This is a genomic window from Pseudomonas sp. GOM7, assembly GCF_026723825.1.
GTDB lineage: Bacteria > Pseudomonadota > Gammaproteobacteria > Pseudomonadales > Pseudomonadaceae > Aquipseudomonas.
Window position 1 is genome coordinate 1,986,299 of record NZ_CP113519.1, and the last position, 55,847, is coordinate 2,042,145.

A 55,847-nucleotide genomic window follows, 5' to 3' on the forward strand; every position below is an offset into this window, starting at 1 on the left:
TGTGGGGCAGCTCGGCGCCGAGGTAGGGCGGCCATTGGCCGTTGGTCAGGCGGATACTCTCGGCAGCCTGGGCACTGGCGAACGACAGAAGCATGAGCAGAACGAGCAAGCGGTGCATGGCGCTACATCCCTGAGCGATGTCGTTCGAGTGTAGAACTGCTTCGCCAGCCTTGACCAATGTCTTTATTGCAGCATGCCCATGGCCGCTTCCATGGCGGCGGAAAGGTCTTCGTCGGCCTGCATGTCGACGTTCGGGTCGAGGCCGAGTTTGCTGAAGGCGGGGATCTTGCTCCAGTCCAGCAGGGTGTAGGGGTGTTCGCTGCCCAGGTAGCTCTGCAGGGTGGCGACCTGGACGATGTCGACGTAGTCCGCCTTGGCCGAATCACGGCTGAAGTCCAGATACTGGCTCGGCACCAGCGCGATGGGCTCAGGGAACTCCCAGGTGCGCAGGATCTTGTCGCCGATGATCGGGTGAATCTGCTCGATGACGTGGTTGAGGCTGATGGAATCGGCCAGCAACTCGTTGTGCTCCTCGGCATAGGTGAGGATCGGCAGCACGCCGATCTGGTGCACCAGGCCGGCGAGGGTGGCCTGATCCGGCATCAGGCGGGTGTAGTGGCGGCACAGGACATGGCAGATGCCGGCGATCTCGGTGCTCTTGTTCCACACTTCACGCATCTTGCGGTCGACCACGTCGCTGGTGGCCTGGAACATCTGCTCCATGGCCAGGCCGGTGGCCAGGTTGCAGGTGTAGTTGATGCCTAGGCGGCTGACTGCCATCTGCAGGTCGGTGATTTCCTTGCTGCTGCGCAGCAGCGGGCTGTTGACCACCTTGATGATGCGTGCGGTCAGGGCGGCGTCGTTGCCGATCACCTTGCTGATCTGCGGGATGCCCACGTCCGGATCCTCAGCCGCTTCACGCACCTTCAGGGCTACCTCAGGCAAGGTGGGCAGTACCAGCTCATCGTTCTCGATGGCGTAGATCAGTTCCTGTTGAACTTTTTCGGCAAGCTTGCTCATTCACGGGCTCTCTTAGGCGAACCGATAGGGCGCCAGGGAAGTGTAGTCAGCGCTGGATTTCCTTGTCGGCGTCCAGCTCGTAGGGCAGATCGAGGAGGGTCAGGCGTGGGCCGTCATTCGCACCGAGGTGGATGCGGCCATCGTTAACAGCATCTTCCTGCAGCACGGCGAGCAGTTCCACCTCGTCGTCGCTGCGCGCCGCCAGCACCACTTCGCCGACACTGGAGCCGTGCACCGGCGAGAACAGCTCGCTGGCGATGGCAGGCACCTCGCTGCCTGGCAGGGCGAGGCGCTGCAGGCGACGCTTGAGCTTGCCCAGGTACTGCATGCGCGCGACGATTTCCTGGCCGGTGTAGCAGCCTTTCTTGAAGCTTACGCCGCCCAGGGCCTGCAGATTGATCATCTGCGGGATGAACAGCTCGCGGGTGGCACCGAAGACCTGGCCGATGCCGGCGCGAATCTGCGCCAGCAGCCAGGCGTTGAGCGGCGCCTGTGGTAGATGGGCGGCGAGGTGGGCCTGTACCTGCGCTGCGGTGTCGGCCGGTGCCCAGAGTTCGGCGCGGCCATCGCTCAAACGTATCCCAAGGAATTGCCCGGCACCGGCCAGCGAGTCACTGGCAGCGCCCAGGTGCAGGCCGAGCTCGCTTAGCGCGGTGTCAGCGCCGGCCAGGCCAAAGCGAACCCAGGCGGCGCTTTCATCGCTGAGCCTGGATTTGGAGAACACGGCGTACTTCTGCAGGTCGGCTTGCTGCGACTCGATCAGCTCACGGGCCATGGCCAGCAGGTAGCCGTCTTCCACCGGCACGATGCGAAAGCTCGACAGCATGCGGCCCTTCGCTGTGCAGCGGGCGCCGAGGCTGGACTGGCTGGCGGACAGGTAGTTGAGGTTGCAGGTCAACTGGCCTTGCAGGAACTTGGCGGCATCGGCGCCGCGCACGGCCAGCAGGCCTTCGTGGTCGAGGAGGGTGAAATACGCGCTATCGGCCATGGTGTACATCGAATCGCTGGAGAGAATCAGGGGGCTCATCATAAGAGCAGCCGCAAGCCTCAAGCTACAAGCTTCAAGCAAAAGCGTGGAAAAAGCCCGGCATCTTCAACTTGCGGCTTGCGGGGGGCGGCCATCCGTCTTGCAGCTACTGTTATACTGCGCCCTCGTTCTAGGAGTGCGTTGCATGATCGAGCAAAGTGAATTGAATCGCCTGTTCTGGCATAGCCGTCGCGGCATGCTGGAGCTGGATGTGTTGCTGGTGCCTTTCGTTCAGGAGGTCTATCCGGGCCTGGATGCCGAGAATCAGGCGCGCTACCGCAAGCTGCTGGAGTGCGAGGATCAGGACATGTTCGGCTGGTTCATGCAGCGTGGCGAGCCCGAGGATGCCGACCTGCGCCAGATCGTGCGCATGATCCTGGATCGTGTCCAACCCAAGTGATGCCTTCGAGTGCCGTTGGCAGCCATCCCGTGCGCTGCTGAGGCTCTACCTGGTCGTCCTGGCGCTGGCTGTGCTGGCGCCCTGGCTGGCGGCCATCCCCCTCTGGTGCCAATGGCTGGTTTGCCTGGCCTGTCTGGCCCATGCCGTCTGGGTCTTGCCGCGGCAGATCCTGCTGTCTTCACCTGCAGCCTTTTGCGGTTTGCGCCGTGAGGCCGAGGGCTGGCAGCTCTGGTCGCGTGGTGCCGGCTGGCAGGCGGTGCAGTTGCGCCCCGATAGTCTGGCCTTGCCGCTGGTGGTGGTGCTGCGTTTTCGCCTGGCAGGCGAGCGCGTCACGCGCAGCCTGTGCATCCCTTTTGACGCCCTGGCGCCCGAGCAGCATCGACGCCTGCGTTTGCGCCTGAAATTCAGCCGTCGTCGCTGGGCTGCCCCACAGCTGGGGTGAGGATGGTGTCGCGCGCCTCGGGCAGTAGTTCGGGATAATCCAGGGTGTAGTGCAGCCCTCGCGATTCCTTGCGCTCCATGGCCGAGCGGATCATCAGTTCGGCGACCTGAGCCAGGTTGCGTAGCTCGATCAGGTCGCGGCTGACCTTGTAATTGCTGTAGAACTCGTCGATCTCGTCCAGCAGCAGGCGCACGCGGTGCTGGGCGCGCTGCAGGCGCTTGTTGGTGCGCACGATGCCCACGTAGTCCCACATGAAGCGGCGCAGCTCGTCCCAGTTGTGGGCGATGATCACGTCTTCGTCGGAGTCGGTCACCTGGCTGGCATCCCAGCAGGGCAGGTTGCTGGGCATGGTGATGGTGGTCAGTTGCTGAACTATGTCGGCGCAGGCCGAGCGCGCATAGACGAAGCACTCGAGCAGGGAGTTGCTGGCCATGCGGTTGGCGCCGTGCAGGCCGGTGAAGCTGGTTTCGCCGATGGCATAGAGGCCGGGCACGTCGGTGCGCCCGTGCTGATCCACCACCACGCCGCCGCAGGTGTAGTGCGCCGCGGGCACCACCGGGATGGGCTGCTTGGTGATGTCGATGCCGAAGCCCAGGCAGCGCTCATAAACGGTGGGGAAGTGGCTCTTGATGAATTCGGCTGGCTTGTGGCTGATGTCCAGATATACGCAGTCGATCCCCAGGCGCTTCATCTCGTGGTCGATGGCGCGGGCGACGATATCGCGTGGAGCCAGTTCGGCGCGGGCATCGAAACGCTGCATGAAGCGTTCGCCGTTGGGCAGCCTGAGCAGGCCGCCTTCGCCGCGTACCGCTTCGGTGATCAGGAAGCTCTTGGCCTGAGGGTGATACAGGCAGGTGGGATGGAACTGGTTGAACTCCAGGTTGCCCACCCGGCAGCCGGCGCGCCAGGCCATGGCGATGCCGTCGCCGCAGGCGCCGTCGGGGTTGCTGGTATAGAGGTAGACCTTGGCCGCGCCGCCGGTGGCGAGAACCACGAAGCGGGCGGCGAAGGTGTCCACTTCGCCGCAGGCGCGATCCAGTACATAGGCGCCCAGGCAACGGTCGCCATCCAGGCCGAGCTTGCGTTCGGTGATCAGATCCACCGCGACCCGTTGCTCCAGCAGCTCGATGTTGGGTCGCTGGCGCGCCTGTTCCAGCAGGGTGTTGAAGATCGCCGCGCCGGTGGCATCGGCGGCGTGGATGATGCGCCGATGGCTGTGGCCGCCCTCGCGGGTCAGGTGAAACTCGAAACCACCGTCCTCGCGTGCGGTCTCATCGTCGCGCGTGAAGGGTACGCCCTGGTCGATCAGCCACTGGATGGCTTCGCGACTGCGCTCCACGGTGAAGCGCACGGCTTCCTCGCGGCACAGGCCTGCGCCGGCGTTGAGCGTGTCAGCGACATGGGATTCGACCGTGTCGGTGTCATCCAGTACGGCGGCCACACCGCCCTGTGCCCAGTAGGTCGAACCATTGGCCAGAGTGCCTTTGCTCAGCACTGCGATGCGCAACTCGGCAGGCAGGGTGAGGGCGAGGGTAAGGCCGGCGGCACCGCTGCCGATGACCAGAACGTCATGCTGGAAGTGTTGGCTCATGGATCCATTCCGCGTGGAAGCGGGGCCTAGTATATAGAGCAGGGCAGCGGCACAATAGCCGGCTTATGACCGACCGCTGGGGTCGGGAACTTTTTTAGTCGCTAAGGTTCCAAACCAGGTCGCTCATAGAACAAAGAGCGCGTTTGCGTGTGCCTGCATCGGCTAGCTGGATGGATGCAGAAATTAGCAGCGATACGATTATTTGCGCAGCCGGAAAAGGGTTCCGCTTGCGCCTTTCCGCGCAGAGAACAACTCACTCTGCGGGAAGCTTGCTTGGAGGGGAGAACTTTTGTCTAAGGCCCGAGTCTATGGAGACAAGCTGATTGGCTTGCGGGTGCCAGCCCCCTCTGAGCTTCATGAGGAGAGTGCATGCTAACCCAGGAAGATGATCAGCAACTGGTCGAACGAGTGCAGCGTGGTGACAAGCGTGCCTTCGATCTGTTGGTGTTGAAGTATCAGCACAAGATCCTTGGCTTGATCGTGCGTTTCGTGCACGACACTCACGAGGCTCAGGATGTCGCTCAGGAGGCCTTCGTAAAGGCGTACCGGGCGCTTGGAAACTTTCGCGGTGACAGCGCGTTCTATACATGGCTGTACCGCATCGCCATCAATACGGCGAAGAACTATCTGGTGTCCCGCGGTCGGCGGCCGCCAGATAGCGATGTGAGCAGCGATGACGCGGAATTCTACGACGGCGACCATGCCCTCAAGGATATCGAGTCACCTGAGCGGGCCATGCTGCGCGACGAGATCGAAGCCACCGTGCATCGAACCATTGCCCAGTTACCGGATGATTTGCGAACGGCACTGACTTTACGTGAATTTGAAGGTCTTAGTTATGAGGACATTGCCAGTGTCATGCAGTGTCCGGTCGGTACCGTGCGGTCGCGGATTTTCCGGGCGCGCGAAGCCATAGATAAGTCCCTGCAACCCCTGTTGCAGGAAGCTTGAGGCAGCGGCGACAGCCAAGAGAGGAACACCATGAGTCGTGAAACCCTGCAGCAATCGCTGTCCGCGGTGATGGATAACGAAGCGGATGAATTGGAACTTCGGCGTGTGCTCGCCGCCAGTGAGGACGGCGAGCTGCGCGGTACCTGGGCGCGTTATCAGGTAGCGCGTGCCGCCATGCACAAGGAATTGCTGGTTCCGCAATTGGACATCGCCGCAGCCGTGTCTGCCGCTCTGGCCGATGAAGCCGTGCCGGTGCGCAAGTCGTCCCTGTGGCGCAACGTGGGCCGTGTCGCAGTTGCGGCTTCGGTGACCGTCGCTGTGTTGGCAGGCGTACGTCTGTACAATCAGGACGAGTTGACTGGCGGCCAGGTGGCTCAGCAGAGTGCTGCGCCTGCGCTGGTTCAGCCGCAAGTGCAAGGCCCTGCGCTGCTGGCCGGTTACACCACCGAGGAGCCTGTGGTCGAGGCCAGCGAGATGGGCTCTGCTAGCTGGCATGAACAGCGTCTGCCGTCCTACCTGCGTCAGCATGCGCAACAAGCGGCAATGGGCGCGGGTGAAACCGCACTGCCCTATGCACGCGCTGCCAGTCTGGAAAATCGCTAACCGCTAAGGAATCACATGCGCGCGATCCCTCTTTACCTGCTCAGTGGCCTGTTGGCTCTGCCGGTGCAGGCTTCCGAGGTACAAGACTGGCTCAAGCGCCTCACCGAGGTGGAGCAGCAAAGCTTTCAAGGCACTTTCGTCTATGAACGCAATGGTAGCTTCTCCACCCATCGGGTCTGGCATCGGGCAGAGCCTGGGGGCTCGGTTCGCGAGCATCTGGTGCAGCTCGATGGGCCGGTGCAGGAAGTTTACAAGGTCGATGGTCAGATCCAGTGCATGAGTGGTGGCCTGGCTGATCAGGTCAGTGATGGCCAGGCCTGGCCGGCGCGTGATCTGCAGGCGACGTCACTCGGTGAGTGGTATGACATGCGCGTGGTAGGTGACTCGCGCGTGGCCGGGCGCAAGGCCGTGGTCTTGCTGTTGACGCCAAAGGATCAGTACCGCTATGGCTTCGAGCTGCATCTGGATCGTGAAACGGGCCTGCCACTGAAGTCCTTGCTGCTCAGCGAGAAGGGGCAGTTGCTCGAACGTTTCCAGTTCACCGAACTGAGTACCGCCGCGCCCAGCGATGCCGCGCTGGCAGCCAGCGCCGACTGTCAGGCCGTGCGCCTCAAGACGGCAGATGCAATGGCCAGTGATGTTTGGCGTGCGGACTGGTTGCCGCCAGGTTTTGCCCTTACCTCGGCGCAGTTGCGCCACAGCGAGTTCTCCGATGCGCCAGTCGCTTACCTGATGTATGGCGATGGTCTGGCGCGCTTTTCCGTTTTCCTCGAGCCTCTGCAGGGCGCGGCTGCCGACGACGTTCGTAGCCAGCTCGGGCCAACCGTTGCCGTGTCGCGGCGCATGACCACCAACGAGGGTGATGTCATGGTCACCGTGGTTGGAGAGATTCCGTTGGGCACTGCCGAGCGCATTGCCCTGTCGATGCGTACTGGAGCGGGCGAACAGGCTGCGCGATGATCGAAGAGCAGGGGCGTGTGGTAGCGGTCGAGCCGGGCGTGGTCTGGGTTGAAACGCTGCGCAAGAGCACCTGCTCGGCTTGTTCGGCCAACGTAGCTTGCGGTCAGGGCTTGATGGAGCGCCTGGGCGTCGGTCGTCAGCGCGGTTACGTGCGCGCATTGTCTTCCCTCAATCTGGCCGTAGGCGACGCGGTAGTCATCGGCGTGCGCGAAGAGCTGCTGGTGCGCAGTTCACTGTTGGTCTATCTGTTGCCCCTGCTGGGGCTTTTGGCTGCTGCCGTGGCGGCCGAGCACCTTGGCTTCACCGAGCCCTGGGTGATCTTCTCTGGCCTTTGCGGCCTTTTCCTTTCCTGGCTGCTGGTGCGCTGGCGTGCGTGCCGCGTGGCCGATGATCCGCTTTTGCAACCTGTTGTACTACGCGCGTCGCTGGCCGCAGGTCCGTGATTCCTCGCGCGTATTTTCTTCTGCAGCTGGAGTCGTAGCCAATGAGAAATATCAAGTCCGTTGTGCCGTTGCTAATGGCCGCCTTGCTCTGGGGGCAGAGCCTGGTGGCGAATGCCGATCTGCCTGACTTCACGCCCCTGGTGGAGGAGGCCTCGCCGGCGGTGGTGAACATCAGTACGCGACAGAAGGTGCCCGAGCGCGCCATGGCAGGGCAGCCTGGCCTGCCCGATCTGGAAGGCCTGCCGCCGATGTTCCGTGAGTTCTTCGAGCGCAGCATTCCGCAGGCGCCACGCCGCCCGGAACGTCAGCGCGAAGCGCAGTCGCTGGGCTCGGGCTTCATCATCTCGCCCGATGGCTACATCATGACCAACAACCATGTGGTCGCCGATGCCGACGAGATCATCGTGCGTCTGTCCGACCGCAGCGAACTGGAAGCCAAGCTGGTGGGGGCCGATCCGCGCAGCGACGTGGCCCTGCTCAAGGTCGACGGCAAGAACCTGCCGACCGTACGCCTGGGCAAGTCGGAGGATCTCAAGGTCGGCGAGTGGGTGCTGGCCATCGGTTCGCCGTTCGGCTTCGATCACTCGGTGACTGCCGGTATCGTCAGTGCCAAGGGGCGCAGTCTGCCGAGCGACAGCTACGTGCCATTCATCCAGACCGACGTGGCGATCAACCCGGGTAACTCCGGTGGCCCGCTGTTCAATCTCGAGGGGGAAGTGGTCGGTATCAACTCGCAGATCTTCACTCGTTCCGGCGGTTTCATGGGTCTGTCCTTCGCCATTCCCATCGATGTGGCCATGCAGGTTGCCGATCAGCTCAAGGCTGGCGGCAAGGTGACCCGTGGCTGGCTGGGTGTGGTGATTCAGGAAGTGAACAAGGATCTGGCCGAATCCTTCGGCCTGGACAAGCCGGCCGGTGCCCTGGTCGCGCAGGTGATGGAAGGCGGCCCGGCTGACAAGGGTGGCCTGCAGGTAGGTGACGTGATTCTGGCGCTCAATGGTGAGCCGATCATCATGTCGGCCGATCTGCCGCATCTGGTAGGCGGTCTCAAGCCGGGCGAGAAGGCCGTGCTCGACGTGGTGCGTGACGGTTCGCGCAAGAAGCTCGACGTCACCATCGGCACGCTGCCGGAAGAGGGGCAGGAGCTGACTGCCAGTGGTGAGGCGGTCGAGCGCAGCAACAACCGCCTGGGCGTCACCGTGGTCGAACTCACGGCCGAGCAGAAGAAGGGGCTGGATCTCAAGGGTGGCGTAGTGGTCAAGGAAGTGCTCGACGGCCCGGCCGCAATGATCGGTCTGCGTCCGGGGGATGTGATCACCCACCTAAACAATCAGGCCATCGACTCCACCAGCACCTTCAACAAGGTGGCTCAGGATCTGCCGAAGAACCGTTCGGTATCGATGCGCGTGTTGCGCCAGGGCCGTGCCAGCTTCATCACCTTCAAGCTGGCCGAGTAAGCCTGCACGCTGTTGTCGTTTCGCGCGTGGCTTGCGTCGAAACGGCAACAGCCCCCAGCAAGGGCGCTTTCGAGCGCCCTTTGCATGTCTGCCGGGCGGTGCGCCAAGCGTGACGCAGGCGTGAGGGATCGGGTACAATCCGCGGCTATTTTCGGCAAGCGTATTGCCTGTGCCCTCTTCGAGTGTTGATCTGTGAGTGACCTGAGTCATATCCGTAACTTTTCCATCATTGCCCACATCGACCACGGCAAGTCGACCCTGGCGGATCGTTTCATCCAGATCTGCGGCGGCCTGTCCGAGCGGGAAATGGAGGCCCAGGTGCTGGACTCCATGGATCTGGAGCGCGAGCGTGGCATCACCATCAAGGCGCACAGCGTCACCCTGCATTACAAGGCGCAGGACGGTAAGACCTACCAGCTGAATTTCATCGACACCCCCGGCCACGTCGACTTCACCTATGAAGTCAGTCGTTCCCTGGCGGCCTGCGAAGGCGCGCTGCTGGTGGTAGACGCCGGCCAGGGCGTCGAGGCGCAATCGGTCGCCAACTGCTATACCGCCATCGAGCAGGGCCTGGAGGTCATGCCGGTGCTGAACAAGATGGACCTGCCCCAGGCCGAGCCGGAGCGGGTCAAGGACGAGATCGAGCACATCATCGGCATCGACGCCACCGACGCCGTGCCCTGCAGCGCCAAGAGCGGCATGGGCGTGGAGGACGTGCTCGAGCAGCTAGTCAAGGTCATCCCGCCGCCCACCGGCGAGATCGAGGCACCGCTGCAGGCCCTGATCATCGACTCCTGGTTCGACAACTACCTGGGGGTGGTGTCGCTGGTGCGCGTGCGCCATGGCCGCATCAAGAAGGGCGACAAGGTGCTGGTCAAGTCCACCGGCAAGGTGCATCAGGTCGACAGCGTCGGCGTGTTCACCCCCAAGCACACCGCCACCGAAGACCTCAAGGCCGGTGAAGTGGGCTTCATCATCGCCGGCATCAAGGACATTCACGGCGCGCCGGTGGGCGACACCCTGACCCTGTCCAGCACCCCGGACGTGGACATGCTGCCCGGCTTCAAGCGGGTCAAGCCGCAGGTCTATGCCGGCCTGTTCCCGGTCAGCTCCGATGACTTCGAGGATTTCCGCGAGGCCCTGCAGAAGCTGACCCTCAACGACGCCGCGCTGCAGTACGAGCCGGAAAGTTCCGACGCCCTGGGCTTCGGCTTCCGCATCGGCTTCCTCGGCATGCTGCACATGGAGATCATCCAGGAGCGCCTGGAGCGCGAGTACGACCTGGATCTGATCACCACCGCGCCGACCGTGGTCTTCGAGGTGGAGCTCAAGAGCGGCGAGGTGGTCTATGTCGACAACCCGTCCAAGCTGCCGGATCTGGCCTCGATCGCCGACATGCGCGAGCCGATCGTGCGCGCCAATATCCTGGTGCCGCAGGAGCATCTGGGCAACGTCATCACCCTGTGCATCGAGAAGCGCGGTGTGCAGCGCGACATGCAGTTCACCGGCAATCAGGTACAGGTTTCCTACGATCTGCCGATGAATGAGGTGGTTCTGGACTTCTTCGATCGGCTGAAGTCGGTAAGCCGTGGTTATGCGTCGCTCGATTACAGCTTCGACCGTTTCGAGTCGGCTAATCTGATCAAGCTCGATGTGTTGATCAACGGCGAGAAGGTGGATGCCCTGGCACTGATCGTGCATCGCGACAAGGCGCACTACAAAGGCCGCGCCCTGACCGAGAAGATGAAGGAACTGATTCCCCGGCAGATGTTCGATGTCGCCATCCAGGCGGCCATCGGCGGCCAGATCGTGGCCCGTACCACGGTCAAGGCGCTGCGCAAGAACGTATTGGCCAAGTGCTACGGTGGTGACGTCAGCCGTAAGCGCAAGCTGCTGGAGAAGCAGAAGGCCGGTAAGAAACGTATGAAACAGGTGGGCAGTGTGGAGATTCCGCAGGAAGCCTTCCTTGCCGTACTGAAAGTGGATAGCTAAGGCTCTATGTCGATCAATTTCCCGCTTCTGTTGGTTATCGCCGTCGCCGTTTGCGGCTTTCTCGCGCTGATCGATCTGATCCTGCTGGCGCCTCGGCGCCGCTCGGCGATTGCAGCCTATCAGGGGCGTGTCGACGAGCCCGATGAGCGGGTGCTCGAACGCCTGAGCAAGGAGCCAGTGCTGGTCGAGTACGGCAAGTCCTTCTTCCCGGTGCTGGCCATCGTCCTGGTGCTGCGCTCGTTTCTGGTCGAACCGTTCCAGATTCCGTCCGGGTCGATGAAGCCGACCCTGGAAGTGGGCGATTTCATCCTGGTCAACAAGTTTGCCTACGGCATCCGCCTGCCGGTGCTCGATACCAAGGTGATCGAGGTCGGTGATCCGCAGCGTGGCGATGTCATGGTGTTCCGCTACCCCAGCGACCCGAGCATCAACTATATCAAGCGCGTGGTGGGCTTGCCGGGTGATCGCATCGAGTACACCCAGGGCAAGCGCCTGCTGATCAACGGTGAGCCGGTGGCGGAGAAATTGATCGGCGAGGAGCCGGGTAGCCTCGGCAGTGCGACCCTGTATCAGGAGCGCCTGGGTCAAGTGGAGCACGTCATCCGCAAGGAAATGACCCGCATGCGCCGCGAGCCAGGTGGCCAGTGGGTGGTGCCGGAGGGACACTATTTCATGATGGGCGACAACCGCGACAACTCCAACGACAGCCGTTTCTGGCGTGATCGCCATATTCCCAAGGAGCTGTGGGGCATGGTTCCGGACGACCATATCGTCGGCAAGGCCTTCGCCATCTGGATGAGCTGGCCGGAACCCAAGACCAGCCATCTGCCCAACTTCTCCCGCGTCGGCCTGATTCATTGAGCACGGGTGCGCTGTGGTGTGCAGCGCGCCAGGCTATAACTAGTGCTGCCGTAAAGGCTTTCCCATACAACGGAATCATCTGGGGACACATATGACTTTCGCGCGTTCGCAGCAGGGGCTTTCCATTCTCGGCTGGCTGGTGACTCTGGCCGTCGTTGCATTCTTCGCCAGCACCGCGTTCAAGGTGCTGCCGCATTACCTGGACTACATGTCCATGGAAAAGATCATCACCTCGGTGGAAACCGACAAGGCGGCTGACGTGCGTACCGTGGGGGATTTCTACAATCACCTGAGCAAGGGCATGCAGGTCAACAACATCCGCGACCTGAACCTGCGCGACGCCGTGAAGGTGACTCTGGAGAACAACGAGTTCCGGGTGCACCTGAAGTACGAGAAGCGTGAGCCGCTGATCGAGAACCTCGATCTGGTGGTCAATTTCGATAAAGAATTTCGTGTACGAATGCCGTGAGTCCTGATCTTTCCCGTCTCGAGCGCAAGCTCGGTTACAGCTTCAAGAACCAGGATCTTATGCTCCTGGCCCTGACCCATCGCAGCTTCGCCGGCCGCAACAACGAGCGGCTGGAATTTCTCGGTGATGCCATCCTCAACTTCGTCGCTGGCGAGGCGCTGTTCGAGCGCTTCGCCCAGGCCCGCGAAGGTCAGCTTTCGCGGCTGCGGGCGCGCTTGGTCAAGGGTGAGACCCTGGCCGTGCTGGCCCGTGGCTTCGAGCTGGGCGACTACCTACGGTTGGGTTCCGGCGAGCTGAAAAGCGGCGGCTTCCGCCGTGAGTCGATCCTCGCCGATGCCCTCGAGGCACTGATCGGCGCCATCTACCTGGACGCCGGTATGGACGCGGCGCGCGAGCGCGTGCTGGCCTGGCTGAGCAGCGAGCTCGATGGCCTGACCCTGGTGGACACCAACAAGGATCCCAAGACGCGCCTGCAGGAGTTCCTGCAGTCGCGCGCCTGCGAGCTGCCTCGTTACGAGGTGGTGGATATTCAGGGCGAGCCGCACTGCCGCACCTTCATGGTCGAGTGTCAGGTATCGCTGCTCAATGAAAAGACCCTGGGCCAGGGCGGCAGCCGGCGTATCGCCGAGCAGGTCGCTGCGGCCGCGGCGCTGATCGCTCTCGGGGTGGAGAATGGCAATGACTGATGCACCTGTGACCCGCTGCGGCTACGTCGCCATCGTCGGCCGGCCCAACGTGGGCAAGTCGACGCTGCTCAACCACATCCTCGGGCAAAAGCTGGCGATCACCTCGCGCAAGCCGCAGACCACCCGTCACAACATGCTCGGGATCAAGACCGAGGGGGATGTTCAAGCCGTCTACGTCGACACCCCCGGTTTGCACAAGAACAACGACAAGGCGCTCAACCGCTACATGAACCGCAGCGCGTCCACCGCGTTGAAGGACGTCGACGTGGTGGTGTTCGTGGTCGACCGCATGCGCTGGACCGACGAGGATCAACTGGTGCTGGAGAAGGTGCAGCACGTCAAATGCCCGATCCTCCTGGCAGTGAACAAGGCTGATCGCCTGGAAGACAAGAGCGAGCTGCTGCCGCACCTGAACTGGCTGGCCGAGCAACTGCCGCAGGCCGAGATCGTGCCGATCTCCGCGCTGCAGGGGCAGAACCTCGACACCCTGGAGAAGCTGGTGGGCGAGCGCCTGCCGGAGTCCGAGCATTTCTATCCGGAAGACCAGATCACCGACCGCTCCAGCCGCTTCCTGGCGGCCGAGCTGATCCGCGAGAAGATCATGCGCCAGCTCGGTGCCGAGCTGCCGTACCAGATCACCGTGGAGATCGAGGAGTTCAAGCAGGACGGCCCGATCCTGCATATCCACGGGCTGATTCTGGTGGAGCGCGACGGGCAGAAGAAAATCATCATCGGCGACAAGGGCGAGCGCATCAAACGTATCGGCCAGGAAGCACGCAAGGACATGGAGACCCTGTTCGACTCCAAGGTGATGCTCAACCTCTGGGTCAAGGTCAAGGGCGGCTGGTCCGACGACGAACGCGCCCTACGTTCGCTGGGTTACCTGGATTGAGCCGCAAGCTGCAGGCCACAAGCTGCAAGCCCGCTCTTGCTTGAGGCTTGCAACGTGCAGCTTGCCGCTTATGTCTTGCATAGCCGCCCCTACAAGGAAAGCAGCGCCCTGGTGGACTTCTTCACCGCTCAGGGGCGGGTACGGGCGGTACTGCGTGCCGCGCGCGGCAAGGTGGGCAGCATCGCCCGGCCATTCGCGCCGCTGGAACTGGAGCTGCGCGGGCGTGGCGAGCTGAAGACCGTTGGCCGTCTGGAAAGCACCGGCATCCCGTTGCTGCTGAGCGGCGAGGCGCTGTTTTCCGGCCTCTACCTCAATGAGCTGCTGATCCGCCTGCTGCCGGCCGAAGATCCGCACCCTGTGATGCTCGAACATTACGCCCTGACCCTGCAGGCGCTGGCCGCCGGGCGGCCGCTGGAGCCCTTGCTGCGTGCGTTTGAATGGCGCTTGCTGGATGACTTGGGCTATGGTTTCGCCCTGGATCGCGACCAGCACGATCAGCCCATCGATCCCGCCGGCCTGTATCGCTGGCAGCAGGATCTCGGCCTGGTGCCGGTGTTGCAATTGCAGCCTGGAGTATTCCAAGGGCGCGAGCTGCTGGCCATGGCCGAGGCCGACTGGCAGACGCCAGGCGCCCTGGCCGCCGCCAAGCGCCTGATGCGCCAGGCGCTGGCCCCCCATCTTGGTGGCAGACCGCTGGTCAGCCGCGAACTTTTCATGACGCTCAAGGAGCCCAAGCGTGACTGAGGCCAATCGTATTCTGCTAGGTGTCAACATCGATCACGTTGCCACCTTGCGCCAGGCGCGTGGCACGCGCTACCCCGATCCGGTCAAGGCTGCGCTGGACGCCGAAGAGGCGGGGGCCGACGGCATCACCGTGCACCTGCGCGAAGACCGCCGGCACATTCAGGATCGCGACGTGCGGGTGCTGGCCGACGTGTTGCAGACGCGAATGAACTTCGAGATGGGCGTCACCGATTTCATGCTCGGTTTCGCCGAGCAGATTCGCCCGGCACATGTCTGCCTGGTGCCGGAAACCCGCCAGGAGCTGACCACCGAAGGCGGCCTGGACGTGGCCGGGCAGGAGGCGCGCATCGCCGCCGCCGTGGAGCGCCTGTCGCTGGCGGGGTGCGAGGTGTCGCTGTTCATCGACGCCGAGGAACGGCAGATCGAGGCGGCCATGCGCGTCGGCGCGCCGGCCATCGAGCTGCACACCGGGCGCTACGCCGATGCCCACACGGCAGAGGAGGCGGCCCAGGAGCTGGCGCGCATCCGCGATGGCGTCATCTGCGGCTTGAACCATGGCCTGATCGTCAACGCCGGCCATGGCCTGCACTATCACAATGTCGAGGCTGTGGCGGCGATCATGGGCATCAATGAGCTGAACATCGGCCACGCGCTGGTCTCCCATGCCCTGTTCGTCGGCTTCAAGCAGGCGGTGGCGGAGATGAAAGCGCTGATCGTCGCGGCGGCCAATCGCGGCTGAACGCAGGAAGGGGAGGGGCGTTATGCCGTCGCTCGGTGCCCTGTCGGGCGGCCTCTCGTAGGGTGCGCCGTGCGCACCGGGCAGATTCCGCGGTATTTACCGGCGCGCACAGGGCACCCTACTCAGCCTTGCGCGAACGCCTGAACCATCTGTCTGGCGAGTGCCTCGATAGCCTCGTTGAGCTGGTGACCGCGAATCAGCTTGATATGGTACTCACCCAGCGGTGGCAAACCCTGTTCCGTACCGAGTCGGCGTAGCGGCGGTTTGACCAGGTTGCGCGGGAAGGGGGCGATGGCCAGGTCGGCGGTCATCGCTGCCTCCTGGCCGGCGCACTGCTCGCAGGAATAGGCAATTCGGTAGCTCAGACCCTGGCGATCCAGCGCGTCGAGCGCCATTCGCCGCCAGGGACAACCCGGGTTGGCCAGCGCCAACGGCAAAGGCGAGCGCTGCAGTGCCAGGCCGCCGTCACGCCCCGCCCAGACCAGTTCCTCGGAATAGATGACTTCGCCGCGCGAGTCGTCCAGGCCATCGCAGCCGGCGTTGATCAGGGTCAGATCCAGCTCGCCGGCATCCAGCTTCGCCACCAGATCCACGCTGCGCCCGACGTTGACCTCCACCTCTACCGCGGGGTGGCTGTGGGCGAACAGGGTCAATACGCCGGGCAGCACGCGGTCGCCGATATCGTTCGGCGTGCCGAAGCGCACGCGGCCGCTCAAGGTCGGCGTCAGAAAGCGCGCGACGGCCTCCTCGTTGAGCTTGAGCAGGCGCCTGGCGTAGCCCAGCAGCAGTTCGCCCTCGGCAGTCAGTTGCACGCGCCTGGCTTCGCGGGTGAACAGACGCTGGCCGAGGGTTTCCTCCAGACGCTTGATCTGCAGGCTGACGGCTGCCGTGCTGCGAAACACCTGGGCGGCGGTGCGGGTGAAGCTGCCGCTGTCGGCGATGGCGACAAAGGTGCGCAGTACATCGCTTTCCAGCAGCGGCAGGGGCGTGGGTGCTATAGCATTCATGAAGTTAAATTTTTCTTAATCATTGGTTTTAAATTTGTCGTTTGTTTAAACGATAGGCGCGTTTCATCCTCATCGCAAGCCCGGCACGAGCCGGCAGCGACAGGAGGAAAGGTGATGAAAGGTTCTAATCGTTGCGACAAGCCCCGTCCGCCCATGCCCGAGTTCTACATGCCCGCCATGTGGCCGCTGGATCTGCAGAATGCCATCGTCGACTGGGTTGGCGCCTGGTTCTGGCGTCGGCGTATGCGCCGTCTGTTGGCGCAGGACATTGAGGGGCGGATTCGCCTGGGCAGTGCCCGTGGCGTGGTAGAGCAGGGCGCTGGCGAGCCGCTGCGGTTGATCGCCCAGCGGCGGGCACGGTGGTTACGCGGCAAATATTGAGGCCGAGTGCGTAGGGCGTAGCGGGTAGCGATCCGTTTGCGAAGCAGTACGCCGTTGGAGTGTTGGGCGTTGGTTGTGGTGCCGAACCCGGCATGGCCCGGCAGATTGTTCGCTGGCGCTACGAGCGGCCGGCGTCCCGGTTCGCCCTACGAGCTTCGCCCTACGGCTTGCGTGCGATCAGTACGGCGCGGGTCGGCGCCGGCAGGCCTTCGACGGTGCGGCTGTGGTCGGCTGGGTCGAGGAATTCGGGCAGCGACTGGAAGCGCATCCACTCGGTGGCGCGCTGTTCTTCCACCGAGGTGGTGCTGACGTCGACGCAGCGCACGTCCTCGAAGCCGGCGCGGCGCAGCCAGCGCTCCAGCGCCGGCACCGAGGGCAGGAACCAGACGTTGCGCATCTGCGCGTAGCGATCCTCGGGCACCAGTACCTGTTCGGCATCGCCTTCCACTACCAGGGTTTCCAGCACCAGTTTGCCGCCTTTGACCAGGGCGTCCTTGAGGTCGAGCAGGTGGTCGATGGGCGAGCGGCGGTGGTACAGCACGCCCATGGAGAACACCGTGTCGAAGCCCTGCAGCTTGGCTGGCAGTTCCTCGAAGGCCAACGGCAGGTGCCAGACCGGTTGATCCGCCAGGTAGCGCTTCATCGCCAGGAACTGGCAGAGGAACAGCCAGTTGGGGTCGATACCGACCACGCTGTCGGCGCCTGCACCGAGCATGCGCCACATGTAGTAGCCGTTGCCGCAGCCGACATCGAGGATGCGCTTACCGGCCAGCTCCAGATGCGGGGCGACGCGCTGCCATTTCCAGTCCGAGCGCCATTCGGTGTCGACATGCACGCCGAACAGCTCGAACGGCCCCTTGCGCCAGGGAATCAAGCCCTGCAGGGCGGTCTTCAACTGGACACGTGTGGTCTCGTCGCAGGCACCGCCAAAGGCAAAGCGCTGGGCCAGTTCCACTTCGCTCACCGGCAGTGGCGGCAGCGCCTGCACTGCGCCGTACCAGCGCGCCAGGTCGCCGTGGCCGATGGCCAGTTTGGCGTCGAGCTGGCCGGGCAGATCGGCTGCCCACTCCTGCAGCGGAGTGCCAGCCAGTTGCGCCTGCAGGGCGTCGAGATCCAGGTCGCGCATCATGGCAGGGCCACCAGCGAGGCGAAGTTCAGGCACTGGAACCAGGGCAGCACCTTGCTGAAACCGGCAGCCAATAGCCGTTCGCGATGCTGCTCGAGGCTGTCGGGCAGCATCACCTTCTCGATGGCGCTGCGCTTCTGGGCGATTTCCAGTTCGCTGTAGCCGTTGGCGCGCTTGAAGGCCAGGTGCAGCTCGGTGAGCAGCTCGTGCTCGGCGGCGTCCTCGAAGCGCAGTTTTTCCGAGAGGATCAGCGCGCCGCCCGGTAACAGGGCTTGGCGGATACGCGTGAGCAGTTCCAGACGGCGCTCTGGCGGGATGAATTGCAGGGTGAAGTTCAGTGTCACCAGCGAGGCGGGCTGCAACTCGAGGGCGAGAATGTCGGCCTCGATCACCTGCACCGGCAGCAGCTCCTGGAACATGGCGTCCTGCGCGTGCAGGTACTCGCGGCAGCGTTTGACCATGGCCGGCGAGTTGTCCACTGCGATCACCTGACAGCCATCGGCGCGCACATGGCGGCGCAGGGCCTGGGTCACCGCACCGAGCGAGGCGCCGAGGTCATACAGCCGGGTGTGTGGCTGGGCGAACTGGCCGGCGAGCACGCCGATGTTCTCGACTATGGTGGGGTAGCCGGGCACCGAGCGCTTGATCATGTCGGGGAAGACCCGCACCACATCCTCGTTGAAGACGAAATCGGGCACTTCGGCCAGGGGCTGGGCGAACAGGCGGTCGGGTTCTTGGCTCACGGCAATGACAACGGGTAGCGGAAAAGGCCGGCATTTTAGCAAAAAGACGGCCGCAAGCCCCAGGCTACAAGCTGCAAGTGCAGGGCAATCCTTTTACCTTCACCGCGGATGGCACGCTTCTGTAGGCGCGGATTTATCCGCGATATTCGCTATGAATTCGCTCCCACAGGTTTATGCGATTGCAAGTGGAAACCTTCGCCGCCTGTCTCAGGCGTTCTGACGCTCGAAGGCCGAGGCCGTGATGCCCCACTGGCCGAGCCAGTAGGTGAGGATGATGGCGTAGGGGGCGGCGTCGAAGCTGACGACGAAGCGGTCGATGCCGATGAGGCTGTCGGACAGCACGAACAGCGCCGCGCCGCCCGCAGCGAGCCAGGTGGAGCGCGGTTGCAGGTCAGGGTGGCCGAGGCGGGCCAGGGCGCGCCAGAGCATCAGGCAGATCGCCGTGGCATAGCAGGCCACCGGAATCAGCAGTTCGCCCAGGCCGCTGCTGGCCAGCACGGTGAACATCGCGCCACCGGCAACCAGTGCCAGCAGCAGGGCAGGCAGAGCCGGACGACGACTGTCGGAGCAGTAGGCGCGCAGGTAGGCCAGATGAGCGAGGAGAAAGGCACCGAGGCCGAACACGAACAGATCGCCAGGCCAGTCCAGCAGGATGTCGCCCACCAGGGAAAACAGCAGGCCAATGCTGATCCAGCGCCGGTAGGTGCTAGCTGGCGCCTGGCGTAGCCAGAGCAGCAGGACGATTACCGGAATGCCCTTGGACAGCAGGCTCAGTTGTGCATCGCCGCTGATTCGGCCGTAGAGAAAGACCGCAGCACCCGCCAGACCGAGCAGCAACCAACGCATGACAAGACCCCTTCGTTATTAGAATGGCGCAACTATGGCCAGTGGCCGTGCGGTTGCCAATGCGAGGGGCGCCAAAGCGAGTGGCGTATCGTGCCGCCGCGCGGTGGGTGAGCTGCACCCACCGCGTTCAGCGTCAGCCGGCGACCAGTACGCGAATCGCTTCCAGGCGCAAGGCGGCCTTGTCGAACATGGCCAGGCCTTGTTCGCGCTGCTCGCGTAATGCGGCGATCTCGCTGTCACGCACGCTGGGATTGACCGCTTGCAGGGCGACCATACGCGCCAGTTCTTCATCCAGCTCAGCGCTCAGGCGGCGCTTGGCTTCAGTGACACGCTCGACGTGGCGCGGCATGATCTTCGCCTCGGCGGCAGCGATCTGCTTGCTCAGCACGTCGCGCTGCGCCTGGATGAACTTGTTGGCGCTGGCGCGCGGCACGCTTTCCAACTGGTCGTTGAGCGTCTCGAAGCCGACTTTTGCCGCCAGGTCGTTGCCGTTGGCATCGAGCAGGCAGCGCAGCGCGGCTGGCGGCAGGAAGCGACCCAGTTGCAGCTTGCGTGGCGCTACCACTTCGCTGACGTAGAGCAGCTCCAGCAGCACGGTGCCGGGCTTGAGCGCCTTGTTCTTGATCAGCGCCACGGCGGTGTTGCCCATCGAGCCGGACAGCACCAGATCCATGCCGCCCTGCACCATAGGGTGTTCCCAGGTGATGAACTGCATGTCCTCGCGGGCCAGGGCCTGTTCGCGGTCGTAGGTGATGGTCACCGCCTCGTCGTCGCCCAGCGGGAAGCTGGCGTCCAGCATCTTCTCGCTGGGGCGCAGGATCAGGGCGTTGTCGGAGTGGTCTTCGCTGTCGATGCCGAAGGCGTTGAACAGCTCTTCCATATAGATCGGCAGGGTGTACTGGTCGTCCTGTTCGAGGATGGCCTCCACCAGTGCCTCGCCTTCACCGGCGCCGCCGGAGTTCAGCTCCAGCAGGCGGTCACGACCGTTATGCAGTTCGCCTTCCAGGCGCACACGCTCGGCGCGGGCTTCGTCGATCAGGGCCTGCCATTGGTCGCCGCCGGCGCCTTCGAGCAGTGGCAGCAGGCGCGGGCCGAACTGGTGCTGCAGGGCGTTGCCGGTGGGGCAGGTGGCGAGGAAGGCGTTCAGGGCCTGGTGATACCACTGGAACAGGCGCTCTTGCGGGCTGGTTTCCAGGTACGGCACGTGCAACTGGATCTTGTGCTTCTGGCCGATGCGGTCGAGGCGGCCGATGCGTTGTTCGAGCAGATCCGGGTGGGCCGGCAGGTCGAACAGCACCAGATGGTGAGCGAACTGGAAGTTGCGGCCCTCGGAGCCGATCTCCGAGCAGATCAGCACCTGCGCGCCGAATTCTTCGTCGGCGAAGTAGGCGGCGGCGCGGTCGCGTTCGAGAATGCTCATGCCTTCGTGGAACACCGTGGCCGGAATGCCGGAGCGCACGCGCAGGGCGTCTTCCAGATCCAGGGCGGTCTCGGCATGGGCGCAGATCACCAGCACCTTGAACTTCTTGAGCATCTTCAGGGTGTCAATCAGCCACTCGACACGCGGGTCGAAGCGCCACCAGCGCTGCTCTTCGTCCACCTCTTCCTGCGCCTGGTAGCTGACTTCCGGATACAGCTCGGCGTGCTCGCCGATGGGTAGCTCCAGGTATTCCACCGGGCAGGGCAGCGGGTAGGGGTGCAGTTCGCGCTCGGGGAAGCCCTGCACCGCCGCACGGGTGTTGCGGAACAGCAGGCGGCCGGTGCCATGGCGGTCGAGCAGCTCGCGCACCAGGCGCGCGCGGGCGTCTTCATCACCGGCGTCGATGGCGTCCAGTAGTTCGCGGCCCTCATCGCCGAGGAAGCCGCCGATGGCATCGCGTGCCTGGGCGCTGAGGCTGCCATGGTCGAGCAGCTCCTGCACTGCTTCGGCCACCGGGCGGTACTGGCTGCTTTCGGCGCGGAAGGCCTCGACATCGTGGAAGCGGTTGGGGTCGAGCAGGCGCAGGCGGGCGAAGTGGCTGTCCTGGCCGAGCTGTTCGGGCGTGGCGGTGAGCAGCAGCACGCCGGGGATGACCTCGGCCAGTTGCTCGACCAGCGCGTATTCGGCGCTGGCTTGTTCCGGGTGCCAGACCAGGTGGTGGGCTTCGTCCACTACCAAGAGATCCCAGCCGGCGGCGAACAGGGCGTCCTGGGCTTTCTCGTCGTCCTTCAGCCACTCCAGGGCGACCAGCGCCAGTTGGCAATCCTCGAAGGGGTTGCTGGCGTCGCTTTCCATGAAACGCTCGGCGTCGAACAGCGCCACGTCGAGGTTGAAGCGTCGGCGCATTTCCACCAGCCATTGGTGCTGCAGGTTTTCCGGCACCAGGATCAGTACCCGGCTGGCACGCCCGGAAAGCAGTTGGCGGTGGATCACCAGGCCGGCTTCGATGGTCTTGCCCAGGCCCACTTCGTCGGCCAGCAGTACGCGCGGGGCGATACGGTCGGCCACGCTGCGGGCGATGTGCAACTGGTGCGCGATGGGTTGCGCGCGCGCTCCGCCCAGGCCCCAGAGCGAGGATTGCAGCAGGCGGCTGTTGTGCTCCAGGCTGTGATAACGCAGGGCGAACCAGGCCAGCGGGTCGATCTGTCCGGCGAACAGGCGGTCGCTGGCCAGGCGGAACTGGATGAAGTTCGATAGTTGGGTTTCCGGCATGCTGACCGGCTTATGCTGGGCATCGAGGCCGTGGTAGACCAGCAGACCGTCGACATCCTCCACCTCCTGCACGGCGAGCTTCCAGCCCTCGAAGTGGGTGATCTCGTCGCCGGGGGCGAAGCGCACGCGGGTCAGCGGCGCGTTGCGGGTAGCGTACTGACGCGTTTCGCCGGTGGCCGGGTAGAGCACGGTGAGCAGACGGCCGTCCTCGGTGAGGATGGTTCCAAGCCCCAATTCCGCCTCGCTGTCACTGATCCAGCGTTGCCCCGGTTGATACTGCGCCATGCCTGTCTCCCGCGTGAAAAAGCCGGCTATGGTAACGGATGCCGCGCCAAGGCCAAAGCGGCTATGGCACTATCGGTGGGCTGATCGGTCGAATTTTCCGTGAGCGCCGGTTAAAGTCGCGCCCGGCGGGGCCGACAGCCTGATCAGAGGAGGTGCTGCAACGTGCTACCGCCTATTCCCCATGCCCTGGTGCCGGTCACTGCCACGCAGGACGTGGTCAAGCCCAGGCCCGAGATTCCGCCAGTGACGCCAGCCGAGCCGGGTGCGCAGGAGAACGCCCTGACCCTGGACAAACGCCACCCGCAGGAAACCGAGGAGTTGCTGCGCGAAGAGCAGCGGCGCAGGCAGCGGCGCGGCTACAGCGCCGAGCAACTGGCCGAGGCGGAGCCGGAGGAGGTCGAGCAGGCGCTTGGCGATCTGCCCAGGCAAGGGCTGTGGGTGGACGTGGAGGTCTGAGCGATTTCCATTGCGTGCTTTCTGAACAGGTTTTCGACGTGTTGTTCGACGATATCCTTCCGCCGCTGGCCGATGCCGAGCTGGATTATCTGCCCGGCTGGGTCGATGCCGCGTTGGCCGATTCCTGGCTCGACACTCTGGTCGAACAGACGCCCTGGCAGCAGCCGGAGCTGTTCATCCATGGCCGCTATCACCGCGTGCCACGGCTGACGGCCTGGTACGGCGAGCCCGAGGCGCGCTATCGCTATTCGGGCATTATCCATCAACCCTTGCCCTGGACGCCCTTGCTGGCCGAGATTCGCCAGCGTGTCGAGCGTGAAGTGGGGCAACGACTCAACGCCGTGCTGCTCAACTACTATCGCGATGGCCAGGACTCCATGGGCTGGCACAGCGATGCCGAGGCCGAACTGGGCCGCAACCCGGTGATCGTTTCGCTGAACCTGGGCGGCAGCCGGCGCTTCGACCTGCGCCGGGTGGGCAGCACACGTATCGAACATTCGCTGACCTTGACTCACGGCTCGCTACTGGTCATGCGCGGGCCGACCCAGCATCATTGGCAGCATCAAGTGGCAAAGACGCGCCAAGCCTGTGCGCCACGCCTGAATCTGACCTTTCGCCTGATCCGGTTTCCGCTATGAGCCATGACGACAAGCTGATCGACTTCGCCGCTGAGCGCGACAAGCGCATTCACGACCTCAACGACAAGCGCCTCAACGAAATGCGCCAGGTATTCGAGCAGGTATTGCCGCTGGGCAAGGGCAAGAAAAAGCCCAAGGGCAAGCCCAAGAAGCGTTGAAAGTCCACACGTGTTCCCTTCCTGACGCGGCATCCGCCGCGTTCGCCTTCGCCCCCCCCCCTCATTTCTTGACCTGGATCAGTATCGTACGCGCCTTGCGAGCAGGGGCCGGGTGAGCATTGATCCAGATCAATTTCCGTGGCGCCAGCGCTGTTAACGTGAAGCCATCCCAGACAGACAGGCACAACAGGAGGCAGCCATGTTCGTCGATACAGTGGTTCTCGCCGGAGTCGGCACCGTTCTTCTGATGGTCGCGTTCTTCGGGGGCGTTGGTTATTTCATCTGGAAGGATGCGCACAAGCGCAAGCAGAGCTGATCCTTCCAGTTCACTGGGCACGCAAGGCAATTTGGGCGACTTCGGTCGCCCTTTTTTTTGGCTTTTTTGCCGGCGGATGGGGGATTCGGGCTTGAAATCGGACTGGCAAGTTTGTGTGTTGGCTTACTGGTGTTCTGAACGCCGCTGCGGCGTGTGCAGAAACTCCCTGTTTCGCCCCCTCGGGCGACTCACTTTTCTTTGAAATCGGATTGCCGCCCAGCGCAAAGAAAAGTAAGCAAAAGAAACGCACCCCCGCCATCCGGAACTAGGCGTCCCCGTCATGCTTCGCTCGACTTCCCTCACTCCGGCACTGCTCCGGGGGCGGCGTAATGGGCCATCCCTGGCCCATTACGCGGGGCCGCCATCGGTATCTCGCGGCATCCATGCCGCTCGCCCCCTGCGCAATGCCTACGTTCGGCCTCCTGAAGGGGGCATTCGCACGCCTGAACGAGTGGGCATTCCATAGGTTGCTCGGCGTGCTCTAGTGATTGTGAAGCCGCGGTTGGGTCGTCGAGTTAAACCAAAACTTTCATTCGCGCAGTTTCATGCGCTTGGATCGCTTGCCGGCTTGCAGCCGGCATTCAGGTCAGCCCTAAGGCTGACCCATGTTCAAGCACTCCGTGCTACTTCTGGGTTACCGCAGGCTCAGGCGCGTGCAGAGCCCGCCCAGGAGGGCGAACGAAATCGTCGTGGAAGAGGTTGAGCGGCATGGATGCCGCGAGAGCCGCGATGGGCCAGGGATGGCCCTTCGCGGCGGGCCTCTGGAACGGCGATGGAGTGAGCGAACCCTCGCGCAGCCAGGGCCGGATGACCGGGCGGAGGGTTTTGGTTACTTTTGCCCTACAAAAGTGACTCGCCCGGGAGGGCGAAACCAGAGACATCAACAAAAACGCGGCAATTCGGAACAGACACAAGAACAACCAACACACAAACTTGCCAGTCCGGTGTCAGCAAGCAGTTCTGGTTCATGTTCCAAATAAAAAACAAACCGATGATCCCAGACGACTGAACGCTGTCTCCACAAGATCAGCACTGGACGAAAATTAGATAGCAGGCTAATAATTGTCGCGTTTGGCCGTTCGCCCGTGCCAATGTCTATGCTGCTTCTGTCCTGACCCCACAGCCCAAGCCCATGCGTGAAGCCCTATCGGCCTTCTTTGCACCCAGCGTGCAGGCCCTACAGTTCGCCATCAAGACCCTGCTGGCCGGCGGCCTGGCCTTGTGGTGCGCGTTCCGTTTTGGTCTGGAGCAGCCGCAGTGGGCCTTGATGACGGCCTTCATCGTTGCCCAGCCGCTGTCCGGTATGGTGGTGCAGAAGGGCCTGGCGCGGCTGCTCGGCACCCTGATCGGGGCGAGCATGTCGGTGTTGATGATGGCTCTGTTCGCCCAGGCGCCCTGGTTGTTCCTGTTGGCCGTGGCGCTGTGGATGGGCCTGTGCACGGCAGCGTCGACCATGCTGCGCAGTGCCTGGAGCTACGCCTTCGTGCTGGCTGGTTACACGGTGGCGATCATCGGTCTGCCGGCCATCAGCCATCCGTTGACGGTATTCGACCAGGCCGTCGCGCGCGGCACCGAAATCGCCCTGGGCATCCTCTGCGCCACGGTGGTCAGTGCCGTGCTCTGGCCGCAGCGTGTGGAGCGGCAACTGGCCCAGCAGGCGCGCAGCCTGTGGCAGGCCGGGGTCGGGGCGGCGAGCCAGGCGCTGGCGGGCGAGGCCATGGCGCGCCAGGGGCTGCTGGATGTACTGGGGCGCATGGTGGCGGTGGATGCCCAGCGCGAACATGCCTGGTTCGAGGGCCAGCGCGGCCGTCAGCGCGCCGCCGCCTTGCGCCTGCTCAGTCGTGACCTGCTCGGCCTGCTGCGCCTGGCACGTGGCGTCGGGCGGCAGTGGCGGCAGCTCGACGGGGCCGAGAGTCTGCTGCTCGCACCCTGGATGCAGCGTGTGCGCGACTGCCTGGCCGAGGCGCCGGGCCAGTGCTGCGCCACGTTGGCGCAGCAGATGCGCGAAGTGGCCGAGGACGAGGGGCTGAGCGCGGCGCAGAGGCGTTGTCTGGAACGCCTCGCGCTGCTCGTGCTGCGCCTGGAAACCGCCGCAGGCTCGCTGCTGGCGGTGGAGCAGGGCGAGGTGCGTGGCAGCCTGCCGCCAGCCCTGTCCTGGCACAGCGACTGGCAGAGCGCGCTGCTCTACGGTAGCCGTAGCGCACTGGCCTTCCTGGCGCTGGCGGTGTTCTGGATGGCCACCGCCTGGCCTGCCGCCAGCGGCGCGATGCTGCTGGCCAGCGTGGTCTGCAGCCTGTTCGCCAGTCGCGAGAATGCGGCGCAGATCGGCTTGCTGTTCCTACGCGGCATCTTCTATGCGCTGCCGGTGGCCTTCTTCGTCGGGCAGATTCTGCTGCCCCAGCTCAATGGCTTCGTCATGCTCTGCCTGGCTCTCGGCGTGCCGCTGTTCTTTGGCGCGCTGGGTATGGCCAAGCCGGCGCTGGGAGCGACGGCAACCTCCTTCTGCCTGCATTTCATCGTGCTTTGCGCTCCACAGAACGACATGAACTACGACCTGGCTTTCTTCTTCAACGAAGCCCAGGCCATGCTTATCGGCGTCGCTTGCGCGGTGCTGGCTTTCAACCTGATCGGCCTGCGCAGCCCGCGCTGGCATGGCCGTCGCCTGTTGCAGGCAACCTTGCGCGATCTGGCGCGTCTGACCCGACAGCCACTGCTCGGTGCCGAAAGCTGGTTCGGTGGGCGCATGGCCGATCGCCTGATGTTGCTGGCGCGCCATTACCCGGCGTTACCCAGCCAGACGCGCAGCCGTTGGGATGATGGCATTGCCGGCCTGGACCTGGGTGACGAACTGCTGCACCTGCGGGCCTGTCTGGCCGCCGGGGATCGCTCCCTGGGGCAAGCCGAGGAGCGCTTTCTCAATGAGTTGCGCCGGCAACTGCTGCAGGGACCGGCGGCGCAGCGCGAAGAGGGGCTCGATATCCCAACTGAGGCGCTGCTGCAGGCTCTGCGGGCGGCGCCGTCGAGCATCGACCGGCGTCTGGCCGAAGCGGCGCTGCTGCAATTGCAGGCCGGTTGGCGGCGCTGGTGTCAATTACAGGAGAAGGTCGATGGGCTTGCGTGAATGGGTCTTGGGTGGTGTGTTGCTCAGCCCGCTGCTGCTGTATGCACTGTTGGCGCTGTTGTTGACCGGCTTGCTGCGCCTGGGGCTGCAGCGTGTCGGGGTGGCCCGTTGGATCTGGCATGAGGCGCTGTTCGACTGCGCCTTGTACGTCTGCGTATTGGCGGCCGTGGTGGCCGTGCTTGGACATTGAGCGAGGAGAAAGGCATGCGTTCCGTCCTGCGTGTCGGCATTACCTTGAGCCTGGTGGTCGTGGCGATTCTCGCCGGTACCTGGCTGTGGCAGTACTACCTGTATTCACCCTGGACGCGCGATGCCCGCATCCGTGCCGATGTGGTCACCATTGCCCCTGATCTGTCCGGCTGGGTGCGTGAGCTGAAGGTGCATGACAACCAGCAGGTGGCGGCTGGGGAACTGTTGATGAGCCTGGATCGTGAACGCTATCAGGCCGCCCTGGAGCAGGCCCGGGCCGTGGCTGAGACGCGGCGTCAACAACTGCGACTGCGTGAGCACGAAGCGGTGCGGCGTGATCGCCTGGGGCCGCAGGCGATCAGCGCCGAGCTGCGTGAAAACGCTCAGATCAACGCCGAGATCGCCCGTGGTCAATATCAGCAGGCACAGGCCGCGGTGAAGCTGGCCGAGCTGGACGTGCAGCGCAGCGAGGTGCGTGCGCCGCGTGCCGGCCAGGTGACCAATCTGCAACTGGCCGAAGGCAACTACGTGCGCGCAGGCGAGCCGGTGCTGGCCCTGGTGGACGAGGCCTCGTTCTACGTGCAGGCCTATTTCGAGGAAACCAAGCTGCCGCGCATCCGCGTTGGGGCACCGGTGGAGGTCTGGCTGATGGGCGGCGATCAGCCCCTACGCGGCACGGTGGACAGCATCAGCCGTGGCATCACCGACCGCAATTCCAGCCCGGACGGCCAATTGCTGGCCAATGTCGAGCCGACCTTCAACTGGGTGCGCCTGGCGCAGCGCATTCCGGTGCGCATCCGTTTCGATGCCTTGCCCGAGGACGTCCAGCTCAGTGCTGGGATGACCGCCAGCGTGCGCGTACGGCAGCAGTGAGGGTCTGATGTCGTCGAAGCGCGTGACGTGAGCGCGCGCATGACCGACACTATGGCCCCGCTGTTTCGTCCACTGTTTCAGGCCGGTTACGGTCCGGCCCCTGTCGAGAGGTCATGTCATGTCGTTCAAAGTTTTCGTCGACGGTCAGGAAGGCACCACCGGCCTGCGTCTGCTGGATTACCTGGCCGGTCGCCCGGACATCGAGCTGCTGCGCATCGACGAGGCCAAGCGCAAGGACAGCGCCGAGCGCGCACGCCTGCTCAATGCCGCCGACGTGGCCTTCCTCTGCCTGCCGGATGCCGCTTCGCGTGAGGCGGTGAGCCTGGTGAACAACCCCGACACCTGCATCATCGACGCCAGCACGGCCTTCCGTACCGACACTGGCTGGACCTATGGCCTGCCGGAGCTGGCTGCTGGCCAGCGCGAGGCGATCCGCGCCAGCAAGCGCATCGCCAACCCCGGTTGCCATGCCACGGCCTTCATCCTGCTGGTGCGTCCGTTGGTGGATGCCGGCTTGCTGCCGAAGGATTACCCGCTCAGTGCCTTCTCCCTGACCGGCTACAGCGGTGGCGGCAAATCCATGATCGCCCAGTACGAAGCCGGCGGCGACGCCCGCCTGAAGAGCCCGCGCCCCTACGCCATGCCCCAGGCGCACAAGCACCTGCCGGAAATGCGCGTGCAGACCGGCATTGCCCAGGCCCCGGTGTTCAGCCCCATCGTCGGCGACTTCCTCAAGGGCCTGGCGGTGACCGTGCCGCTGCATCTGGATCGTCTGGCCCCCGGCACCACGCCGCAACAACTGCACGAGGCGCTGCAGCGCCACTATGCCGGCGAGCGCTTTATCCGCGTGATGCCGCTGGAAGGGGCCGAGAACCTGGATGAAGGCTTCTTCGACGTGCAGGGCTGCAACGACAGCAACCGGGCTGACCTGTTCGTCTTCGGCAATGCCGAGCGGGTGACCCTGGTGGCGCGCCTGGACAACCTCGGCAAGGGTGCTGCTGGCGCGGCCGTACAATGCATGAACGTGATCGTCGGCGCGGCCGAGGATACCGGGCTCAGCAGCGGTCTTTAAAACGGGGCTTGTTCTTCAAGCATTTTGATACTGGGCTGGCAAGTTTTTGTGTTGGCTTGTGTTGGAGTTCTGGACGCCGCCTTGGGTGTGTCCAGATATTCCGGGTTTCGCCCCCTCGGGCGACTCACTTTTCTTTGAACTCGGATTGCCGCCCAGCGCAAAGAAAAGTAAGCAAAAGAAACGCACCCCCGCCATTCGGAACTAGGCGTCCCCGTCATGCTTCGCTCGACTTCCCTCACTCCGGCACCGCTCTGGGGTCGGCTTACAAGGGCCATCCCTGGCCCTTTAAGCGGGGCCGCCATCGGTATCTCGCGGCATCCATGCCGCTCGCCCCTCTACGCAACGATTCCACTCACCCTCCTGAAGGGGACATTCGCGCGCCTGAACGAACCGAAATTCCATGGTGTGCCCGGCGTATTCTGGTAGCTGTGAAGTCGCGATGTGGCCGTCGAATTAAACCAATAGTTTCATTCGCCCGGATAGCTTGCCGGCTTTCAGCCGGCATTCAGGTCAGCCCTAAGGCTGACCCATGTTCAAGCACTCCACGCTAATTCTGGGTTACCTAGGGTTCAGGCGCGTGCAGAGCCCGCCCAGGAGGGCGAACGCAATCGTCGTGGAAGAGGTTGAGCGACATGGATGTCGCGAGAGCCGCGATGGGCCAGGGATGGCCCACCGTGGCGGGCCTCTGGAGCGACGATGGAGTGAGCGAACCCTCGCGTAGCGAGGGCCGGATGACCGGGCGGAGGGTTTTGGTTACTTTTGCCCTACAAAAGTGACTCGCCCGGGAGGGCGAAACCAAAACTTTCAACAAAAACGCGGCAATTCGGAACAAGCACCCGAACAAGCAACAAGCCAACACAAACTTGCCAGTCTGGTCTCAATACCGATTCCCCCAGCCCCTGCGAATAACCATAAAAACGCCGCGATTCCGAGAGGAGTCGCGGCGTTTTTTATGGTGCAGAGATATCCCCGCAACACTCACTGATCATCGAAATACCGCTCATGCCAGGCCACCAACGGCTGCGGGTTGCCCAGTTTCTTGCCGTAGATCACCGAGTAAGACAGCACGTTCTGCACGTACTGGCGGGTTTCGTCGAACGGGATGTTCTCCACCCACACGTCGTAACTCAGGTGATCGGCTCCGCGCAGCCACTGACGCACGCGGCCGGGGCCGGCGTTGTAGGCGGCGGAGGCGAGCACGCGGTTGCCGTTGAACTGGCTGTAGACCTGGCTCAGATAAGCCGCCCCTAGCTGGATGTTGACGTCCGGGTCGAGCGCCTGGCGTGGCGAGGCCAGGGGGATGCTGAACTTGCGCGCGGTTTCCTTGGCGGTGGTCGGCATCAGTTGCATCAGCCCCATGGCGCCGGCATGGGAGCGGGCGTCGGCCATGAAGGCGCTTTCCTGGCGGGTGATGGCGAACACCCAGCTCGAATGCAGGTCGCGCCGCTGCGCCTCACGCACCAGCTCGTCACGGTGCGCCATGGGGAAGCGCACCTCCAGGTCGTCCCAGTATTGCGCCTGGCTGATGGTGCGGATGGCCGGGAAGTACCAGCCCATCTCATAGGCCAGGCGCGCCTGGGCCACCAGTTCGTCACGGCTGAACAGGCGGCTGACGTGATACCACTCGCGGCGACCATCGACGATCTGCCCGCGGGCGTGGAATTCCAGGGCGCGCTTGATGCCGGCGGTGTTACGCACCTTCTGCACCACCTTGGGGTCGAGCGCCAGCGGCTGGTTGTTCAGGCTGTAGGGGGCCTTGACCTGATCGGCGGCCATGAAACCGTAGAAGTCGCGCTCCTTGGCCAGGGCCTGGAACAGCACGGCCGGTTGGTGGCTGTCGGGCTGGGCCAGTTGCAGGCTGCGCGCGGCCCAGTAGCGCCAGCGATTGCTGCTGGCCAGCTCCGCCGGCATGCGTTGGGTCAACTGGTAAGCCTCATCCCAGCGACCACTACGCAGCAACAGGCGCGCACGCCATTCGCTGACGGTGTCATCACGCAACTGCGGATCGTACTTGGCCATCACCGCGAGCCCACGCGGGTCGAAGCGACGTGCCAGGGTCAGGCCGATCTGGCGGGCGATGGCCACCTGTTCGTCCTGGGAGAAGTTCATGCGCCGGGCGTAGCTGTCGAGCAGGCTCAGGGCGTCTTCTGGGTTCTGCCGGGCCAGGCGGCGCAGACCCAGGCCCACGACATCGGCCATGGCCTCGTCGGCCGGGGTGAAACGGTCCGACTGCTTGAGGATCTGCGGTTTCTGCGCCACTTCCAGCAGCAGCTTGCCGCGCGCGCCAAGGGTCGTCAGGCCCTTGACCAGGTAGTTGGCCAGGCCGTAGTTGCCGACCTCCACCGCCAGTTTGGTGCGCTGCCAGCGACGTTGTTCGGTCAACTGGCCATTGGCAGCCCAGCGCTCGAACAACGGGTCGCAGGCGTCGGGCTGCGACTTGCCCACCAGCCAGAGCTTCTCGGCTGTGGCATTGCCCTCGGCATTCAGGCCATGGCTGAGCTGGTACTGGCCGTACAGGCAGTGTAGTTCGGTGAAGTTGAGCTTGGGATCGTAATGGGCGAGGAAGGGCTTCCAGTCGCCGCGCTCGGCCAGCAGACGCAACCAGCGCAGTTTCATCCAGCTAGCCTGGGGCAGGTCGCCATGTTCGGCGAGGAATTTCTCCACCTCGGCGTTGCTCGCCGACTTCAGACGGTTGGTCAGGTCGTCGTAGGCCAGGTAGGGCGTCAAGGGGTAGTCGCGTAGCGCACTGGCGTACTGGCGATAAGGCCCGCTGTCGCCCTTGGCCAGGGCGCGCTTGGCGGCATCGTAGTACTGACGCTGTTGCGCCAGGTTGGCTGCGTCTACAGAGGTGATGCCGAGGGTGCCGAGCATCAGGCAGGAAACGAGTGATAAGAGACGACCGCGCATGACAGTTCCAGGGGGCAAGCAGGTAAATGGACAGCCCGTTCCATCTGGCTGCAGTCTCTAGCTTAGCCTTTCGCCACGGGTCGGCGAAAGCGCCGGCAGCAAGCAGATACACACTGAACGAATGCCCCGACAGACTAGGGGCTGTTGCCGTTTCTCGCAGCAACGCGGCGCTCGTCGAAACGGAAACAGCCGCCCGCCAACTCGGGTAGAATGCCCGGCCTGTTTTTGGAGATGCCCATGACCCTGCTCAAGTTCGCCGATGTTTCCCTCGCCTATGGCGCCATGCCCCTGCTCGATGGGGTTTCCTGGCAGATCGCCCGGGGCGAGCGGGTGTGCATCATCGGCCGTAACGGCACCGGCAAATCGAGCATGCTGCGCCTGGTCAAGGGTGATCAGATGCCCGATGACGGCGAAATCTGGCGCGCCCCGGGGTTGAAGATCGGCGAATTGCCGCAGGAGCTGCCACGTGCCGACGAGCGTACGGTGTTCGACGTGGTGGCTGAAGGCCTGGCCGGTGTCGGTGAGCTGCTGGCCCGCTATCACCACTTGGCGCAGAACATCCAGGGCGACGACGATCTCGAACAGCTGATGCACGTGCAGCAGGAATTGGAAGCCAAGGATGGCTGGCGCCTGCAGCAACTGGTGGACAGCACCCTGAGCCGCCTGCAGTTACCGGCCGACAAGACCCTGGCCGAGCTTTCCGGTGGCTGGCGCCGCCGCGTGCTGCTGGCACAGGCATTGGTATCCGAGCCGGATCTGCTGTTGCTCGACGAGCCCACCAACCACCTGGACATCGGTGCCATCGCCTGGCTGGAAGAGGCGCTGAAGGATTTCGGCGGCGCCGTGCTGTTCATCACCCACGACCGTTCCTTCCTGCAGAACCTGGCCACGCGCATCCTCGAGCTGGATCGCGGGGGGCTGATCGACTGGAACGGCGACTACGCCAGTTTCCTGGTGCACAAGGAGCAGCAGCTCGCCGCCGAGGAGACCGCCAATGCGCTGTTCGACAAGCGCCTGGCGCAGGAAGAGGTGTGGATCCGTCAGGGCATCAAGGCCCGCCGTACCCGTAACGAAGGTCGCGTGCGGGCGCTCAAGGCCATGCGCGCCGAGCGCGCCGAACGTCGCGAGCGCCAGGGCAAGGCGAATATTCAATTGGAGACAGCGGACAAGTCCGGCAAGCAGGTGATGGTGGCCGAGAACGTCAGTTTCGCCCACCCCGGCGGCCCTTGGCTGGTCAAGGATTTTTCCATGGTGCTGCAGCGCGGCGACCGTATCGGCCTGCTCGGTGCCAACGGCACCGGTAAGACCTCGTTGCTCAAGTTGCTGCTCGGTGACCTGCAACCTAGCAGCGGCAGCATCGAGGTGGGCACCAAGCTGGAAGTGGCCTATTTCGACCAATTGCGTCACCAGCTCGAGCCGGAAAAGACGGTGATCGACAACATCGCCGAGGGCCGCGACTTCATCAGCATCGATGGCCAGAGTCGCCACGTGCTGAGTTACCTGGGCGACTTCCTGTTCAGCCCGCAGCGCGCACGTACCCCGGTCAAGGCCTTGTCCGGTGGCGAGCGGGCACGCCTGTTGCTGGCCAAGCTGTTCAGCAAACCGGCTAACCTGCTGGTGCTGGACGAACCGACCAACGATCTCGATGTGGAAACCCTGGAACTGCTCGAAGAAGTCCTGCTCAATTTCCCTGGCACCGTGCTGATGGTCAGCCACGACCGTGCTTTCCTCGACAACGTGGTGACCAGCACCCTGGTGTTCGAGGGCGAGGGCAAGGTGCGCGAGTACGTCGGTGGTTACCAGGACTGGCTGCGCCAGGGCGGTTCACCGCGTCTGCTCGGGGTTGGCGAGAGCAAGTCCGGCAAGGCCGAGCTGGCCACGGCCATCGTCGAGTCGCCGACTCCGGCGGCTGCGGCGCCCGTGCAGGAGAGCGCCGAGCCGGCGAAGAAGAAACTAAGCTACAAGCTGCAGCGCGAGCTGGAAGCGATCCCGGGGCAGATCGATGCCCTGGAGCAGGAAATGGCGGCGGTGCAGGCGCAGGTGTCTGATCCTGCCTTTTACCAGCAACCGGTGCAGACCACGACGCAGGTATTGGCGCGCCTCGACGACTTGCAGAAGGAAATGGACGCGTTGCTCGAGCGCTGGGCAGAGCTGGAAGGCTGACGAAGGAACGAATGTGCAATGGCCATCGAATACCGCATCACCCTGGATGACGAACATCAGTTCAGCTACCGGATCGAGCTGAATCGCGAGTATGACCCGGAGCTGGCGCAACGCACGCCAGCTTGGACCCGCCTCGAGCATCAGCAATGCAGCAACTGTCCATTGAGCCGAGAGCAGTTCAGCCACTGCCCGGCAGCGGTCGACCTGCATCGCGTCATCGAGGACTTCCATGGCCTGCCCGCCTTCAAGAAGGTTGGCGTGTGGGTACGTACCCCCGAACGTGAGTACAGCAAGAACCTGGGCCTGGAAGAAGGACTGCGGGCGCTGCTGGGGGTGATCATGGCCACCAGCGCCTGCCCGGTGCTGGGGCGCCTTAGGCCGATGGCGCAGCACCATCTGCCCTTTGCCAGCAACCAGGAGTTCATCCTGCGGGCGGTGTCGCTGTACCTCACGCGGCAGTACTTCAACATGCGTGAAGGGCGTCTGGCAGATTGGGAGCTGAAAGGCCTGGTGCGGCATTTCCAGCAACTCAAGCTGGTCAACCAGGCGTTCTGGCAGCGCATTCACGATACCTGTGAAGGCGACTCCAACCTCAAGGCCTTCCTCACCTTCTTCTCGCTGTCATCGAGCATGACGGTGACCCTGGAAACCCAGCTACAGAAGATTCGCCCCCTGGTCATGAGCGCGGGCGAAGCCTTCGACTGAGGGCCTGCCCGATGCGCCAGGCGCTGGCGCATCGGGCAGAGCGGGCAGCTATCAGTCGGTTTTCTTCAGGCGCACGGCGAGCACGTCGCAGGGGGCACCGTGCAGCACGTCGTTGGCGGTGGAGCCCAGCAGCAGAGCCAGGCCATGGCGTCCATGGCTGCCGACCACGATCAGGTCGCAGCCTTGTTCCTCGGCCAGGCGGTGGATCTCCTGGCGCGGCTGACCATAGGCCAGATGCCGGCGGTCATCGGTGATTTCCGGGTATTTGCCGCTGAATGCGTCCAGGCGTTCGCGGGCTTGCTCGAACTGCTGTTGTTGCAGCATCGACAGATCCATCGGTACGTCACCGCCAAAGGCCATGGCCATGGGCTCGACGATATGCACCACGGACATCTTCGCGCCGCTGGCCTGTGCCAGCTTGCGCGCGCGGCTCACCACCGGGTCGCATTCCTCGGTGAGGTCGACGGCGACCAGGATATGTTGGTAGGGCATGGTGAAGTCCTCCTGAGGATAAAAACCGCTTCGCATCCAGTATGGCCCTGGATGCCTGCTCGTGTCCCAAAGAAAAGCCCGATGCAAGCACCGGGCGGTGGCAAGGCCAGGCAGGCCGGAAACGGGGAGGGCATCAAAGCTGGTGCGCGGCATACAGGGCCGCGACCTCTTCCAGGCCGTCGATGATGCTGTCGGAATACTTGTTGATTAGGAAGGGTACGGTGTTCTGGTTGTAGTTCAGCAGGGATTTCTCGATATAGCGGAACTTGGTGACGATATTACCAATGGCCGTGGTGATCTCGGGGGTGTTCTGTGGTGCCTGGGCCAGGGCGTCGAGGCCGCTGGCGAACTCCCGTACCTGCTCGTCGATGGCGCGCTCCTCGCCGCCGCCGAAGAAACTGCCACCGATCGAAGCGCTGCGCGAAGCGTAGTCCAGGGCGATGTTCTGCATCAGCAAGCTCTGTTCACGGCTGCGCTGGGTGAGCGTCGGTACGTTCTGGCCGCTTTCCTGCTGGATCGTCTGGTACAGCTCCTGGCTGAGTTCCATCAGGCGTTCGTTGCTCTTGGCCAGGGCGGCGATGGGTTGCAGGTCGGTGAAACCCTGTTTCTGCATGGTCGCCATCAATTGTTGCAACCTGTCGCGGTAGTCCTGCCATTGCTGTTGCAGCTTGCCCTGCAGCGCCTTCGCAACCTCTCCCGGCTGAGCGGCCAGGCCTTCGAGCCGTGTCTGTGCCCGCTGCGCCGCATCGTTGATCATACGCGCGTAACGTTGATCCCCTTCCATGGCGTTGTACATGTAGAAATCGCTCAGGCTCTTCTGCGCGGCCAGGCGCATCTGCTGAAGCTGCAGCAGGTCATCGGCGGGGCTCGCGAACGACGAGGCCGCTAGCAAGGTGCTGAGGATGAGGGTGAGCAGGGTGCTCAAGGGCAATGCAAGCTTACCGCGGCTCGACATCGTGAAGCTCCGTCTGGCCCATCGAGGGGCTCGATTTGTTGTGTTCACGTGGGCATGGGCGAACGAGAGGCGAATGTACTCGCAAGCCTGGGCGTTTGGCTAGGCACCTTGAGGGGCGGAGGTAGCGGAAGCAGTGAATGCACCAGTCTGGGGCGTGTCTAAACTGAAAAAAGCCTTTGCAACGAGGCCAATTGACAAGTTCGGGCTTTTCCCCGAAGGTGTGCACACCCAAATCAAACGGGCGTATGAATTGAGCGTTTGCCTGGTAAGGCGCGCCGCTACAGCCCGAACATCGCGTCGGCGGGTGTGTCGTACCGATTGGGGCTATGCTCGAACGGCCCTGCCGCGAGCTGGCCTGGCGGTTGGCTCCGATGTGTACTGTTCAGCTTCCATACCGTGGAGATCAGTTGATGATTTACGAAGGTAAAGCCATCACGGTTAAGGCTCTTGAGAGCGGCATCGTCGAATTGAATTTCGACCTCAAGGGTGAGTCCGTCAACAAATTCAACCGCCTTACCCTGAACGAGCTGCGCGCCTCCGTCGACGCGATCAAGGCCGACGGTTCGATCAAGGGCGTGATTGTCACCAGTGGCAAGGACGTGTTCATCGTCGGTGCCGACATCACCGAATTCGTCGACAACTTCAAGCTGCCCGACGAAGAGCTGGTGGCGGGCAACCTCGAAGCCAACAAGATCTTTAGCGATTTCGAAGACCTCGGCGTACCGACCGTGGTCGCCATCAACGGCATCGCCCTCGGCGGCGGCCTGGAGATGTGCCTGGCCGCTGACTACCGCGTGATGAGCGCCACCGCCAAGATCGGCCTGCCGGAAGTCAAGCTGGGCATCTACCCGGGCTTCGGTGGCACCGTGCGTCTGCCGCGCCTGATCGGTACCGACAACGCTGTCGAGTGGATCGCTTCCGGCAAGGAAAACCGTGCTGAAGACGCGTTGAAAGTTGGCGCCGTTGATGCCGTGGTCGCTCCGGACAAACTCAAGGATGCCGCGCTGGATCTGGTCAAGCGCGCCATCTCCGGCGAGCTGGACTTCAAGGCCAAGCGTCAGCCCAAGCTGGAAAAGCTCAAGCTCAACGCCATCGAGCAGATGATGTGCTTCGAGACTGCCAAGGGCTTCGTCGCTGGCCAGGCCGGCCCGAACTACCCGGCTCCGGTCGAAGCCATCAAGAGCATCCAGAAGGCCGCCAACTTCGGTCGTGACAAGGCGCTGGAAGTCGAGGCCGCCGGCTTCGTCAAGCTGGCCAAGACCTCGGTCGCCGAGAGCCTGATCGGCCTGTTCCTCAACGATCAGGAACTGAAGAAGAAGGCCAAGCAGCACGACGAGATTGCCCGTGACGTGAAACTGGCCGCCGTGCTCGGCGCCGGCATCATGGGGGGCGGCATCGCCTACCAGTCGGCCTCCAAGGGCACCCCGATCCTGATGAAGGATATCCGCGAAGAGGGTATCCAGATGGGCTTGGACGAGGCGTCCAAGCTGCTCGGCAAGCGCGTCGAGAAGGGCCGCATGACCCCGGCGAAGATGGCCGAGGCGCTCAACGCCATCCGCCCGACCATGTCCTACGGCGATTTCGGCAACGTCGACATCGTGGTCGAGGCCGTGGTCGAGAACCCCAAGGTCAAGCACGCCGTGCTGGCCGAGGTGGAAGGCCATGTGCGTGAGGACGCGATCATCGCGTCCAACACCTCGACCATCTCCATCACCTACCTGGCTCAGGCCCTCAAGCGCCCCGAGAACTTCGTCGGCATGCACTTCTTCAACCCGGTGCACATGATGCCGCTGGTGGAAGTCATCCGTGGCGAGAAGTCCAGCGACGTGGCCGTGTCCACCACCGTGGCCTACGCCAAGAAAATGGGCAAGAACCCGATCGTGGTCAACGACTGCCCGGGCTTCCTGGTCAACCGCGTGCTGTTCCCGTACTTCGGTGGTTTCTCCAAGCTGCTGGGCTTCGGTGTCGACTTCGTGCGCATCGACCGGGTGATGGAGAAGTTCGGCTGGCCCATGGGCCCGGCCTATCTCTCCGATGTGGTGGGCATCGACACCGGCCACCACGGCCGTGACGTGATGGCCGAAGGCTTCCCGGATCGCATGACCGTGGAAGGCAAGACCGCCGTCGACGTGATGTACGAGGCCAATCGCCTGGGCCAGAAGAACGGCAAGGGCTTCTACGCCTACGAGACTGACAAGCGCGGCAAGCCGAAGAAGGTCTCCGACCCGGCCGCCTACGAGCTGCTCAAGTCCATCGTGGTCGAAGAGCGCGAAGTCACAGACGAAGACATCATCAACTTCATGATGATCCCGCTGTGTCTGGAAACCGTTCGCTGCCTGGAAGACGGCATCGTCGATACTGCGGCCGAGGCCGACATGGGCCTGATCTACGGCATCGGCTTCCCCCCCTTCCGCGGTGGTGCGCTGCGCTACATCGATTCGATCGGTGTGGCCGAGTTCGTCGCCCTGGCCGACAAGTACGCCGAGCTGGGCGCCCTGTACCACCCGACCGCCAAACTTCGCGAAATGGCCGCCAAGGGCCAGAAGTTCTTCGGTTAATCGCGCAGCGAACAGAGCGAGAGTAGAAATATGAGCCTGAATCCTAGAGATGCAGTGATCGTCGACTTCGGTCGTACCCCGATGGGTCGTTCCAAGGGCGGCATGCACCGCAACACCCGCGCCGAGACCATGTCCGCGCACCTGATCAGCAAACTGCTGGAGCGCAACGCCAAGGTCGACCCGGCGGAAGTCGAGGACGTGATCTGGGGCTGCGTCAACCAGACCCTGGAGCAGGGCTGGAACATCGCGCGCATGGCGTCGCTGATGACCCAGATCCCGCACACCAGCGCCGGCCAGACCGTCAGCCGCCTGTGCGGTTCGTCCATGAGCGCCCTGCACACTGCCGTGCAGGCGATCCAGACCGGCAACGGCGACGTCTTCGTCGTCGGTGGCGTGGAGCACATGGGCCACGTTGGCATGATGCACGGCGTCGACCCCAACCCGCACCTGTCGCTGTACGCCGCCAAGGCCTCCGGCATGATGGGCCTGACCGCCGAGATGCTGGGCAAGATGCACGGTATCACCCGTGAGGCGCAGGACGCCTTCGGTGAGCGTTCGCACCGCCTGGCGCACAAGGCCACCGTCGAAGGCAAGTTCAAGGATGAAATCATCCCGATGCAAGGCTATGACGAAAACGGCTTCCTCAAGGTGTTCGACTACGACGAGACCATCCGTCCGGAAACCACCCTGGAAAGCCTGGCCAACCTCAAGCCGGCGTTCAACCCGAAAGGCGGCACCGTGACGGCGGGTACGTCCTCGCAGATCACCGACGGTGCGTCCTGCATGATTGTCATGAGCGCCCAGCGTGCTCAGGATCTGGGTATCCAGCCGATGGCCGTGGTTCGCGCCATGGCCGTGGCCGGTGTGGATCCGGCGATCATGGGTTACGGCCCGGTGCCGTCCACCCAGAAGGCGCTCAAGCGCGCCGGTCTGAGCATGGCTGATATCGACTTCGTCGAGCTCAACGAAGCCTTCGCCGCCCAGGCCCTGCCGGTGCTGAAGGATCTGAAACTGCTCGACAAGATGGACGAGAAGGTCAACCTGCACGGCGGCGCGATCGCCCTGGGTCACCCCTTCGGTTGTTCCGGGGCCCGTATCTCCGGTACCCTGCTCAACGTCATGAAGCAGAACGGTGGCACTCTGGGTGTCTCCACCATGTGCGTGGGCCTTGGCCAAGGCATCACCACCGTCTTCGAGCGCGTTTAAGCGCTGGTGGACACAAACCGGGGCCCAGTGCCCCGGTTTTGCTTTTTACGGCTTTTTATATCGGGAACCGCTCATGCAGTTGCAGCCAGGACTCTATCGCCACTACAAAGGCCCGCACTACCGCGTATTCGGCGTGGCGCGCCATTCCGAAAACGAGGAAGAGGTGGTGGTCTATCAGGCGCTGTACGGCGAGTTCGGCCTGTGGGTCAGGCCGCTCAGCATGTTCTGCGAAGAGGTGGAGATGGACGGCAAGCGCGTTCCACGCTTTGCTTTGATTCAGGCTGAAGTCAGCCCTATCGGCAGTTCGGAAGTCTGAGTGCGCAGTCCCTGCGCTTGACCTACGCTTGGTCGCCACTATATATAGCGGGGCCTCAAGGCTCCCAGCCTTCTATATTTCGCAATTTTAGGAATTCTCTGATCCATGGGCAAATCGCTGGTCATCGTGGAATCCCCGGCCAAGGCCAAGACCATCAACAAGTACCTGGGCAGCCAGTACGTGGTGAAGTCGAGCATCGGCCACATCCGTGACCTGCCTACCAGCGGCTCGGCAAGCGCCAGCAAGGAGCCGGCCAAGCGCGGCAAGGCCGCCAGTGAAGCACCTGCTCTGTCGCCCAAGGAAAAGGCCAAGCGCCAGTTGTTCGCCCGCATGGGCGTCGACCCCGAACACGGCTGGAAGGCCAAGTACGAGATCCTGCCTGGCAAGGAAAAGGTGATCGAAGAACTGCGCCGTCTGGCCAAGGATGCCGACACCATCTATCTCGCAACCGACTTGGACCGCGAAGGGGAGGCCATCGCCTGGCACCTGCGCGAGTCCATCGGTGGTGACGACAGCCGCTACAAGCGCGTGGTGTTCAACGAGATCACCAAGAAGGCGATCCAGGAAGCCTTCTCCAAACCCGGCGAGCTGGACATCAACCGCGTCAACGCCCAGCAGGCGCGGCGCTTCCTCGATCGCGTGGTGGGCTACATGGTCTCGCCGCTGCTGTGGGCCAAGATCGCCCGGGGCCTATCCGCCGGGCGAGTGCAATCGGTGGCGGTAAAGCTGGTGGTGGCGCGCGAGAAGGAAATCCGTGCCTTCGTCCCGGAAGAATACTGGGAAGTGCACGCCGACCTCGGCACCGCGAAGAACGCCAAGGTTCGCTTCGAGGTGGTACGTGAGAACGGCGCGGCCTTCAAGCCGGTCAATGAAGCCCAGGCCATGGCCGCGTTGGACAAGCTCAAGGCGTCCAGCTACAGCGTGGCCAAGCGTGAAGATCGCCCGACCAGCAGCAAGCCCACGGCGCCTTTCATCACCTCCACCCTGCAGCAGGCAGCGAGCAATCGTCTGGGCTTCGGGGTGAAGAAGACCATGATGATGGCCCAGCGGCTCTACGAGGCCGGCTATATCACCTATATGCGTACCGACTCGACCAACCTGTCGGCCGATGCAATCGATATGGTCAGGGGCTTTATCGGCAGCGAGTACGGCGACAAGTACCTGCCGGGCAAGCCCAACCTGTATTCGAGCAAGGAGGGCGCCCAGGAGGCGCACGAAGCGATTCGTCCGTCCGACGTCAACCTGCGCCCGACCCAGCTCTCCGGCATGGAGCGCGATGCCGAGCGTTTGTATGACCTGATCTGGCGCCAGTTCGTGGCCTGCCAGATGCCGCCAGCCGAATACCTGTCCACCAGCGTTACCGTGGCTGCTGGCGACTTCGAGCTGCGCGCCAAGGGCCGCATCCTCAAGTTCGACGGTTACACTCGCGTGCTGCCGCAGCAGAGCAAGCCGGGCGAGGACGACGTTCTGCCGGAAATGAAGGAAGGTGAGGGCCTCAAGCTGATCAAGCTCGACCCCAGCCAGCACTTCACCAAGCCACCGGCGCGCTACTCCGAGGCCAGCCTGGTCAAGGAGCTGGAAAAACGCGGTATCGGTCGTCCATCCACCTATGCGGCGATCATCTCCACCATTCAGGATCGTGGCTACGTGACGGTGCATAACCGCCGTTTCTATGCCGAGAAGATGGGTGACATCGTCACCGAGCGTCTCGACGAAAGCTTCGCCAACCTCATGGACTATGGCTTTACCGCCACCATGGAAGAGCATCTCGACGACGTGGCTCAGGGCGAGCGCGAGTGGAAGCACCTGCTCGACGAATTCTATGCCGACTTCAAGAAGAAGCTCGAAGCCGCCGAGGCGGGCGAGGGCGGCATGCGCGCCAACCAGCCGACCCTGACCGACATTCCGTGCCGCGAGTGTGGCCGGCCGATGATGATTCGCACCGCTTCCACCGGCGTGTTCCTTGGCTGCTCAGGTTATGCGCTGCCGCCGAAGGAGCGCTGCAAGGCCACCATCAACCTGGTGCCGGGTGACGAGATCGCCGCCGACGACGAGGGCGAGTCCGAATCCCGCGTACTGCTGGGCAAGCACCGCTGCCCGATCTGCGCCACCGCCATGGATGCCTACCTGCTGGACGAAACCCGCAAGCTGCACATCTGCGGTAACAACCCGGACTGCACCGGCTACGAGATCGAGCAGGGCCAGTACCGCATCAAGGGCTATGAAGGCCCGAGCCTGGAATGCGACAAGTGCGGCAGCGAGATGCAGCTCAAGACCGGTCGCTTCGGCAAGTTCTTCGGCTGTACCAACCCAAGCTGCAAGAACACCCGCAAGCTGCTCAAGAATGGCGAAGCAGCGCCACCGAAGATGGACAAGGTGGACATGCCCGAGCTCAAGTGCGAGAAGGTGGACGACACCTACGTGCTGCGCGATGGGGCCTCGGGGCTCTTTCTGGCCGCCAGCCAGTTCCCCAAGAACCGTGAAACCCGTGCACCGTTGGTGCTGGAGATCGTTCCGCACAAGCACGAGATCGATCCCAAGTACCACTTCCTCTGCGATGCGCCGCAGAAGGACCCGGATGGCCGTCCGACAGTGATTCGTTACAGCCGCAAGACCAAGGAGCAGTACGTGCAATCCGAAGTGGACGGCAAGCCGACTGGCTGGCGTGCGTTCTACGATGGTGGCAAGTGGAAGGTCGAGGACAAGCGTTGACGCGCGTCCGCACTGGCTGAGCGCCGACCGGGCCTCATTGCCGGCTGGTGCTGCCGGCTCGCCGGAGGGCCAATTGATGGCGAATGCCTGACGAGATGCGCACCGGCTTTTGCCGGTGCGCGTATCATGAGTCGATCTGCTGTGGAGGGCATCGCGATGGCCAAAGAAATCTACACCCGCACCAATCAGAAGATCTTCTTCGCCGGTATCGCCCTGGACAACTGGCGCAAGGCCGAGGCCTCCAATGCCTTCAACTTGCAGGCGCTGGTGCAGGCTGAGCGCGAGGCCGCGTTGTTCCACCTCTACGGTGGTTTGTTGGGGCTGTGCCATGAGATTGCCGGTTACTACCGCATGCATGATGCTGCGCCCACGCGTGTCGAGGCTTTCGTTCAGCAGGCGGTACTAGAGGCTACGCCCAGCCCCGAGCTGGCCGAACTGGTTGAATTGACTCAGCAGAGCGAAACCTGGTTGGCGCAGTTGCTGGCGGCCTATGCTGCGCTGTTCCAGCCGCCGCGCGAGGCGCGCAAGGCCAAGGTCGACCCGGCCATGCCCTTGATCACGGCGGTCAGCGTCGGTGAAGAGCCTGCAGAGCTGAGTCTCGATGAAATCGATGCCTGGCGTCAGCAGCTCAAGGGCCTGGTGCTGCGTTTTCGTGAAGGCCTCAGCGAGTGCTGAGTGCGTTATCTGGACGAGTGGGCTGGGGTTGAGCCGGGCCGGCTGTTACAATTTCATGTTTTTTGCAAAGAGACCGAGCCATGCCTACATCCTTTCTGGAAATCGTCGAACTGCCCGATGGGCGTATCGCCTTGCGCCGAGCAGAGGACGAGGAGGCATTGGTAACTTTGGATTTCTCTGCCGATGCCAAGGCCTTTCTGCAGGGCCAGCATATCGAGGTGGCCAAGGCCATGCTCAATGTCGGAGTGCAGATGGCCGGTCGAATGGCCGAAGGTGATTTCAGCAGCGAAGAAGAGGAAGGGCCGAGAGTCCTGCACTGAGGCTGAGGCGCTACGACACAACGCAAACGGGGCTCATTGGAGCCCCGTTTTCATTTGTGAGCCTGATTCAGCCCAGGCTGATGTTGAGGCTCTGCGCTCCACCGCTAACGGCGGCCTGTACCAGGCGTTGGCGAGTACTGCGTTCGACAGGGTGTAGCCAGCTGATGACGGTATGGCTGCGGCCCAGTTTTAGGGCTTCCTCGGCCAGCTCCAGGGCGCTTTGCCCTTGCCGTGGTTGCAGCAGCAGGATGCGTTCGCGGTTTAGCCCGGCATCGCGTAGCCAGCTTTGCGTGAGGCTGGCGGGTGGCGCCACCAGGGTCAGCCAACGTGCGTCCTGGTTCTGGCTCAGCTCGCGCAGGATCGGCGCCAGCAAGTGCAGGCAGTGGCCGGCAGCGCCGCGCAGAGCCAATTCACTGAAAGCCTGATCATCCTCGCTGTGGGCGATGCTGTCAGCAACCAGTGGCTCGCTCGACGCGCCAGCAAGGAATGCGTCGAAAAGTGGGAGTTGTGGGCGCTCGAACGACTGCTGCATTTGCATGGCGTTTCCTCAGCGGCGGATTACACCGACACTCAAACCTTCGATGACCAGATCCTGATGTTCCAGATCCACTTCGATCGGGGCGAACTCAGGGTTCTCGGCGATCAGCCAGACCTTGTTGCCCTCGCGCTTGAAACGCTTGACCGTCACTTCATCGTCGATGCGAGCGACGACGATCTGGCCGTTGCGTGCTTCGCGGGTGGTGTGTACGGCGAGCAGATCACCATCGAAAATACCGATGTCCTTCATGCTCATGCCGCGCACACGCAGCAGATAGTCGGCCCTGGGCTGAAAGAAGGCCGGGTTGATCTGGCAGGATTCCTCGACATGCTGCTGGGCGAGGATCGGTGCACCGGCAGCGACACGACCGATCACGGGCAGGCCATCGTCTTCGTTGGCGGCACCAGGCTCGAAACCGGGGATGCGGATGCCGCGTGAGGCGCCTGGGGTCATCTCGATGGCGCCCTTGCGGGCCAGGGCCTTGAGATGCTCTTCTGCCGCGTTGGGCGACTTGAACCCCAGCTCCTGGGCGATTTCCGCGCGGGTAGGGGGGTAGCCATTGTCTTCCAGGCAGCGTTTGATGAAGGCAAGGATTTCAGCTTGGCGTGGCGTCAGTTTCAGCATGGCTGGGCTCTGTCTTTTTATACAGTGACTGGGATTATATACAGTAAGCGTGGCTTGGCAATCATCAATTTCAGTGTGCTTGCGCGGGTCTGTAACTTGTCGCTCGCTATGGGCGTCTTTGCCTGTTGTATGCTGTGACTGCTCGGACAAAATCCGGCTCGCGCGGCTTGACAATTCGATGGGCTGAAACGTATGTTTCAAACAAGTGTTTGTCAGGTGATCATTCATGGCTCAGTCGGAAACCGTTGAACGCATTCTCGATGCTGCGGAACAGCTGTTCGCGGAAAAGGGCTTCGCCGAAACCTCGTTGCGCCTGATCACCAGCAAGGCTGGGGTCAACCTGGCAGCGGTGAACTACCACTTCGGCTCGAAGAAGGCGCTGATCCAGGCGGTCTTCTCGCGCTTTCTCGGCCCCTTCTGTGCCAGTCTGGAAAAGGAGCTCGACCGCCGCCAGGCCAAGAGTGAAGCCCCGGCGACCCTTGAAGAGCTGCTGGAGTTGCTGGTGGAGCAGGCGTTGGCGGTGAAGCCGCGCAGTGGCAATGACCTGTCCATTTTCATGCGCCTGCTCGGCTTGGCCTTCAGTCAGAGCCAGGGGCACCTGCGCAAGTACCTGGAAGAGGTCTACGGCAAGGTGTTCCGTCGCTACATGTTGCTGGTGCACGATGCCGCACCGCGCATCCCTCCGCTGGAGCTGTTCTGGCGCGTGCACTTCATGCTGGGTGCGGCGGCGTTCAGCATGTCCGGGATCAAGGCGCTGCGGGCCATGGCCGAGACCGATTTCGGCGTCCACACCTCCATCGAGCAGGTCATGCGCATGATGGTGCCTTTCCTGGCCGCCGGGATGCGCGCCGATAGCGGGGTTGCCGATCCGCTGCTGGCAAGCGCCCAGCTCAAGCCCCGCAACAAGCCAGTGAGCGTGCCGGCCAAGGCATGACGGCGGTGTGCGTGGCGCAAGGCATCCGCTAAGCTAGCCGGCATGGCGGATCTCGATTTCTTGCATATCTCCCTCGCTGATCAGGCGCTCTACGGCTTTGCTGGCGGGCGTCTGCTCGTGCGTTTTGCCGTTTCCACAGCGCTCAATGGCCCCGGTGAACGCAATGGCAGTGGCTGCACGCCGCGCGGCCTGCATCAGGTGCGTGCGCGTATCGGCGCCGGGCTGCCGCTGGCGGCCGTGCTGCGGGGGCGGCGCTGGACCGGGGAGGTCTGGTCACCCGAGTTGCACCAGCAGTTTCCCGGGCGCGACTGGATACTGACTCGCATTCTCTGGCTCAGCGGTCTGGAGCCGGGGCGCAATCGCCTGGGCGAGGTGGACACCTTTCGCCGCTATATCTATCTGCACGGCACACCGGATACGGAACCCATGGGTGAGCCGTTGTCCCATGGCTGCGTGCGTATGCGTAACGCCGACATGCTGGCGCTATTCGATCGCGTGCCGTTGCACTGCCGGGTGCGCATCGACGAGGCGCCATGCCCGCAGTGGGCGGCAGATCAAGACTTTCAATAAGGAATATCCCCATGCAAGGCTCTTTGATGATGGATGTCGCCGGCACCTGGCTGACCGCCGAGGATCGCCAGATGCTGCGTCAGCCCGAGGTGGGCGGCCTGATCATCTTCGCTCGCAATATCGAATCACCGCGCCAGGTGCGCGAGTTGTGCCAGAGCATCCGCGCCGTGCGCCCGGATCTGTTGCTGGCGGTGGATCAGGAGGGTGGGCGCGTGCAGCGTCTGCGTCAGGGCTTCGTACGCTTGCCGGCGATGCGCGCCATCGCCGACAACGACAATGCCGAAACCCTCGCCGAACACTGCGGCTGGCTGATGGCCACCGAAGTGCTCGCGGTGGGGCTGGACTTGAGTTTCGCCCCGGTGCTCGACCTCGATCATCAGCGCAGTGCGGTGGTCGGTAGTCGCGCCTTCGACGGCGACCCGCAGCGTGCCGCCACGCTGGCCGGTGCCTTTATCCGCGGCATGCACCAGGCCGGCATGGCGGCGACCGGCAAGCACTTCCCGGGGCATGGCTGGGCCGAGGCCGATTCCCATGTCGCCATTCCGGTCGACGAGCGCAGCCTCGATGAGATCCGTGCCTGCGACATGCAGCCGTTCCGCCTGCTCGGTGGGGCGCTGGATGCGGTGATGCCGGCGCACGTCATCTACCCCGAGGTGGATGATCAGCCCGCCGGTTTCTCACGCCGTTGGCTGCAGGACATCCTGCGTGGCGAGCTGGGCTTCGACGGGGTGATCTTCAGTGATGACCTGTCCATGGCCGGGGCGCATGTGGCTGGTGATGCCGGCCAGCGTATCGAGGCGGCGCTGAGCGCCGGTTGCGACATGGGCCTGGTGTGCAATGACCGGGCCGCCGCCGAGGTGGCGCTGAGTGCTCTGCAGCGTTTGCGGGTGCGAGCGCCCGAGCGTCTGGTGCGGATGCGTGGGCGTGGCCACGTCTGCACCGATTACCGCGCTTCGCCGCGCTGGTCGCAGGCCATGGCTGCGCTGCGCGCCGCGCAGTTGCTGGACTGACGGCGATGACCCTGCACGCCATCATCGGTGGCAGCGGGCTGACCCAGCTCGAAGGGCTGCGCATCGAGGCCGAGCTGAGCATGGAGACGCCTCATGGCACGCCATCGGCGCCGATCCTGCGTGGCGAGCTGCGTGGGCGCGCCGTGCTGTTTCTGGCTCGTCACGGCCACCCACATCGTATCCCGCCGCATCAGATCAACTATCGGGCCAATCTGTGGGCACTCAAGCAGGCCGGCGCCGAGGCGATCATCGCGGTCAATGCGGTCGGCGGCATTGCCCAGGCCATGCCGGCTGGCCACTTCTGCGTGCCGCAGCAGATCATCGATTACACCTACGGGCGCGGCCATACCTTCTTCGAGGGTGAGCTGGAGCGGGTGACCCATATCGACTTCAGCGAGCCCTATGATACGGGGCTGCGCGCCGCGCTGATCACTGCCCTGCGCGGCGAAGGCGTGGCCTTCAGCGACCATGGCGTCTACGGTTGCACCCAGGGCCCGCGCCTGGAAACGGCAGCGGAAGTCCTGCGTCTGGAGCGTGATGGCTGCGATCTGGTGGGCATGACCGGCATGCCCGAAGCGGCCTTGGCCCGTGAGCTGGAGCTGCCTTACGCTTGCCTGGCACTGGTGGTCAATCCGGCTGCCGGCAAGGCGCCGGGCCTGATCACCATGGCCGATATCGAGCGCGTGCTGGAGCAGGGCATGGGCACGGTCAGGTCGGTATTGGCGCGGGTGCTGGCCGGCTGAGCCTTGGGCTATGAAAAAGGGCCGCGAAGCGGCCCTTTTTCATTTACCTGCAGATGCACTCAGAGCGGGCTGATGCGGATGAGCGCGCCCAGGCTGCCGTGGTCGAGGTAGGTCAGGCTGTTGTCTTTCAGGCGCTGGCTCACCTTCATGTGTTCGCTGGCCTCGACCAGGCCGTCCGCGCTGAAGTGGTTGATCCACAGATCCAGATCCAGGTCGGTGAAGCGCTCCTGCACGAAGTTCAGCGTACCTTCGACCGGATAGTGGCCGATCTGGCCATCGCCGCTGTTGACGGAGACGCGGCTCGGGCTGCTGCCCAGGGTCTGGCTCCAGGCCTTGTGCAGCAGGAGCTGGTAGCCGTTGCCGGGGTTGAGCTTGGCTGCTTCGCCGTTCAGCGCGGTGGAGCGTTCGCTACCGCCGATTGGCAGGGCGTCGCCAGCCCAGTCGTCCGGGGCGATCTTCGGTGCGATCACGGGTTCGCCGCCCTGGCGGAATACCAGCAGCTCGACCTGGTACAGGCGGTCGGCGAAGGCGCTCGGGGCGAGCAGGCAGAGCAGCAGGGCGATCAGGTGCAGTGGGCGCATCATGGGTGAATCCTTCAGGTGGTGGGCGCAAGGCGCTCGAACAGGGCTTCCAGGGTGTTGAAGCGCTCTTCCGCGCGCTCCATCGGCACCTGGATCTTGAAGACGGTGGCGCCTTCAAACTTGTAGCGTTTCGGCTGGGCCTGGATCAGCTTGATCAGGGTCAGCGGGTCGACGCAGGTTTCCGCGGCGAATTCGATGCGACCACCCTGCGGGCCGGCGTCGACCTTGGTGATGCCCAGCTTGTCGGCTTGCAGCTTGAGCAGGGTCAGGCGCATCAGGTGCTTGGTCGGCTCGGGCAGCAGGCCGAAGCGGTCGATCATCTCCACCTGCAGCTCCTTCAGGCCGTCCTCGTCAGTGGCCGAGGCGATGCGTTTGTAGAGGATCAGGCGCGCATGCACGTCGGGCAGGTAGTCCTCGGGGATCAGCGCCGGTACGCGCAGGTTGATCTCCGGGCCGCCGCCCAGCGGCTGCTCGAGGTTGGGTTGTTCGCCTTTCTGGATGGCCTTGACCGCGCGCTCGAGCATTTCCATGTACAGGGTGAAACCGACAGCCTGGATCTGTCCGCTCTGGCCGTCGCCGAGCAGTTCGCCGGCGCCACGGATTTCCAGGTCGTGGGTGGCGAGAATGAAGCCGGCGCCGAGATCCTGCGCGCCAGCGATGGCCTCCAGGCGCTTCTGCGCATCTTCGGTCATGCTCTTGCGTGGCGGTGTGAGCAGGTAGGCGTAGGCCTGGTGGTGGCTACGACCGACGCGACCACGCAACTGGTGCAACTGGGCCAGGCCGAACTTGTCGGCGCGTTCGATGATGATGGTGTTGGCGCTGGGCACGTCGATGCCGGTTTCGATGATGGTCGAGGCCACCAGCACGTTGAAACGCTTGTGGTAGAAATCGCTCATCACCTGTTCGAGATCGCGCTCGCGCATCTGCCCGTGGCCAATGCCGATGCGTGCCTCCGGCACCAGCTCGGCCAGATCGGCAGCGCATTTCTCGATGGTCTTCACATCGTTGTGCAGGTAGTACACCTGGCCGCCGCGCAGCAGCTCGCGCAGCAGCGCTTCCTTGATGGTCGGCTTGTTCTCCTCCATGACGAAGGTGCGTACCGACAAGCGCCGCGCCGGCGGCGTGGCGATGATCGACAGGTCGCGCATGCCGGCCACGGCCATGTTCAGGGTACGCGGAATCGGCGTGGCGGTGAGGGTAAGGATATCCACCTCGCTGCGCAGGGCCTTGAGCTGTTCCTTCTGGCGTACGCCGAAACGGTGTTCCTCGTCGATGATCACCAGGCCCAGGTTGTGGAACTTGACGTCATCCTGCAGCAGCTTGTGGGTGCCGATGACGATATCCACCTTGCCTTCGGCCAGTTGCTGCACGGCGCCTTCGACTTCCTTGGCACTCTTGAAGCGGCTCATCACTTCCACCTTCACCGGCCAGTCGGCGAAGCGGTCGCGGAAGCTGTTGTAGTGCTGCTGGGCGAGCAGGGTGGTGGGCACCAGCACGGCCACCTGTTTGCCGCTGTGTACGGCGATGAAGGCGGCGCGCATGGCCACTTCGGTCTTGCCGAAGCCGACATCGCCGCAGACCAGGCGATCCATCGGCTTGCCGGCCAGCATGTCGGCGCGCACGGCGTCGATGGCGGCCTGCTGATCCGGGGTTTCCTCGAAGGGGAAGCCGGCGCTGAAGGTGGCGTAGTCCAGGGCCGGATCCTGGAAGGCGAAGCCTTCTCGGGCGGCGCGGCGGGCGTAAATGTCGAGCAGTTCGGCCGCCACGTCGCGCACCTGTTCGGCGGCCTTGCGCTTGGCCTTCTGCCAGGTTTCCGAGCCGAGGCGGTGCAGCGGCGCCAGGGCATCGTCGCTGCCGCTGTAGCGGGCAATGAGGTGCAGGCTGGCCACCGGCACATAGAGCTTGGCCTCGTCGGCGTATTGCAGGGCGAGAAATTCGGCGGCCTGGCCGTCGAACTCCATGGTCACCAGGCCCAGGTAGCGGCCGACGCCGTGATCGATATGCACCACCGGCGCGCCTTCGCGCAGCTCGGTAAGGTTCTTGATCACGTTGTCGCCGCCGTCGCGGCCTTTTTCGCGACGACGACGCTGCATCACGCGCTGGCCGAACAGCGGATTCTCCGGGATCAGCGCCAGCTCCTCGAGCAGCAGGCCTTCGTCCAGTGGTGCGATGCAGATGTTCAGGCGCTCTTGGCTTTCGGCGAACGCTGGCCAGCCATCGACTTCCTTGGGCTTGAGCTTGAGGCGGGCGAGCAATTCCAGCAGCACCTCGCGGCGCCCGGCCGATTCGGCGCAGAACAGCACGCGGCCCTGATATTCCTCGATGAAGCGGCGCAGCGCCGCCAGCGGCTCACCGGCCTTGGCCTGGATCGCCAGGTCGGGCAGGGCGCTTGCCTCGAAACGGGTGTTGCCGACACCGGGTTCGATGTCGTCCTGGTTGACCACCACCCGTGGCCAGTTCTTCAGGCGGGCGAAGCAGTCTTCCACCGGCAGGAAAATGTCGGCCGGCGGCAGCAGCGGGCGCTCGGGGTCGACGCGGCGGTCTTCATAGCGGTTGCGTGCATCCAGCCAGAATTGCTCGGCGGCTTTTTCGATGCCGGGCAGGGAGAACACCTGGGTGTCACCCGGCAGGTAGTCGAAGAGGGTGCCGGTTTCCTCGAAAAACAGCGGCAGGTAGTACTCGATGCCGGCCGGGGTGATACCGGACGACAAGTCCTGGTAGATCGGGCAGCGACGGAAATCCACGTCGAAGCGCTCGCGGAAGCGTCCGCGAAAGTCGCCGACGGCTTTCTTCTCCAGGGGAAACTCGCGCGCCGGCAGCAGGCGGATCGACTCCACCTTGTCCACCGAGCGCTGGTTTTCCGGGTCGAAGGTGCGCAGGGTCTCGATCTCGTCATCGAACAGGTCGATGCGGTAGGGCACCTCGCTGCCCATGGGGAACAGGTCGATCAGCGCGCCGCGCACGGCGAACTCGCCATGCTCGTAGACGGTATCCACGCAGCGGTAGCCGGCGGCTTCCAGGCGCGTGCGCATCTGCTCCACGTCCAGCTTCTGGCCCACATCCAGCACCAGGCTGCTGCCCAGCAGGAAGCGCTTCGGCGCCAGGCGGTGTAGGGCGGTGGCGATCGGCACTACGAGAATGCCGCGGCTCAGTTGCGGCAGGCGGTAGAGGGTGGCGATACGCTGGGAAATGATGTCCTGGTGCGGCGAGAACACATCGTAGGGCAGGGTTTCCCAGTCGGGGAAATGCAGCACCGGCAGATCCGGGGCGAAGAAGGCCAGTTCTTCCTGCAGGCGTTCGGCGCTCTGGCTGCCTTCGGTCAATACCAGGGTGAAACGCCCGGCATTGCTGGCCGCTTCGGCGATGGCCAGGGACAGGGCGGCGCCGGGCAGGTTGCCCCATTGCTGTTTGCCGGCACTGGCCGGCAGAGACGGAAGACGCAGTACGGACACGGGCGGCTCACGGTCGTGACGAAAAGGCCGGGAATTGTAGCGGGGCTTGGTGGTCAATGTCAGTCGCGACAGGCGCGCATTGCTCATGCTTGCGTGCGCCGTCATAATGTAGCCCCTTTTTTCAGCCCCTACATGTGGAAGGTATTGCCCGTGACTCAGAAGCCCGACCAGTGTCTCGGTGAATGGATCGATCGTGAAGCCCTTGCCGAAGCAATGATTCCGTTGATTGGTCAGCTCTACCGCAACAACAATGTGGTGACCTCGATCTATGGCCGTGGCCTGATCAACCGTTCGGTCATCGACATCCTCAAGGCTCACCGTTTCGCCCGTCATCGCCTGGCCGACGAGACCGAGCTGTCGGTACACGACACCTTCCCCATGCTCAAGGCCATGAGCGAACTCAAGCTGGGCGCCGCTTCGGTGGACCTGGGCAAGCTGGTCGCCAAGTTCAAGGCCGAGGCTGCCGGTCGCAGCGTCGAGCAGTTCGTCAAGGACGAGCTGGCCGATGTGGTGGGCAAGCAGAACGGCGCGGCCCGTGAAGGCACCGATGTGGTGCTGTACGGTTTCGGTCGCATCGGTCGTCTGCTGGCGCGCATCCTGATCGAGAAGACCGGTGGTGGCGACGGCCTGCGCCTGCGTGCCGTGGTGGTGCGCAAGGGTGCCGACAACGATCTGGTCAAGCGCGCCAGCCTGCTGCGTCGCGATTCGGTGCATGGCAAGTTCAATGGCACCATCACCATCGACGAAGAGCACAACACCATCACCGCCAACGGCAACCTGATCCAGGTGATCTACTCCAACGACCCGGCGTCCATCGACTACACCCAGTACGGCATCAAGAATGCCCTGCTGGTGGACAACACCGGCAAATGGCGTGATGCCGAAGGTCTCGGCCAGCACCTCAAATGCCCGGGCATCGACCGCGTGGTGCTGACCGCACCGGGCAAGGGCGCGCTGAAGAACATCGTGCATGGCATCAACCACGGCGAAATCACTGCCGAGGACAAGATCATCTCCGCTGCCTCCTGCACCACCAACGCCATCGTGCCGGTGCTCAAGGCGGTCAACGATCAGTACGGCATCGTCAACGGTCACGTCGAGACCGTGCACTCCTACACCAACGACCAGAACCTGATCGACAACTTCCACAAGGGCAGTCGTCGTGGTCGTAGTGCCGCGCTGAACATGGTGATCACCGAAACCGGCGCCGCCACCGCTGCCGCCAAGGCACTGCCAGTGCTCAAGGGCAAGCTGACCGGCAACGCCATTCGCGTGCCGACGCCGAACGTGTCCATGGCCATCCTCAACCTGAACCTGGAAAAGGCCACCACCCGCGAAGAGATCAACGAGTACCTGCGCCAGATGGCCATGCACTCGGACCTGCAGAAGCAGATCGACTTCGTCAGCTCGCAGGAAGTGGTGTCCACCGACTTCGTCGGCTCACGCCATGCCGGTGTGGTCGATGCCGAGGCCACCATCGCCAATGACAACCGCGTCGTGCTGTACGTGTGGTACGACAACGAGTTCGGCTATAGCTGCCAGGTGGTGCGTGTGATGGAAGACATGGCCGGGGTCAACCCGCCAGCCTTTCCCCGCTGATCGGCGGCCGGCGTGACAGAACGGGAGCTTCGGCTCCCGTTTTCGTTTTCCGCTTCGCCCTGCCTGGTCAGCAGTCTGTTGCTGACTGTTACCGAAGCGCCAAAAAAACAAGCGCTTGGGTGGTCAGTGCTGGGGGGCATCTTTATAATCGAAGGGATTTTTTACCCAGGTTAGGCACCTTCGTTCATGCCAGCGGTGCGTTGGCGTGAGTGGCCCTATTGGGGTCGTCGGCTGTTGCCCCTGTCCTATAAAAAGCTTTCTAAATCAGTGGTTAGGCAAACCTATGATCAAACTAAAGCATGGGCTCGATCTGCCCATAACGGGTGCGCCGACGCAGCGTATCGAGGCCGGCAGGCCCGTACGTAGCGTCGCCGTCATCGGCTTCGACTATCACGGGATGAAGCCGACGATGGAGGTGGAAGTAGGGGATCGGGTCAAGCTCGGTCAACTGCTGTTCACCGACAAGAAGACACCCGGCGTGCGCTATACCGCTCCGGCTGCTGGCGTGATCAGCGCCGTTCACCGTGGTGAACGGCGCGTGCTGCAGTCCGTGGTCATCGACATCGAAGGCGACGAGCAGGAAACCTTCGCCCAGTACAGCGCCGACCAGCTCGAGTCGCTGAGCGACGGGCAGGTGCGCGAGAACCTGCAGCAGTCCGGCCTGTGGACGGCCCTGCGTACCCGTCCGTTCAGCAAGGTGCCGGCCATCGACGCCGTGCCCAGCTCGATCTTCGTCACCGCCATCGATACGCACCCGCTGGCCGCCGATCCTGCACTGATCATCAAGGAACAGGCCGAAGCTTTCGAGCAGGGCCTGAAAGTACTTGGCAACCTGGCCAAGGTCTTCCTGTGCAAGGCCGAAGGCGTCAGCCTGCCTGGCGAGAAACTGGCCAAGGTGCACAGCGAGGCCTTCGCCGGCCCGCATCCGGCCGGTCTGCCGGGCACCCACATCCACTTCCTCGATCCGGTCAGCGCCAGCAAGAGCGTATGGCAGATCGGCTATCAGGACGTGATCGCCGTGGGCAAGCTGTTTACCACCGGCCAGTTGTTCGTCGAGCGCGTCGTCGCCCTGGGCGGCCCGGTGGCCGAGCAGCCGCGTCTGCTGCGCACCCGTCTGGGCGCCAATCTGGAGGAACTCACCGCCGGTGAGCTCAAACCGGGTGTCAACCGCGTCATTTCCGGCTCGGTATTCGGCGGCCGTACCGCCCGTGGTGCCTTCGCCTTCCTCGGCCGTTACCACAATCAGGTGTCCTGCCTGGGCGAGGGCAACGAGCGCGAGATGATGCATTACCTGCGTGCCGGGGTGAACAAGCACTCGGTGCTGAACATCTTCGTGTCCAAGCTGGCCAGCGGCAAGCTGTTCGACTTCACCACCACCACCAACGGCAGCCCGCGCGCCATGGTGCCGGTAGGCAACTACGAAGCGGTGATGCCGCTGGATATCCTGCCGACCCAACTGCTGCGCTACCTGATCGTCGGTGACACCGAGATGGCGCAGAAGCTGGGTTGCCTGGAACTCGACGAAGAAGACCTGGCACTGTGCACCTACGTGTGCGCCGGCAAGTATGAATATGGCCCGATCCTGCGGGACAACCTCACCCGCATCG

At 63.5% G+C, this 55,847-nt stretch carries 53 protein-coding genes (2 of these 53 running past the window's edge); 37 read left to right on the top strand and 16 right to left on the bottom strand.

The features are described from left to right. From OU800_RS08980 to ygfZ, 3 genes are all read right to left on the bottom strand, one after another. Positions 1–118, bottom strand: the 5' portion of a protein-coding gene (locus OU800_RS08980; RefSeq protein WP_268183026.1) for a substrate-binding periplasmic protein. The gene continues 638 nt to the left of window position 1, outside the view; 118 of the gene's 756 nt are visible here — the first part of the coding sequence; its start codon is at positions 116–118; its stop codon lies off the left edge, out of view. 65 nt (positions 119–183) lie between these two features. After that, the gene (locus OU800_RS08985; protein WP_268183028.1) at positions 184–1,020 is read right to left on the bottom strand and encodes an HDOD domain-containing protein; all 837 of its coding nucleotides are present in this window, start codon (positions 1,018–1,020) and stop codon (positions 184–186) included. A gap of 46 nt (positions 1,021–1,066) precedes the next feature. After that, the gene (ygfZ, locus tag OU800_RS08990) at positions 1,067–2,008 is read right to left on the bottom strand and encodes a CAF17-like 4Fe-4S cluster assembly/insertion protein YgfZ (protein ID WP_268184248.1); all 942 of its coding nucleotides are present in this window, start codon (positions 2,006–2,008) and stop codon (positions 1,067–1,069) included. Between the two features lie 184 nt (positions 2,009–2,192). Between ygfZ and OU800_RS08995 the strand changes: the two genes are divergently transcribed. Both OU800_RS08995 and OU800_RS09000 read left to right on the top strand, forming a co-directional pair. Further along, positions 2,193–2,447, top strand: a complete 255-nt coding sequence (locus OU800_RS08995) for an FAD assembly factor SdhE (protein WP_268183030.1) — start codon at positions 2,193–2,195, stop codon at positions 2,445–2,447. Then, positions 2,431–2,889, top strand: a complete 459-nt coding sequence (locus tag OU800_RS09000; RefSeq protein WP_268183033.1) for a protein YgfX — start codon at positions 2,431–2,433, stop codon at positions 2,887–2,889. Before OU800_RS08995 ends, OU800_RS09000 begins: the two co-directional genes overlap by 17 nt. Here OU800_RS09000 and nadB read toward each other — a convergent pair. Continuing rightward, on the bottom strand, positions 2,852–4,480 hold the full coding sequence (gene nadB / locus OU800_RS09005) for an L-aspartate oxidase (RefSeq protein WP_268183035.1): 1,629 nt from the start codon (positions 4,478–4,480) through the stop codon (positions 2,852–2,854). The genes OU800_RS09000 and nadB overlap by 38 nt on opposite strands. Positions 4,481–4,849: 369 nt before the next feature. On the opposite strand from nadB, the gene rpoE reads away from it, so the two are divergent. The 12 genes from rpoE (at position 4,850) to pdxJ (ending at position 15,277) form a co-directional block, all read left to right on the top strand. Further along, positions 4,850–5,431 (top strand): RNA polymerase sigma factor RpoE, encoded by a 582-nt coding sequence (gene rpoE, locus OU800_RS09010; RefSeq protein ID WP_268183036.1) that lies wholly within the window; start codon positions 4,850–4,852, stop codon positions 5,429–5,431. A gap of 30 nt (positions 5,432–5,461) precedes the next feature. Further along, positions 5,462–6,034 (top strand): sigma-E factor negative regulatory protein, encoded by a 573-nt coding sequence (locus OU800_RS09015; protein WP_268183038.1) that lies wholly within the window; start codon positions 5,462–5,464, stop codon positions 6,032–6,034. A gap of 15 nt (positions 6,035–6,049) precedes the next feature. Then, positions 6,050–6,994: a MucB/RseB C-terminal domain-containing protein gene (locus tag OU800_RS09020; RefSeq protein ID WP_268183039.1), complete on the top strand. Its 945-nt coding sequence runs from the start codon at positions 6,050–6,052 to the stop codon at positions 6,992–6,994. Then, entirely contained in the window at positions 6,991–7,437 is a 447-nt protein-coding gene (locus OU800_RS09025) for a SoxR reducing system RseC family protein (protein ID WP_268183042.1), read from the top strand. The genes OU800_RS09020 and OU800_RS09025 overlap by 4 nt, the downstream gene beginning before the upstream one ends. A 74-nt stretch (positions 7,438–7,511) precedes the next feature. Further along, entirely contained in the window at positions 7,512–8,894 is a 1,383-nt protein-coding gene (locus OU800_RS09030) for a DegQ family serine endoprotease (RefSeq protein ID WP_442964768.1), read from the top strand. 192 nt (positions 8,895–9,086) lie between these two features. Continuing rightward, the gene (gene lepA, locus OU800_RS09035; RefSeq protein WP_268183046.1) at positions 9,087–10,886 is read left to right on the top strand and encodes a translation elongation factor 4; all 1,800 of its coding nucleotides are present in this window, start codon (positions 9,087–9,089) and stop codon (positions 10,884–10,886) included. A gap of 6 nt (positions 10,887–10,892) precedes the next feature. Next, positions 10,893–11,747 (top strand): signal peptidase I, encoded by an 855-nt coding sequence (gene lepB / locus OU800_RS09040; RefSeq protein ID WP_268183048.1) that lies wholly within the window; start codon positions 10,893–10,895, stop codon positions 11,745–11,747. Positions 11,748–11,838: 91 nt separating this feature from the next. Continuing rightward, positions 11,839–12,216, top strand: a complete 378-nt coding sequence (locus OU800_RS09045) for a DUF4845 domain-containing protein (RefSeq protein WP_268183050.1) — start codon at positions 11,839–11,841, stop codon at positions 12,214–12,216. Continuing rightward, positions 12,213–12,902 (top strand): ribonuclease III, encoded by a 690-nt coding sequence (gene rnc / locus OU800_RS09050; RefSeq protein WP_268183052.1) that lies wholly within the window; start codon positions 12,213–12,215, stop codon positions 12,900–12,902. The genes OU800_RS09045 and rnc overlap by 4 nt, the downstream gene beginning before the upstream one ends. After that, complete coding sequence (gene era / locus OU800_RS09055; RefSeq protein WP_268183054.1) at positions 12,889–13,794, top strand: GTPase Era; 906 nt, start codon at positions 12,889–12,891, stop codon at positions 13,792–13,794. The genes rnc and era overlap by 14 nt, the downstream gene beginning before the upstream one ends. Before the next feature lie 54 nt (positions 13,795–13,848). Then, positions 13,849–14,538 carry a DNA repair protein RecO gene (recO, locus tag OU800_RS09060; protein ID WP_268183056.1) on the top strand — a complete coding sequence of 230 codons (690 nt, stop codon included), beginning with the start codon at positions 13,849–13,851 and terminating at the stop codon, positions 14,536–14,538. Then, positions 14,531–15,277: a pyridoxine 5'-phosphate synthase gene (gene pdxJ / locus OU800_RS09065; RefSeq protein ID WP_268183057.1), complete on the top strand. Its 747-nt coding sequence runs from the start codon at positions 14,531–14,533 to the stop codon at positions 15,275–15,277. The genes recO and pdxJ overlap by 8 nt, the downstream gene beginning before the upstream one ends. Positions 15,278–15,399: 122 nt before the next feature. Here pdxJ and OU800_RS09070 read toward each other — a convergent pair whose 3' ends face one another. Continuing rightward, entirely contained in the window at positions 15,400–16,284 is an 885-nt protein-coding gene (locus OU800_RS09070; protein WP_268183060.1) for a LysR substrate-binding domain-containing protein, read from the bottom strand. Positions 16,285–16,398: 114 nt separating this feature from the next. On the opposite strand from OU800_RS09070, the gene OU800_RS09075 reads away from it, so the two are divergent. Then, a complete protein-coding gene (locus OU800_RS09075) occupies positions 16,399–16,665 on the top strand; it encodes a hypothetical protein (RefSeq protein WP_268183061.1) in 267 nt (88 codons plus the stop codon). A 160-nt stretch (positions 16,666–16,825) separates the two neighbouring features. On the opposite strand, the gene cmoB is transcribed toward OU800_RS09075, so the two are convergent. The 4 genes from cmoB to rapA form a co-directional block, all read right to left on the bottom strand. Further along, the gene (gene cmoB, locus OU800_RS09080; protein WP_268183062.1) at positions 16,826–17,794 is read right to left on the bottom strand and encodes a tRNA 5-methoxyuridine(34)/uridine 5-oxyacetic acid(34) synthase CmoB; all 969 of its coding nucleotides are present in this window, start codon (positions 17,792–17,794) and stop codon (positions 16,826–16,828) included. Beyond that, positions 17,791–18,534, bottom strand: a complete 744-nt coding sequence (cmoA, locus tag OU800_RS09085) for a carboxy-S-adenosyl-L-methionine synthase CmoA (RefSeq protein ID WP_268183064.1) — start codon at positions 18,532–18,534, stop codon at positions 17,791–17,793. Before cmoA ends, cmoB begins: the two co-directional genes overlap by 4 nt. A gap of 207 nt (positions 18,535–18,741) precedes the next feature. Further along, positions 18,742–19,380 (bottom strand): lysoplasmalogenase, encoded by a 639-nt coding sequence (locus OU800_RS09090; protein WP_268183067.1) that lies wholly within the window; start codon positions 19,378–19,380, stop codon positions 18,742–18,744. Positions 19,381–19,513: 133 nt separating this feature from the next. After that, positions 19,514–22,357 (bottom strand): RNA polymerase-associated protein RapA, encoded by a 2,844-nt coding sequence (rapA, locus tag OU800_RS09095; RefSeq protein WP_268183069.1) that lies wholly within the window; start codon positions 22,355–22,357, stop codon positions 19,514–19,516. 162 nt (positions 22,358–22,519) lie between these two features. Between rapA and OU800_RS09100 the strand changes: the two genes are divergently transcribed. The 8 genes from OU800_RS09100 (at position 22,520) to argC (ending at position 29,180) form a co-directional block, all read left to right on the top strand. After that, positions 22,520–22,813: an aspartate-semialdehyde dehydrogenase gene (locus OU800_RS09100; RefSeq protein WP_268183072.1), complete on the top strand. Its 294-nt coding sequence runs from the start codon at positions 22,520–22,522 to the stop codon at positions 22,811–22,813. 38 nt (positions 22,814–22,851) lie between these two features. Further along, a complete protein-coding gene (locus OU800_RS09105) occupies positions 22,852–23,451 on the top strand; it encodes an alpha-ketoglutarate-dependent dioxygenase AlkB family protein (RefSeq protein WP_268183074.1) in 600 nt (199 codons plus the stop codon). Continuing rightward, positions 23,448–23,609, top strand: coding sequence for a hypothetical protein (locus OU800_RS09110; protein WP_268183076.1), 162 nt, complete (start codon positions 23,448–23,450; stop codon positions 23,607–23,609). Before OU800_RS09105 ends, OU800_RS09110 begins: the two co-directional genes overlap by 4 nt. 199 nt (positions 23,610–23,808) lie before the next feature. Next, positions 23,809–23,925 carry a cytochrome c oxidase subunit CcoM gene (gene ccoM, locus OU800_RS24125; protein WP_017361612.1) on the top strand — a complete coding sequence of 39 codons (117 nt, stop codon included), beginning with the start codon at positions 23,809–23,811 and terminating at the stop codon, positions 23,923–23,925. 1,132 nt (positions 23,926–25,057) lie between these two features. Continuing rightward, positions 25,058–27,046: an FUSC family protein gene (locus OU800_RS09115; RefSeq protein ID WP_268183078.1), complete on the top strand. Its 1,989-nt coding sequence runs from the start codon at positions 25,058–25,060 to the stop codon at positions 27,044–27,046. Further along, complete coding sequence (locus OU800_RS09120) at positions 27,033–27,236, top strand: DUF1656 domain-containing protein (protein WP_268183081.1); 204 nt, start codon at positions 27,033–27,035, stop codon at positions 27,234–27,236. Before OU800_RS09115 ends, OU800_RS09120 begins: the two co-directional genes overlap by 14 nt. A 14-nt stretch (positions 27,237–27,250) precedes the next feature. After that, complete coding sequence (locus OU800_RS09125) at positions 27,251–28,108, top strand: efflux RND transporter periplasmic adaptor subunit (protein ID WP_268183083.1); 858 nt, start codon at positions 27,251–27,253, stop codon at positions 28,106–28,108. 118 nt (positions 28,109–28,226) lie between these two features. Continuing rightward, complete coding sequence (argC, locus tag OU800_RS09130) at positions 28,227–29,180, top strand: N-acetyl-gamma-glutamyl-phosphate reductase (RefSeq protein WP_268183086.1); 954 nt, start codon at positions 28,227–28,229, stop codon at positions 29,178–29,180. A gap of 978 nt (positions 29,181–30,158) precedes the next feature. Here the strand turns inward: argC and OU800_RS09135 are convergent. Beyond that, the gene (locus tag OU800_RS09135) at positions 30,159–32,087 is read right to left on the bottom strand and encodes a transglycosylase SLT domain-containing protein (RefSeq protein ID WP_268183089.1); all 1,929 of its coding nucleotides are present in this window, start codon (positions 32,085–32,087) and stop codon (positions 30,159–30,161) included. A 237-nt stretch (positions 32,088–32,324) separates the two neighbouring features. Between OU800_RS09135 and OU800_RS09140 the strand changes: the two genes are divergently transcribed. Both OU800_RS09140 and OU800_RS09145 read left to right on the top strand, forming a co-directional pair. Beyond that, positions 32,325–34,250 (top strand): ATP-binding cassette domain-containing protein, encoded by a 1,926-nt coding sequence (locus OU800_RS09140; protein WP_268183091.1) that lies wholly within the window; start codon positions 32,325–32,327, stop codon positions 34,248–34,250. A gap of 18 nt (positions 34,251–34,268) precedes the next feature. Next, entirely contained in the window at positions 34,269–34,955 is a 687-nt protein-coding gene (locus tag OU800_RS09145; RefSeq protein ID WP_268183092.1) for a DUF6901 family protein, read from the top strand. A 51-nt stretch (positions 34,956–35,006) separates the two neighbouring features. Here OU800_RS09145 and OU800_RS09150 read toward each other — a convergent pair whose 3' ends face one another. Both OU800_RS09150 and OU800_RS09155 read right to left on the bottom strand, forming a co-directional pair. Then, complete coding sequence (locus tag OU800_RS09150; protein ID WP_268183094.1) at positions 35,007–35,447, bottom strand: universal stress protein; 441 nt, start codon at positions 35,445–35,447, stop codon at positions 35,007–35,009. 133 nt (positions 35,448–35,580) lie between these two features. After that, a complete protein-coding gene (locus tag OU800_RS09155) occupies positions 35,581–36,402 on the bottom strand; it encodes a hypothetical protein (RefSeq protein ID WP_268183096.1) in 822 nt (273 codons plus the stop codon). A gap of 410 nt (positions 36,403–36,812) precedes the next feature. On the opposite strand from OU800_RS09155, the gene fadB reads away from it, so the two are divergent. From fadB to OU800_RS09185, 6 genes are all read left to right on the top strand, one after another. Then, a complete protein-coding gene (fadB, locus tag OU800_RS09160) occupies positions 36,813–38,960 on the top strand; it encodes a fatty acid oxidation complex subunit alpha FadB (RefSeq protein ID WP_268183097.1) in 2,148 nt (715 codons plus the stop codon). A gap of 30 nt (positions 38,961–38,990) precedes the next feature. After that, entirely contained in the window at positions 38,991–40,166 is a 1,176-nt protein-coding gene (gene fadA, locus OU800_RS09165) for an acetyl-CoA C-acyltransferase FadA (RefSeq protein WP_268183099.1), read from the top strand. A 73-nt stretch (positions 40,167–40,239) separates the two neighbouring features. Next, entirely contained in the window at positions 40,240–40,482 is a 243-nt protein-coding gene (locus OU800_RS09170) for a DUF1653 domain-containing protein (protein ID WP_268183101.1), read from the top strand. Positions 40,483–40,587: 105 nt separating this feature from the next. Further along, entirely contained in the window at positions 40,588–43,194 is a 2,607-nt protein-coding gene (gene topA, locus OU800_RS09175; protein WP_268183104.1) for a type I DNA topoisomerase, read from the top strand. A gap of 156 nt (positions 43,195–43,350) precedes the next feature. Beyond that, positions 43,351–43,869: a DUF6586 family protein gene (locus tag OU800_RS09180; protein ID WP_268184250.1), complete on the top strand. Its 519-nt coding sequence runs from the start codon at positions 43,351–43,353 to the stop codon at positions 43,867–43,869. A gap of 80 nt (positions 43,870–43,949) precedes the next feature. Further along, positions 43,950–44,189 carry a hypothetical protein gene (locus OU800_RS09185; RefSeq protein WP_024307543.1) on the top strand — a complete coding sequence of 80 codons (240 nt, stop codon included), beginning with the start codon at positions 43,950–43,952 and terminating at the stop codon, positions 44,187–44,189. A 67-nt stretch (positions 44,190–44,256) separates the two neighbouring features. On the opposite strand, the gene sulA is transcribed toward OU800_RS09185, so the two are convergent. Both sulA and lexA read right to left on the bottom strand, forming a co-directional pair. After that, positions 44,257–44,727: an SOS-induced cell division inhibitor SulA gene (gene sulA, locus OU800_RS09190; RefSeq protein ID WP_268183107.1), complete on the bottom strand. Its 471-nt coding sequence runs from the start codon at positions 44,725–44,727 to the stop codon at positions 44,257–44,259. Between the two features lie 9 nt (positions 44,728–44,736). After that, the gene (gene lexA / locus OU800_RS09195) at positions 44,737–45,351 is read right to left on the bottom strand and encodes a transcriptional repressor LexA (protein WP_268183109.1); all 615 of its coding nucleotides are present in this window, start codon (positions 45,349–45,351) and stop codon (positions 44,737–44,739) included. A gap of 226 nt (positions 45,352–45,577) precedes the next feature. Between lexA and OU800_RS09200 the strand changes: the two genes are divergently transcribed. The 4 genes from OU800_RS09200 to OU800_RS09215 are packed head-to-tail and all read left to right on the top strand — an operon-like array spanning position 45,578 to position 48,608. Then, complete coding sequence (locus tag OU800_RS09200; protein ID WP_268183112.1) at positions 45,578–46,285, top strand: TetR/AcrR family transcriptional regulator; 708 nt, start codon at positions 45,578–45,580, stop codon at positions 46,283–46,285. A gap of 42 nt (positions 46,286–46,327) precedes the next feature. Further along, a complete protein-coding gene (locus OU800_RS09205; protein WP_268183114.1) occupies positions 46,328–46,855 on the top strand; it encodes a L,D-transpeptidase in 528 nt (175 codons plus the stop codon). An 11-nt stretch (positions 46,856–46,866) separates the two neighbouring features. Then, entirely contained in the window at positions 46,867–47,865 is a 999-nt protein-coding gene (gene nagZ, locus OU800_RS09210) for a beta-N-acetylhexosaminidase (RefSeq protein WP_268183116.1), read from the top strand. Positions 47,866–47,870: 5 nt separating this feature from the next. After that, the gene (locus tag OU800_RS09215) at positions 47,871–48,608 is read left to right on the top strand and encodes an S-methyl-5'-thioinosine phosphorylase (RefSeq protein ID WP_268183119.1); all 738 of its coding nucleotides are present in this window, start codon (positions 47,871–47,873) and stop codon (positions 48,606–48,608) included. 59 nt (positions 48,609–48,667) lie between these two features. On the opposite strand, the gene OU800_RS09220 is transcribed toward OU800_RS09215, so the two are convergent. Both OU800_RS09220 and mfd read right to left on the bottom strand, forming a co-directional pair. Continuing rightward, positions 48,668–49,189: a CsiV family protein gene (locus OU800_RS09220; protein WP_442964769.1), complete on the bottom strand. Its 522-nt coding sequence runs from the start codon at positions 49,187–49,189 to the stop codon at positions 48,668–48,670. 14 nt (positions 49,190–49,203) lie between these two features. Beyond that, positions 49,204–52,641, bottom strand: coding sequence for a transcription-repair coupling factor (mfd, locus tag OU800_RS09225; RefSeq protein ID WP_268183123.1), 3,438 nt, complete (start codon positions 52,639–52,641; stop codon positions 49,204–49,206). 132 nt (positions 52,642–52,773) lie between these two features. On the opposite strand from mfd, the gene OU800_RS09230 reads away from it, so the two are divergent. Beyond that, the gene (locus OU800_RS09230; protein WP_268183125.1) at positions 52,774–54,240 is read left to right on the top strand and encodes a glyceraldehyde-3-phosphate dehydrogenase; all 1,467 of its coding nucleotides are present in this window, start codon (positions 52,774–52,776) and stop codon (positions 54,238–54,240) included. A gap of 283 nt (positions 54,241–54,523) precedes the next feature. Continuing rightward, positions 54,524–55,847, top strand: partial view of a Na(+)-translocating NADH-quinone reductase subunit A gene (locus OU800_RS09235; RefSeq protein ID WP_268183128.1) — the 5' portion only. The gene runs 14 nt beyond the window's last position; 1,324 of the gene's 1,338 nt are visible here — the first part of the coding sequence; its start codon is at positions 54,524–54,526; the stop codon falls past the right edge of the window.

What these genes read in the sequence shown, in the direction of transcription:
- OU800_RS08985 (WP_268183028.1), bottom strand. Translation starts at nt 1,020, where the DNA reads ATGAGCAAGCTTGCCGAAAAAGTTCAACAGGAACTGATCTACGCCATC.
- ygfZ (WP_268184248.1), bottom strand. Translation starts at nt 2,008, where the DNA reads ATGGCCGATAGCGCGTATTTCACCCTCCTCGACCACGAAGGCCTGCTG.
- OU800_RS08995 (WP_268183030.1), top strand. Translation starts at nt 2,193, where the DNA reads ATGATCGAGCAAAGTGAATTGAATCGCCTGTTCTGGCATAGCCGTCGC.
- nadB (WP_268183035.1), bottom strand. Translation starts at nt 4,480, where the DNA reads ATGAGCCAACACTTCCAGCATGACGTTCTGGTCATCGGCAGCGGTGCC.
- rpoE (WP_268183036.1), top strand. Translation starts at nt 4,850, where the DNA reads ATGCTAACCCAGGAAGATGATCAGCAACTGGTCGAACGAGTGCAGCGT.
- OU800_RS09015 (WP_268183038.1), top strand. Translation starts at nt 5,462, where the DNA reads ATGAGTCGTGAAACCCTGCAGCAATCGCTGTCCGCGGTGATGGATAAC.
- OU800_RS09020 (WP_268183039.1), top strand. Translation starts at nt 6,050, where the DNA reads ATGCGCGCGATCCCTCTTTACCTGCTCAGTGGCCTGTTGGCTCTGCCG.
- OU800_RS09025 (WP_268183042.1), top strand. Translation starts at nt 6,991, where the DNA reads ATGATCGAAGAGCAGGGGCGTGTGGTAGCGGTCGAGCCGGGCGTGGTC.
- OU800_RS09030 (WP_442964768.1), top strand. Translation starts at nt 7,512, where the DNA reads ATGGCCGCCTTGCTCTGGGGGCAGAGCCTGGTGGCGAATGCCGATCTG.
- lepB (WP_268183048.1), top strand. Translation starts at nt 10,893, where the DNA reads ATGTCGATCAATTTCCCGCTTCTGTTGGTTATCGCCGTCGCCGTTTGC.
- OU800_RS09045 (WP_268183050.1), top strand. Translation starts at nt 11,839, where the DNA reads ATGACTTTCGCGCGTTCGCAGCAGGGGCTTTCCATTCTCGGCTGGCTG.
- era (WP_268183054.1), top strand. Translation starts at nt 12,889, where the DNA reads ATGGCAATGACTGATGCACCTGTGACCCGCTGCGGCTACGTCGCCATC.
- OU800_RS09070 (WP_268183060.1), bottom strand. Translation starts at nt 16,284, where the DNA reads ATGAATGCTATAGCACCCACGCCCCTGCCGCTGCTGGAAAGCGATGTA.
- OU800_RS09075 (WP_268183061.1), top strand. Translation starts at nt 16,399, where the DNA reads ATGAAAGGTTCTAATCGTTGCGACAAGCCCCGTCCGCCCATGCCCGAG.
- cmoB (WP_268183062.1), bottom strand. Translation starts at nt 17,794, where the DNA reads ATGATGCGCGACCTGGATCTCGACGCCCTGCAGGCGCAACTGGCTGGC.
- OU800_RS09090 (WP_268183067.1), bottom strand. Translation starts at nt 19,380, where the DNA reads ATGCGTTGGTTGCTGCTCGGTCTGGCGGGTGCTGCGGTCTTTCTCTAC.
- rapA (WP_268183069.1), bottom strand. Translation starts at nt 22,357, where the DNA reads ATGGCGCAGTATCAACCGGGGCAACGCTGGATCAGTGACAGCGAGGCG.
- OU800_RS09110 (WP_268183076.1), top strand. Translation starts at nt 23,448, where the DNA reads ATGAGCCATGACGACAAGCTGATCGACTTCGCCGCTGAGCGCGACAAG.
- ccoM (WP_017361612.1), top strand. Translation starts at nt 23,809, where the DNA reads ATGTTCGTCGATACAGTGGTTCTCGCCGGAGTCGGCACCGTTCTTCTG.
- OU800_RS09115 (WP_268183078.1), top strand. Translation starts at nt 25,058, where the DNA reads ATGCGTGAAGCCCTATCGGCCTTCTTTGCACCCAGCGTGCAGGCCCTA.
- OU800_RS09120 (WP_268183081.1), top strand. Translation starts at nt 27,033, where the DNA reads ATGGGCTTGCGTGAATGGGTCTTGGGTGGTGTGTTGCTCAGCCCGCTG.
- OU800_RS09125 (WP_268183083.1), top strand. Translation starts at nt 27,251, where the DNA reads ATGCGTTCCGTCCTGCGTGTCGGCATTACCTTGAGCCTGGTGGTCGTG.
- argC (WP_268183086.1), top strand. Translation starts at nt 28,227, where the DNA reads ATGTCGTTCAAAGTTTTCGTCGACGGTCAGGAAGGCACCACCGGCCTG.
- OU800_RS09135 (WP_268183089.1), bottom strand. Translation starts at nt 32,087, where the DNA reads ATGCGCGGTCGTCTCTTATCACTCGTTTCCTGCCTGATGCTCGGCACC.
- OU800_RS09140 (WP_268183091.1), top strand. Translation starts at nt 32,325, where the DNA reads ATGACCCTGCTCAAGTTCGCCGATGTTTCCCTCGCCTATGGCGCCATG.
- OU800_RS09145 (WP_268183092.1), top strand. Translation starts at nt 34,269, where the DNA reads ATGGCCATCGAATACCGCATCACCCTGGATGACGAACATCAGTTCAGC.
- OU800_RS09150 (WP_268183094.1), bottom strand. Translation starts at nt 35,447, where the DNA reads ATGCCCTACCAACATATCCTGGTCGCCGTCGACCTCACCGAGGAATGC.
- OU800_RS09155 (WP_268183096.1), bottom strand. Translation starts at nt 36,402, where the DNA reads ATGTCGAGCCGCGGTAAGCTTGCATTGCCCTTGAGCACCCTGCTCACC.
- fadB (WP_268183097.1), top strand. Translation starts at nt 36,813, where the DNA reads ATGATTTACGAAGGTAAAGCCATCACGGTTAAGGCTCTTGAGAGCGGC.
- fadA (WP_268183099.1), top strand. Translation starts at nt 38,991, where the DNA reads ATGAGCCTGAATCCTAGAGATGCAGTGATCGTCGACTTCGGTCGTACC.
- OU800_RS09170 (WP_268183101.1), top strand. Translation starts at nt 40,240, where the DNA reads ATGCAGTTGCAGCCAGGACTCTATCGCCACTACAAAGGCCCGCACTAC.
- topA (WP_268183104.1), top strand. Translation starts at nt 40,588, where the DNA reads ATGGGCAAATCGCTGGTCATCGTGGAATCCCCGGCCAAGGCCAAGACC.
- OU800_RS09180 (WP_268184250.1), top strand. Translation starts at nt 43,351, where the DNA reads ATGGCCAAAGAAATCTACACCCGCACCAATCAGAAGATCTTCTTCGCC.
- OU800_RS09185 (WP_024307543.1), top strand. Translation starts at nt 43,950, where the DNA reads ATGCCTACATCCTTTCTGGAAATCGTCGAACTGCCCGATGGGCGTATC.
- sulA (WP_268183107.1), bottom strand. Translation starts at nt 44,727, where the DNA reads ATGCAAATGCAGCAGTCGTTCGAGCGCCCACAACTCCCACTTTTCGAC.
- lexA (WP_268183109.1), bottom strand. Translation starts at nt 45,351, where the DNA reads ATGCTGAAACTGACGCCACGCCAAGCTGAAATCCTTGCCTTCATCAAA.
- OU800_RS09200 (WP_268183112.1), top strand. Translation starts at nt 45,578, where the DNA reads ATGGCTCAGTCGGAAACCGTTGAACGCATTCTCGATGCTGCGGAACAG.
- OU800_RS09205 (WP_268183114.1), top strand. Translation starts at nt 46,328, where the DNA reads ATGGCGGATCTCGATTTCTTGCATATCTCCCTCGCTGATCAGGCGCTC.
- nagZ (WP_268183116.1), top strand. Translation starts at nt 46,867, where the DNA reads ATGCAAGGCTCTTTGATGATGGATGTCGCCGGCACCTGGCTGACCGCC.
- OU800_RS09215 (WP_268183119.1), top strand. Translation starts at nt 47,871, where the DNA reads ATGACCCTGCACGCCATCATCGGTGGCAGCGGGCTGACCCAGCTCGAA.
- OU800_RS09220 (WP_442964769.1), bottom strand. Translation starts at nt 49,189, where the DNA reads ATGCGCCCACTGCACCTGATCGCCCTGCTGCTCTGCCTGCTCGCCCCG.
- OU800_RS09230 (WP_268183125.1), top strand. Translation starts at nt 52,774, where the DNA reads ATGTGGAAGGTATTGCCCGTGACTCAGAAGCCCGACCAGTGTCTCGGT.